Source organism: Nostoc sp. JL31, assembly GCF_017114965.1.
Classification (GTDB): Bacteria; Cyanobacteriota; Cyanobacteriia; order Cyanobacteriales; family Nostocaceae; genus Nostoc; species Nostoc punctiforme_A.
In genome coordinates this window covers 1-57671 of the sequence record NZ_JABXKO010000112.1, presented here as the reverse complement: position 1 = coordinate 57671, position 57671 = coordinate 1, and the positions used below count along the sequence as shown (strand labels likewise).

Below are 57671 nucleotides of genomic sequence, written 5' to 3'. Positions count from 1 at the left end.
GCTGTAGTAGGTCCTCTCACCATATGCTGGTCGCTGCCACAAATATTGGTGGAAACAATCTTGAGAATGACGCCGTGATTGCATTTGTTGCCGCGCGGATCAACGAGTTTGGGAAAGTCGATAGTTTGCACCTCGACCTTCCCAGAACCCAAATAAACCACTCCACGATTGCTTGACATGATTTGTTTCTCCTGATTTCAGACAATGCAAAATTAAAAATGGGAACCCCAGGCTGGCAGCCACTTTTAATTTTTAATTCATTCTTGTTTGTTAGTGGACAAGACCCGCACGCAGTGCTCGAATTGCTGCCTGAGTGCGGTCATGAACGCAGAGTTTCTTCAAAATATTGCGAACATGACTTTTCACCGTACCCGTAGTGATCTAAAGCTTCTGGGCGATCGCCAGGTTGTTGAGACCGTCAACAATCAGTTGCAACACGTCTCGCTCCCGTTCAGTTAACGGCTCAACGTTAATGATTTGCTTGTACTCTGGCTCGATCACTCGAATGGCGATCGTCTTAGCAGAATGGTTGATGATGCCCTCAGAGGTTGTTTGAAAAGTAGTTGGCTGTGATTTTAGGCACTTATTGATCCCCCCTAACCCCCCTTAAAAAGGGGGAACCCGGAATCAAAGTCCCCCTTTTTAAGGTGGATTTAGGGGGATCTAAAATGTTTGCTACCAAGAAGAGGACTTTTCAAACATCCTCTCAGAATGAAAGGGTTGAGATTGCTGAAGTAGCCCAGCAACTTCTTGAGCAACATCAATGAACGCACCGTTCAAAGCAAAGTTGCAGTCTGATTGAGGCAGTCTAGAAAACGACTGATCATGACGTTTATATTTTGTTGTGTTGTTCAGGAGATGTTTTTCATCGGTGGTTTCAAGCAACCTATCTGGTTGGTTTTGCAATGCAATTGAAACGACCTTCCAGATGAAGAGAGAGCCAAAATCAATTGGAGTCGCAGATTTTAACTGCTCGAAATCATCTTGTTGGCTTAATAATGAAGGTAATGTCATAGAAGTATCCTCAGTGATGATTGACACCCTAGAGGCGAAATCTAAGGGCTTTCTGAGGAAATTGTGTTTCAAGTCGCTCCATTACGGGTATTCAGGAATGCGTTGTCTAACACAGATGTAGTGGTAAGTCTCATCAAGATCGACAGGTAAATAAAGCCCGCCTTTTAGGAAGAGTGGCAAGATGGGAAGCTTACTTCCTACCGTAAATGCTTCTTGCCAGAAATCGAGGTGAGGTGTTCCGTTCGTTTCTGCAATTCGATAAGCAACTGCGTATAGTTCAGCATCCATCGGTTCTATTTGCGAATCCAAGCGCTTCATTAGCTCGTTGTGTAGATTAGCAGAAAGGTTTGTGACCACATCCACCATCATTAGTCCAATCCCTTGTTGGAGGTAAGTTTGGCATTTAGAGGTAAATGCATCGCGATGCGTCGGGCGATCTTTATTTGCAGGATTAATTAGCTCAATTGCTCCAACGAGCGTGGGTCCTGCTTGAACATTGAAGATTTGAACTTCAACTACGTCTGTTATAGGTTGGAACGGCAGGGTTGCTGTAGGCGCTTGGGGAATCCATTCAGGCAATTCTCCATTTGGGTGTGATGGATTGACTGGAATCCGCTCACTGAACGCCGCAACATCGATTTCGATGCCGAATTGGGCGTTTGGCTCGGCAAAATAGCCTTCTGGAAGCGACTGGTTCAAGCTGTCTGAAAGATAGGTTGACCACGCATTGTGAAAGCTATGCCAGTGCCGTCTAGTGCTCAAGGGCGGTCGAAAGTGATCGAGGAGTGCCATGGAACTTAATTTTTTAAGTTTTTTGCGAGGAAGGCAATAAAAAGTAACTAATTACAACCGAACGTAAGCGGCTTCGGGTCACTTCTGTAATACTAGATTCTATTGCCTGAAGGAGGGATCGTATGAAGCTCCTGATCGTTGAAGATGATCAAGATACGGCTGCTGCCCTGGCGGCTTCCCTGGTAGCGCAGCAGTTTACGGTCGATACAGCGATTGAGGGACAAGCAGCTTTGGCGCTGGCTGAGGCGACTGAGTATGACCTGATTGTGCTGGATGTGATGCTGCCGAGAGTAGATGGCATTAGTCTCTGTCGCCAATTGCGATCGCACAATCAGCAGGTGCCCATTTTGTTACTGACCGCAAAGGATGATCTAGAAGATCGAGTCGCGGGCTTTGAGGCAGGGGCGGATGACTATGTGACCAAACCCTACGAGCGATCGGAACTGCTTGCCCGGATTCGGGCGTTGTTGCGAAGGAGCAGCACGGCATTAACCGAAGTTTTTTGCTGGGGCAGTTTGCAGCTTGACCCCAACTATTGTGATGTGACGTGTCAAGGCAAACCCCTGCATCTCACACCCAAAGAATACAAACTGCTGGAGCTATTTTTGCGACACCCGCGCCGGATTTTTGACCGCCGGACGCTGCTTGATCGCGTCTGGTCAATTGACGAATACCCAGGTGAAGAAGCGGTGACCACTCAAATTCGTGGATTGCGGCGAAAACTCCAGAAGGCAGGGTTGAATCCCGATCCGATCGAAACACTATACGGATTGGGATATCGGCTGCGATCGGTGCCGGAGGAGGATGAGGGGGATGGGGGAGATAGGGAAAATGGGGGAGATCAGGAAGCAATATCTTCCTCACCTTCCTCACCCCCGTCATCTTCCTCACCTTCCTCACCGCTCTTACCTCCCTTATCTCCCACCGAGGCAGAAGCGGAAGCGGTAGCAGCGATTCAGCAGATGTGGCTGGAATTTCAGGAGCGGTTGCAGGGGCAATTGGCAGTGCTGGAAGAAGCAATTTCCCACCTTTCCACTTACACCCTCGCCTCCGATCAGCGGCAGCACGCCCATACCGTCGCCCATCGACTAATCGGCTCTTTGGGAGGATTTGGTTTGCCACAGGCGGCAGAGATTGCTCGTCAGATCGAACACGCCCTGAGAAAGCCAACGGCTCTGGTTCAATCTGAAGCAGCAGCTCAGCTAGAATCATTGCTTCAGCAACTCCGGCGAGCCATCCAGCAATCGCCCACCTACACCCCTACACCCCACACCCTTCAGGTCTTGCTGATCGACGATGACACCGACTTGATTGAACGAATGCAGTCAGATGCTCCACACTGGGGGATTCACCTGGAAACCGCCACTGACCTCACCACTGCCCGCCAACGGCTTCAGCATTTCACACCCGCTGCGATCGCGCTCGATCTCACCTTTCCCAACACGACTGAAACGGGCTTGACCCTGCTGGCACAACTGAAGCGCCAGTTTCCCACCCTGCCAGTGCTGATGCTGACTGGACAGGGCGATTTGACGATGCGCGTGGAAGCCACTCGTCTGGGAGCCAACGCCTTTCTGCAAAAGCCTGCCACGCCCGCTGAAGTGTTTCAAGTGATCACCCAACTGCTCAACCGGATTGACACCATGACTGCCAAACTGCTGATTGTGGATGACGATCTGGACTTATTGAGCCTGCTGCAAGCTAACCTGCAACCCTGGGGCTTTCAGGTGACGACGCTGGCAGACCCCAGCCAGTTCTGGCAGTTCCTGGAAGCCACGACTCCCGACTTGCTATTGCTGGATGTCTCGATGCCGGGATTCAGTGGGATTGAATTGTGTCAGGTGGTGCGTAATGATCCGCGCTGGAGTCAGCTACCCGTGTTGTTCCTGTCCGCTCATTCTGATGCCGATACCCTGCATCGGGCACTGGCAGTAGGGGCGGATGATTATGTCTTGAAGCCGATCGTCGAAGCTGATTTAATTCAGCGAATATTGAAGCGATTGGGACGACTCTCGGATTCCCATTCAAGGAGCTACCATGTCCACACAAGTTCTGAATGAGAGTAAAACTGTCCGTCAATGCCATCCTGGAGGCAGTGCCCACCCTACAGTTTCCTTCACCCGACGGAAAACGCCATGATTCAATTCCATATACAACAGCGGCTGATCAACGTAGGGTTAGGATTGGCGATCGCCCTCATCCTCCTCACAGGCATTGCTGCCTATTTCCATCTCACCTGGCTGATGGGCAGCGCCTATGGCATCAGCTTTGCCCTGTTGGTAGCAGTCTATCTCTTGGGACGACGAGCAGATCAGGATTGCAGACCGACTGAAGCCACCCTCCGCGAGAGCGAAGAACGCTTCTGCAGTTACTTTGAACTCGGACTGATCGGCATGGCGATCACCTCGCCGACCAAAGGCTGTCTGGAGGTCAACGATGATATCTGCCAGATATTGGGGTACGAACGGCATGAATTGTTGCAAATGAACTGGGCAGAGATCACCCATCCAGATGATCTCGCTGCCGATGTGGCTCAGTTCAATCGGGTCGTAGCGGGGGAAATTGACGCCTATTCGTTAGACAAACGGTGGATTTGTAAAGACGGCAGAGTGATTGATAGCACTATTTCAGTGAAATGCGTGCGTCGTGAGGATGGTTCAGTTGATTATTTCGTGGCGCTGTTGCAGGACATCACCGAAGCGAAGCGCGTCGAAGTCGTTCGCAAACAAACAGCAGCAGCCTTACGCGAATCCGCCGAACAGCTCGAACGACAATCGCGCCTGTTCGAGACGACGCTTTCAGCCCTTACCGACAATATCTTCACCTTTGACAAGGGCAAGCGATTCAGATATGTGAATCTGAGTCTAGAAAGATTATGGGGAATCACGCGGGATGAAGCTGTCGGGAAAACCCTGTCCGAACTGGACTACCCGCCCGATTTAGTTGAGCTTTTGGAGGCGCAAATCCAGCAGGTTTTCGACACGCAGCAAGCTGCTACTGGCGAAGTCCCCTACACTAGCCCGCTTGGCGTCAGCGGCTACTATGAATACATCTTCAGTCCGGTCATCGCTGACGGCAGTGTGGAATTAGTGACCGGGTGGGCCCGTGACATCAGCGATCGCAAGCGCGTCGAAGCCGAACGCAAACAGGCAATGGAGGCACTACAGGAGAGCGGACGGCGCTTCAAGGCGGTCTTCAATCAACAGTTTCAGTTCATGGCAATTCTCAGCCCCGACGGCAGGGTCATCGAACCCAACAACACCTGCTTAAGGGGAACCGGCGTTCTACGTGAGCAAGTGGTCGGGCGTCCATTCTGGGAGGCATCGTGGTTCAATCAACTCCCAGTGATGCAGGAACGCTGGCGGCAGGGCATTGCCGAGGTTGCTAGCGGCGGCGGTCCCATTACCGGGGAAGTAAACTATCACACGGCGGACGGGGATTTACAGTATGCCACCTATGCCATCACCGGGCTGAAGGATGACACGGATCAGGTCGTCGAGATCATTGTGGAAGGAGAAGGGGTCGAATTCACCCAGCGGAAACGGGCGGAAATTGAATTACGCGCCAGCGAAGAACGATATCGCAGTCTATTTGAGTCCATTGACGAAGGCTTTTGCCTGTGCGAAATGCAGTTTGACGCAAACAGCAAGCCAGTGGATTACCGCTTTTTAGAAATCAATCCGATGTTTGAGCAACAATCTGGGCTTCAGAATGCGACGGGCAAAACAGTGCGTGAACTGGTGCCAAATCTTGAAGAACATTGGTTTGAGACTTATGGCAACGTGGTGTTAACAGGTGAAACGGTGCGCTTTGTGAACCATTCGGACGTGATGAATCGTTGGTTCGATGTTTGCGCCTTTCGCGTCGGTGGGCAGAAAAGCCAAACCTTTGCCATCCTGTTTACCAATATCACCGATCGCAAAGGCACTGAACTTGCCCTCCAACGAAGTGATACCAAATTCCGAGCCGTGTTTGACCAAATGTATCAGTTTCTCGGCTTGCTCACCCCCGATGGACAGATGATCGAAGTGAATCAGAATCCGCTCACCTTTGCTCAGGTTAAATGGGAGTCTGTGATTGGCAAACCGCTGTGGGAATTTCCCTCCTGGCAGGCAACTGCCGAACTTCAGGCGTTTATCCAAACGGCAGTGGCTGAGGCTGCCACCGGACAGTTTTTCCGCCAGGACGTGATTGTTCCCGCCTCCACTGGCGAACTCCACACCTTCGATTTTTCCCTCAAACCGATCTACGACGACGACGCGGATCGTGTCACCTGGCTGCTTGCCGAAGGGCGTGACATTACTCCCATCGTGCGCCTGCAAACTGCCCTGCGGCAGGAACAAGAGCGATCGCTCCACCTGATCAACAGCAGCGTCGATGGCATCGTTGCTTTTGATACCCACGGCTGTTGCACACTTTGGAATCCTGCAATGGAGCAGCTTACCGGACTCCCGCAAGAAGCTGTCGTGGGCACCTGCGGCACAGATGTGTTTTCTGCCTTGCTAGACGCTAAAACATTGCAGCGCTTTCATCCCGGACGGGATAAAAGCGCTGCAGATTTTGATTTTCACTTTACCCACCCTGCGACCGGGCAACGCCAATGGATCGAAGCCCGCTATTCGCCCCTCCACGATGGCGCCGATACCCCCAACGGCGGACTAATGATGGTGCGCGATGTCACCAAGCAGCGCGAGTTGGAGCGGATGAAGCGCGAATTCATTTCCATTATCAGCCACGAAATTCGTACCCCCCTCTCCTCCATTCGCGGTGCCCTGGGACTCATCGCAGAAGGTATTCTCGACAACGACCCCGCAGCGGCGAAAGAGATGCTGGGCATTGCTAACAACAACATTGAGCGACTGGTGCGCCTGGTCAATGACATTCTGGCACTGAACCGACTGGAATCAGGGCAGGTAGACCTAAAACGACAGTGGTGCGATCCAACGGTGTTGGTGCAACAAGCGTTCTCGAACGTGCGAGCTTTGGCAGAGGCGAACCAGATTACCCTACAGTCATCCGTTTCAGAGATTCAGGTTTGGGCAGACTTCGACTGGTTGATCCAAGTGTTAGTGAATTTAATCAACAATGCCGTTAAATTCTCTCCTGCTGGCACTATCATCTCTGTGGCTGCGGAACCCCAACCTCAACAGGTTTTCTTTAGGGTGATAGATCGGGGACGGGGCATCCCAACCGAGAAGCTAGACACCATCTTTGGACGGTTTCAGCAGGTCGATGCGTCTGATTCTCGCCAAAAGGGCGGTACGGGCTTGGGGCTGTCGATCTGTCGGCTGATTGTGCAACTGCACGGTGGGCGCATCTGGGCAGAGAGCAAACCAGGACAGGGCAGTACCTTTTACTTCACGCTGCCAACTCCGTAGCGTTCATACCAGAAGCCCGGAGAGTGAGCGGGGTCATTGCCAAACCATTTGACCCACTGACGTTGCATTAGGCGCTGCTACTCTAGGTTGGGATTTAGAGCTTCAGTACGCCAGCAGGTTGGGATTGTATTCAATACAAACTGTGTCCAAAAGACATATTATTACAAAAAGGGAGTATTTCTACTGTAGGGAATATTTCTAAATGTTATGTCTTCTTCCGATGCCAATCGACGCATTCTTTTGATTGATGATGAACCTGACCTGTGCCGCATCGTCAAGGTCACGCTTGAACGACTCAAGGGTTGGGAAATCCTTACCGCTGACTCTATACAGGCAGGACTGACACAGGCAGAAGGTAAGCAGCCCGACGTGATTTTGCTTGATTTAACGTTGGATGGAAATGGACTAACTCTGCTGCAAACTTTGAAAAACAATCTGGCGACGCAGGCAATTCCGGTCATCTTGTTCACTGCAACCAATCCGTCTGAGGATTCGCTAGACTTCAACCCCGCTGACATTGCCGGAATTATCCTGAAGCCTTTCAGTGTCTTGCTGCTTGCCGATCAGATTATTGAGCAATTGGGGTGGTGATGCTAATCGCTCAGAATTTCCTCAGAATTTCCTTAAATTATTGATCTTTCATAGATTGTTAGTCTTCAATGACTTAGGGTCTTTTATTCCGAGAGACATGGCATAGTCCAGTTACAGACGATGACGGCAATCTCTGCATCAAAGCGCATCTTGTTAATTGACGACGAACCCGATGTACAACGGGTGGTGCAAACCTGCCTGGAAAAATTAACCCAATGGACAGTCATTATCGCCGCATCGGGAGAAGAAGGACTACTCAAGGCGATCGCTGAACAACCGGATGCGATCGTGCTGGACATTATGATGCCAGACATGGATGGCTATATGTTTCTGGACGCACTGTGGGCTAAACAGGAAACGCAGTCTATACCAGTGGTGTTTTTGACCGCACAGGCTGAATTGCCCAAACCCCAGCAATATGAAGCACGAGGGGTTAAAAGAACGATTGCCAAACCGTTTGAACCGCTCACGTTGCATCAGGCGATCGCCGCTGCTCTGGGTTGGAATCTGGACACTCAGTAAGCCTTGCCTACAGAAAACTCTTTACTTTATCCTGGCAGATTACTGACTAAAACTAAAGGCTGTAAATTAACTGACTGTATCGTGCACCCAGTCGTGTCTTTAGCGACCTTCTTCCCCTATGGGGGATATTTTTGGGTAGTGAGCGAAGACCACGACCATGACAACCGCACCGAACTACGGTGCGTCATACTGGAGGGGCTGGACTAGGATTAGCCATTGCACAGGCGATCGTACAAGCTCATCAAGGCACGATCCAAGTACAGAGTGAGCTAGTGGTCTGTCAATTTGCTATTTGTGGATAAAGACGGTTGAGACGGATACGGGCATCCGCTGTTGTGAACTGCCCTTTGATGAGGGATACGATGCCGTTGCTAATAAATTTGTGAATATGTTCGAGGCGGGCATTGTCGATCCAGCGAAGGTGACTCGTAGTGCTTTGCAGAATGCTGCATCTATTGGTGGTATGATGCTGACCACTAAGGGTGTTGTGGTAGAAAAACCTGACAAGCAGGCGAAAGCGCCAGCTGGTGTCGGACCTGGCCCTGGCGAAGGCTTCGATTATTGAGGAGACTGGGTATTGGGGAGCCAGTCGCGTGCGGAGAGAAGTGCGGTCTTTGGGAGACACTGCGTTGCGGAGGTTCCCTCCGTTGCAGCAAGTGTCGTCTTTGCCCAAGTGGAGCAACTTCGGAGGGTTTCTCCCGTTGAGCGAACTGGCGTGACTAAGAAAGGTTAAAGGGAAGTTATTTGTTTTTCCCCTTACAATTTTGCCTTGTCCCAATCCCCAATCATCATAATTTCCTCAGAAAGCCCTTAGATTTCTTCTTTATAGTGTCAACAGAGTTCAGCACTGGCATGATAGCAACGTTGTTTCAGCGACTGACAAAACCCAGTCTAATGCAGAATTCTAAACACTCAAGTATAGATCATCAGGAGACTTAAAATTATGGCACTCGTTCGTTGGGAACCTTTCCGAGAAGTTGAAAGTTTGCAGCGGCAGTTAAACCGCTTGCTTGATGAAATAGCACCGACAGGTCGTAGAGGAGAGGAAGGCATTGCCTTTATTCCCTCTGCTGAGATAGAAGAAACCCCTGATGCAGTTCATCTCAAGGTAGAAGTTCCCGGTGTAGACCCCAAAGACCTAGATGTGCAGGTGTGAATGAGCAAAAGATCTGGCGTGATTCGCAAATGAGTGGCGCAATCAGTCAATACGTCTCTAGGCCAGCGTTCTGACCTCTGATTACTTGAGATGAATTGGGTTTACGCAGCAGTGATTAGAAGTAGGCCAAGAGCCTACAACGCTTACACGTTCTAGCTTTGCAGGTTTACGCCACTCATTTGCTAATTGCGCCATATTTTCTGCTCATTCACACCTTACCTACTTTACTTGGGCTGCTACGATCTGGACAGAAGATTTAAGAGTGGGAGGGAGAAGCATGAGTTTGGTGATTTCAGACGACATTCTCTGGATTAGCTGGTCGGACTCCTTACTGGCGACATTTGCTCCCACAGCAGAGGCTTTGACCGAACTACAGACGCTGAAAGGTTGGTTTTTTGTTAGTTGTATCAGTTTGCTGCTGTATGGGTTAATTTGGTGCGGTGTTCGGCAACTTCAACAAAAACATCAGTTACTTCAAAATATCATTAACTCTACAAGTGATGCCATTTTTGTGAAGGATCTCCAGGGTCGTTATGTAGTGGTGAACAAAATGGCAGATCAAATGGCAGATCAATCGTTAGGGGTTCATCCTACGATGGGTATTTTAGGGAAAGTTGTCGAACAATTTCTATCTCCTGAAGAGGCTCAACGGATTCGTTCACTTGAACAAACCATTTTGCAGACAGGACAATCGGAGGAGGTTGAAGAATTACTGACCATCAATGGAGAAGCACGGTGGTTTTCGACGACTAAAAGCTTGTGTTTGGACGAGCGATCGCGACCTGTGGGGATCGTGGGCATTGCCAGGGACATCACACAACGCAAGCAAGCCGAGGCAGAACGGCGGCGATCAGAACAGCTACGCATTGAGTTGAAGCTCTTGGAGAATATCCTTGAAATCATCCTGGCAGGCTATTGGGACTGGGACATTCTCGGTAAGCGGCTGTATTATAGCCTCGCCTGGAAGCGGATGCTTGGCTATGACGATCACGAGTTACCAGATATCCCAGAAACCTGGCAACAACTCATTTTTGCAGAAGATTTGCCCCGCGTAATGGACTGCTTTGATCAACATATCCAAAGCCGAGGACAAATTCCTCTTTCTAACGAGGCGAGATACCAACACAAAAACGGTTCTACTATTTGGGTAATCTGTTCGGGGCGTGTGATTGAGTGGGATGAGAATGGTAATCCACTCCGAATCATGGGTTGTCACATTGACATTACCCAACGTAAGCAAGTCGAGGAAGCTCTACGGGAGAACGAGCGTCGCTTCAAGGCAGTCTTCAACCAGCAATTCCAGTTCATGGCAATCCTGAAACCAGACGGGACGGTGATTGACGTCAACGATACTTGCTTAAGGGTGACGGGCGTTTCTGCTGAACGGGTGCTGGGCGTTCGGTTCTGGGAAACGCCCTGGTTTAATCAAATCCCCTTAATGCAAGAACGGTTGCAGCAAGGCATTGCTGAGGTTGTCAGCGGCAGCGGTTCGGTTAGGGGAGAAGTCGAGTATTCGATGGCAGACGGGACGACGCAATTTGCCACTTATGCCATTACAGGACTCAAGGATGATAGAGATCAGGTAGTAGAGATCATTGTTGAAGGAGAAGGGGTAGACTTCACGCAGCGTAAACAAGCGGAAGAACAACTGCGACAGACCAATAAGCAGTTAGCACATGTCAACGCTGAACTCGCTCGTGCAACCCGACTGAAAGACGAATTTCTGGCAAACATGAGCCATGAGTTGCGAACTCCTCTCACCTCAATCCTGGGTATGGCAGATATGCTCAAGCAAGAGATCTATGGGTCGCTAAATGAAAAACAGCACCGATACGTTGAGGTAATTTTCCAAAGTGGAAACCATTTGCTGACGCTGATCAATGACATTCTCGATCTGGCAAAAATTGAGTCTGGCAAGATGGAATTACAGATTCTACCCACTTCGATCGAGGTACTGTGCAATTCCAGTTTGAACTTTATCAAGCAAGTTGCCTATCAAAAAGCAATCAAACTGGAAACTCGTATTCCCACCAACATTGGTCAGATTGATGTGGATGAACTACGAATGCGGCAAGCATTGATCAATCTACTAAGCAATGCCGTCAAATTTACACCGGAAAAAGGACAGGTTGTTTTAGAGGTGAGCCGCGAATTTTCTACAGATAGGCTTCACCAACATACTCAACAAATCATTCGATTTAGCGTCATTGATACAGGTATTGGGATTGCTCCAGAACATCTGCCAAAACTATTTCAATCCTTCGTACAAATTGACAGCAGTCTTAATCGTAAATACAGCGGTACGGGTTTAGGTTTAGCGCTGGTCAAACAAATTGCTGAGTTGCATCAAGGAACTGTTAGTGTCGTCAGTACGGTTGGTCAAGGAAGCCGATTTACCATTACGCTGCCAAGTCAAAATTGCTCTGACTTCACGCAGATGCAAGCTATGCAACTGGAACGAACGTTGCCATCAGAACAGCTCTTGCAACTTCAGAATTCCACGGTTACTGGTTTATTGCCAGCCCAACCTCTGATTCTGTTAGCAGAAGATAACCCAGCAAATATTGACACATTCTCAGCTTATCTCACCAGTTGTGGTTTTCGTTTAATTGTCGCAACAAATGGGCAGGAAGCAATCAATTTAGCCCAACAACAGCCCGACCTGATTTTAATGGACATTCAAATGCCGGGAATGGATGGTTTGGAAGCGATCCGTCAGATTCGAGCCGATTGCACCCTGACGAATGTGCCAATCATTGCGGTGACAGCTTTAGCTATGGCAGGCGATCGCGACAAATGTTTGGCAGCAGGCGCAACAGAGTACCTTGCCAAACCCGTCTCTCTCAAACAACTTAAGACGATGATTCGACAGTTACTTACTATGGCGAAGCTAGCTCAATAGGGGCGAGACGCGATCGCATCGCTGCTTACCTGGACATCACAACCCACATAATGATCCAGCAATTCTCATTTTGGCAAAAAAGCTGTTCAAGTCCTGGAAATGCCGGTATTTTAGGGACATCTGAGAGAGCCAAGAGAGCCAGAACCGTTGAAAGAACGGGGGTTGTTTGACACAATAGTCGGTTCTTTTCGCCAGCGTTTGTCCTTGCTAGCGGACAAACGCAGGGGCAAGAATACCCGCTATGGGATGGAAGATGCAGCCTTAAGCGCGTTTAGCGTGTTCTTCACCCAAACCCCTTCCTTTCTGGCCTATCAGCGCATGATGGAAGGCAGCAAGGGCAGAAGTAATGCCCAGAGCCTATTTGGTGTCCATCAGATCCCAAGCGACAACCAAATTCGGAACCTTGTTAGATCCCGTGGCACCTGAGCACGTTTTTCCTGTATTTGAGGCAAGCTTGCAGGTGTTAGAACAGCAGGGGCAGTTAGAGGGTTTGCGCTCGGTGGCGGATACTCTGTTGATTGCCATCGATGGCACCGAATACTTCAGTTCGAGCCAGATCCACTGCTCAAACTGTTCAAAGCGCACGCTGAAGTCGGGAGAAACCCACTACTTCCATAGCGTCATCACGCCGGTCGTCGGTTGTCCGGGGCAGGCTCATGTAATTCCGTTGGTGCCTCAATTCATCGTGCCTCAGGATGGCCATGACAAACAGGACTGTGAGAATGCTGCCGCGAAACGCTGGTTGGCGCAGCAGGGGTCCCGCTTGAGTGAGCTGAACGTCACGGTTTTAGGGGATGACCTCTATTGCCGCCAGCCCTTGTGCCAGCAGTTTCTAGACCAACAATTTAACTTCATCCTGGTATGTCGTCCCGAATCTCACACCACCCTCTACGAGCATCTGGAGGGCATTGATCTGCCAACGGTCAAAAGCGGTGGACTGGAAGCGTTGAGGCAACCTATACCTACCGGTATCTCAATGGGGTGCCCCTGAGAGATAGCGAGGATGCCCTATTGGTGAACTGGTGCGAAGTCACCGTCAGTCGTCCTGACGGAAAGGTGACGTATAAGAATTCGTTTGCCACCAATCATCCCCTGAGCAATGACAACGTAGTTGAGATCGTTCTAGCAGGGCGTACCCGCTGGAAGGTGGAGAATGAGAATAACAACACGCTTAATTGGTCGCGACTTCCACGTCGAAACTCGCATCTCCGGATTTGTGACTAAACAAGATGTGATCTTGGATGGACTCGCCACCGGAGCGATTTTTGGATCGCTGTTTGGTTCTTTGTTGGCTTTACTTACGGGTGTGGGTGTGTTGTTCATTCCCTTTTTGGGAACCGTAGTAGCAGCAGGCCCTTTGGGAGTAGCATTATTAGGAGCGGCAGGCGGTGCTTTATATGGTTCCTTGGGAGCAGGCATTGGATCTGCCTTAATCGCAATGGGTATGCCGGAGGACAAAGCTGCTATTTACGAAACACGCCTGAAAGCAGGTGAGTTTTTACTGGTCGCGGAAGTGCCACAAGAACAAGCAGACGAAGTTGTCTCACTGTTAGAAAGTGCGGGTGCGGAAGAAGTCGCTATCACTGACATGAAAATTCCCTGTCAACCAAAAGGTGAACTGGCAGATAATGAGCAGATTTCACCAGAAATTAGAGCAAATCTGTCGGACGACGCGCAAAAAACTTTTGTTGATACCTACAATCAGTCGTTCAGAGAAGCCAATGGAAAAGATAATGCCTTGAAGAAGGCTTGGGATCGGGTCAAACAGGTGTTCGATCGCGACGAAAAAGGCACTTATTCCAGGTCTAAAGTCAGATCGTAAATTTCCAGAGTTGCGATCGCCTACAGTGGGGCGTAGCCCATCGCGACGAAAAAGGCACTTATTCCAGTCACAAAACAACTTAACTAACCGGAACAGATTATGAACTCTCAAACATTGAATCAGCCCGATACTCGTCTTCAGCAGGAAATTGATAAGTAGACGCAAAAGGCAACAGATGAGGCTGAAAGATGCCTAGATCGAGAAGCGGTTTCCGCCATCAAAGAAACTCGAAATGCAATTAATGCTATTGAGGAGGAAAATACTCAAGAAGCGATCGCTGCTTTAGAACGAGCAACTGGAAAAATTGACATACTGGTGGCACAATACCCTAAACTAGCTCTAATTCCGGTGGCGGCTCAGGTAGCGATAATCGATTTTGCCCCTCAGGATTTTAATTTGGTTGAGCGAATTCGCAATCAAGTGAAGGGTGTTGCAATTGCGGAAGATTTTCCGGCGGCTCGCGAACTGTTGAACAACCTGATAAGCGAGATTCGCACAGCAATCGTCAATCTGCCATTAGAGAGATATCCAGATGCTACCAAGCAGGCAGCTCGGTTGTTGAACGAAGGCAAAATTGATGAAGCCAAAGGCGTGCTGCAACTTGCGCTCTCAACTTTAGTGGTGACAGAACAAGCTCGACCCCTGCCGCTAGTCAAAGCCCATACCGATCTAGTGACTGCGGTTACTTTAGCAGAGAAGGATCGCGACGCAGCACAGAGGTTGCTAGAAGATGCTCGTACCCAACTCAAGTTAGCTCAAGAACTAGGATATGCCAGAGGCGATCGCGAGTATGCAGCATTTGACAAAGCAATTAAAAATCTAGAGCGGCAAGTTAAGGCACGTGAGAACACAGCAGGCGCATTTGCCAAGCTTCAAGAACAATTTTCTAGTTTCTTCAACCGAGTATCCGAAGTCGTCAAACCAGGTGATTCCTCAAATAGGGCAGAAGCCAGGAGACGCGATTAATCGCGTCTCTATAAGAGTGAGGAGTTTTATCTCCCCCTGCCCCTCTGCCCACCCGTCCCATCGCGTTAATTTCAAGAGGTGCTGATGGTTGCAGCAACCGATTTCAAAGATTATTACGAAATTCTGGGTGTCAGTAAGAACGCCACTCCGGAGGATATCAAAAAAGCCTACCGGAAATTGGCACGGAAATATCACCCGGACTTAAATCCTAACGATAAGCAAGCGGAAGCGCGGTTCAAAGAAATTAACGAAGCTCATGAAGTGCTGTCCGACCCGGAAAAACGCCAGAAGTATGACCAGTATGGTCAGTACTGGCAACAGGCTGCGGCGGGTGCACCTCCACCCAGAGGGGCGGGTACACAAGGTTATGACTTTAGCCAGTATGGCAACTTTAATGATTTCATTGATGAATTGCTGGGAGGGTTAGGTCGCAGTGGCGGTCGTACAAGGCAGCGCACAGCTAATTATCGCACTACAAGAAGACCAGAAGGATTCCGGGAATACGTAGATTTTGGGTATGGAGAAGACCCCTCCAGCCGCTTCACTGATATTCCCGCACAGGATACGGAAGCAGCGATCGCTCTCACTTTTTCTGAAGCGTTTCACGGTACACAGAAGCGGCTACAAATTGATGGAGAAACTATCACTGTTCGCATTCCGCCGGGAGTAAAATCGGGAAGCCGCATTCGAGTCAAAGGCAAAGGACAGATGAGTCCTTTTAGTCAGCAACGCGGCGATTTGTATCTGACAATTGAATTATTACCCCATCCTTTCTTCAAATTTGAGGGCGACAATCTTGCTTGCGAAGTACCTGTCAGCCCAGAGGAAGCTGTACTTGGCGCACAAATAGATGTTCCTACGCCTGATGGCAAGGTAACGATGAAGATTCCGGCCAAGCACTGCGGCTACGTGGCAAGGGCTGGCGCGATCCAAAAGGTAATCGTACCGCTTTGATCGTGCGGTTAAAAATTGTGACCCGCAAAGATTTGAGTCCCCAAGAAAGAGAGTGCTATGAAAAATTGCGACAAGTTAGCAGTTTTAATCCCCGTCAAGGCTTAGAAGAGGTGCGATTATGATTTCTAACCTGAGTTTGTCTAGTGTGGTGTGGTCAGAAACAGGCGATCGCCTCTATAGTTTCGAGCAAGCCGCCTACCTCACCCAAACCTCGGTTTTATTGCTAGAACGATTTGCCCGCCTGGGATTAATTGAACCTGTAGGAACCATGCTGCGCCGACAGGATATGTTTCGCGTTGTGCAGATTCAAAGGTTGCACCGCGATCTGAACTTGAATTGGGTCGGAGCAGCAATGGTGCTAGATATGGTAACTGAAATTGCCCAACTCAAGGTGCAACTGCGTGCCTACCGTGCTGAATTACAAATTCGTAATTCGTAATTAAGAGCGTTAACAAAAATGCGTAGGCTAGGGACGCAAACAACTGTCTCCACCTCCCCACATCTCTCCCTTTCTTTTTCAACGTGATACCATTTCATGAAAATAATGAAACAGACCCAAACCCTGAAAGCCTTAATAGGTAGGGCTTTCTTCAATACGAATTACGTTAGCGCAGCTTTAGCGACGCAGGAACGTCACTACGAATTACGAATTGGTTTGACTGCCTAAATAATTTATTTCTCAGCTAAGGGGCACGATTATGCAACCAACCAATCCCGAGCAATTTACCGAAAAAGCCTGGGAAGCCCTTGTTCGTACTCCCGAAATTGCCAAGCAGTTTCAGCATCAGCACATTGAGAGCGAACATTTGATGCTAGCGCTACTGGAACAGGAAGGACTCGCCAGTTCTATTTTCAACAAAGCTGGGGTGAATGTTCAAAAACTCCACGAGCGCACTATCGACTTCATCAACCGTCAGCCCAAAGTATCGGGGGCTAGCAGTGGTTCGGTATACATCGGACACAGTTTAGAGACGCTACTCGATCGCGCCGAACAATACCGCAAAGAGTTTGGTGATGAATATATTTCTATTGAACATTTAATACTTGCCTTTGCCAAAGACGATCGCTTTGGTAAAGGGTTGTTTCAAGAATTTGGACTGGATGAAAAAAAACTCCGCAACATCATTCAACAGATTCGAGGGAGTCAAAAAGTGACAGATCAAAACCCGGAAGTTAAATATGAAGCGCTAGAAAAATACGGACGCGATTTAACCCAATTGGCACATGAGGGCATACTCGACCCAGTGATTGGACGAGATGAAGAAATTCGCCGCACGATTCAAATCCTTTCTCGTCGGACTAAAAATAACCCCGTACTGATTGGTGAACCCGGTGTCGGTAAAACGGCAATTGTAGAAGGATTAGCGCAGCGCATTGTCAGTGGTGATGTCCCGGAATCATTGCGCGATCGCAAACTAATAGCTTTAGACATGGGTGCGTTAATTGCCGGAGCCAAATACCGGGGGGAATTTGAAGAACGCCTGAAAGCTGTCTTAAAAGAAATCCAAGAAGCACAGGGACAAATCGTTTTGTTCATTGACGAAATTCACACTGTAGTTGGTGCGGGTGCAACGCAAGGATCGATGGATGCTAGCAACTTGCTCAAGCCGATGCTCGCTCGCGGTGAACTGCGCTGTATTGGTGCCACCACGCTAGATGAATACCGCAAGTACATTGAAAAAGATGCGGCTTTGGAACGTCGTTTTCAACAGGTGTATGTCGATCAGCCCAGTGTGGAAGATACCATCTCAATTCTGCGCGGTTTGAAAGAGCGCTACGAGTTACACCACGGCGTGAAGATTTCTGATAGTGCGTTAGTTGCGGCAGCTACTCTGTCTGCGAGATATATTAGCGATCGCTTCCTACCCGACAAAGCTATTGATTTGGTGGATGAAGCTGCGGCTAAACTAAAAATGGAAATTACTTCTAAACCAGAAGAATTAGACGAAATCGATCGCAAAATTCTGCAACTGGAAATGGAGCGGCTGTCACTGCAAAAAGAAACAGACAGTGCTTCCAGAGAGCGTTTAGAACGGCTGGAGAGAGAACTTGCGGAGTTAAAAGAACGGCAAGTTGCTCTCAATGCTCAATGGCAGGCAGAGAAGCAAATTATTGATCGCATTCGCCAAATTAGACAAGAGATTGAGCGTGTTAATGTAGAAATTTAGCAAGCCGAACGCGATTACGACCTCAACCGGGCAGCAGAACTGAAATACAGCAAACTCACTGAGCTGCAACGACAACTAAAAGAAGCCGAAGCGCGACTAGCCCAAATCCAGACTAGCGGTAAATCTCTGTTGCGCGAAGAAGTCACCGAAGCTGACATTGCCGAAATTATCTCCAAGTGGACGGGTATTCCGGTGAGCAGACTGGTTGAATCGGAAATGCAAAAACTCTTGCATCTGGAAGAAGAGCTACATAAACGTGTGATTGGTCAGGACGAAGCTGTAAGATCTGCTGCCGATGCAATTCAACGTTCCCGTGCTGGGTTGGCAGACCCGAATCGTCCCATTGCCAGCTTTATTTTCTTAGGCCCAACCGGGGTGGGAAAAACAGAACTGGCAAAAGCTTTAGCGGAATATCTGTTTGATACCGAAGATGCACTGGTGCGGATCGATATGTCCGAATACATGGAGAAACACGCTGTTGCCCGTCTCATCGGTGCGCCTCCAGGTTACGTGGGCTATGAAGAAGGCGGACAACTCACCGAAGCGATTCGCCGCCGACCTTATTCTGTAATTCTGTTTGACGAAATTGAGAAAGCTCATCCTGATGTATTCAACGTCCTGCTGCAAATCCTGGATGATGGTCGCCTAACTGATTCTCAGGGACGCACAGTAGATTTTAAAAATACGATCGCGATTATGACCAGCAATATTGGTTCAATATACATTTTGGATGTGGCAGGAGACGATAGCAAGTACGAACAAATGCGCGATCGCGTCATGGAAGCAGTGCGAGAAAGTTTCCGCCCCGAATTCCTCAACCGCATTGATGAAATCATTATTTTCCACAGCTTGCGGAAGGACGAGTTGCGCGAAATTGTCAAACTACAAGTGCAGCGTTTAGAGGAGCGACTGCGCGAGCGTAAACTCTCGCTCAAAATCTCCGACGAGGCTCTCGATTGGATTGTTCAGGTCGGTTATGACCCAGTTTACGGTGCTCGTCCCCTGAAGCGGGCGATTCAGCGAGAACTAGAAACTCCGATTGCCAAAGCGATTCTACGCGGCGAGTTCCACGAAGGCGACACAATCTACGTCCATGTAGAACACGAACGACTGGTGTTGAAGCGCTTATCACCTGAACTGGTCAATGCTTAGCCCTCTTTTGTCACTTTGGTAGAACCCAATCGCTGAAAGCCTTTCAGGGATTACATCTCCAGGTTTTGGCTACAAATTTGAGTTACTGTTAGAAAATAAAAGCTCAAAGCTGGGCTACATAAAAGTTTCAGAATGTTGCTTCGATTATTATTTTCTGAAAGTGACAAAAGAGGGTTAGAGGGGGCAGAGGAGCACAAGGGAGAGATAACTCTTGTACAGACAAGGGTTAATCGCGTCTCTCTTTCAAGATTTAACAACATATCAAAACATTTTTGGAAAAGCTATGACTTCTGAAGATTTTAGAGAAACCAGAACAAATTCAGCATTGCCAATTGTCTTAGGTGTTTTGATGATTCTGCTGGGAATTGCAGCGATCGCAGAACCATTTATTGCCACTATTGCCATCACAATCGTATTCTCCTGGACTTTAATTATTGCTGGTATCGTCCGAATTGTTCATGCATTTCAATCACGTCACAAACGAGGCTTATGGACAACACTAGTAGTTGGTATTCTATACGTAATTGGTGGGATTTTGTTGATTAGCAACATCTTTGGTGCTGCACTCTCTCTCACCTTAGCTTTTGGATTTATCATTTTTATTGAGGGTGTATTGGAGGTGATTGCAGCATTTGAAATGCGTCGAGATCCAAACTGGGGTTGGGTACTATTTAGCGGGATCATGGCTATTATTCTAGGGATTTTTATTCTCTATCAATGGCCTGTCAGCGCAGTTTGGGTATTGGGAGTATTTGTAGGGATTAATTTTTTGTTGACGGGTGTTTGGATGATCATGCTTTCATTAGCTTCTCGTAGTCTTCCTGACCATAGGGCAAGAGTTTAAAGCAGTTATCAGTTATCAAAGTTTGAGTTGGGGTCTAAATCTCCAACTCAAACGTAGCACGCAATAGTGGTGAGGAACTTTGACTCCCAACTGAAAAACAGTTTACTGTTAACTATTTACTAATTTGTTGAAATAACTTTCGGTTTTATTGGTGAGCTAGTGCAGCCTCACTGAAATAAGGATAATATGATTACAACAGATAACAAGCACGCTGTTGGAGTATTTACTAACCGTAAAGCAGCGGAGCAATCAGTTAATGAATTGAAAGCCTCAAGCTTTCCAATGGAAAAAGTTGCGATTTTTGCAAAATTTGCAGATCGCATAAATCCTATTGGCGAAGTATCAGTCAGTTCGCGTATCAACAATCAAAGTGTAGATACAACTGGAGCAGTTGGTGACGCTTTAACTACAAGTTTTTGGGGAAGCGTATTAGTTGGTCTTAGCAGTTTGGTACTTCCTGGCGGTATTGGAGTAATAATTGCAGTCGGTTCGGTTGGAACAGCATTCATTATCAGTGTAGCGGGTCTTGCAGTTAGTACTATAGCCACAAATCATTTAGTAAAGGTGCTAGCTAGTTTAGGTATTCCTGAAGACAGAGCTAGTGGTCTGTCAAGCTAAAAATTGTGAGTTTGAGGGAAAATAGAGGGGCTATTCACTGTAAATGTCAGCAGAGATCCTAATAACTGAATTATGCTCAAAACTTACTCGACAACGACTATCCCGATAGCGACAAAATCATTTTAGTATGTGACCAGTTAAATACTCACAAACTTGCCTCTCCATATCAAGCATTTGAGTCGTCTACTGCCCGTTCTCTGGTCGAACGTTTGGAAATTCACCACACTCCCAAACATGGGAGTTGGCTCAATATCGCTGAAAACGAATTGTCCGCAATGACCCGACAATGCCTAGATCGTCGCATTCCTGATCTTGAAACTTTAGAACAGGAAACAACGGCTTGGTATATTCAACGCAATCATTCACAAAAATCTGTAGATTGGCAGTTCACAACAGCGGATGCCCGTATCCGTCTCAACCGTCTTTATCCACAAATAGCAAATTGACAGACCACTAGATACAATTCCTACAAATATTTGGGAACCATATAAAAGTAGGGATACATTGCAACAATGTTTAAAAGATACAGTTGTTGCCTGCGGTGGAAGCGAAATACCAGAGCGGATTTTATTTACAAAGTTAGGAGCAATCCGTAATGTTCTTGATGGTGGTAAAGACTCTTTACGACCCTATGTTGTGACATTTTTACTATCAGCAAGTCGGCGTAACAGCTTATCCCTCTTTTGTTACTACGGGGAGAGTATAATCAGGCATAAAACCGGAAACAGTAAGTAACAGAGATGGTTACGCCACGCAGAGAAGCAGTAAATACAGTTGCCTTCATAGATAACTACTGTCAACACTATTATTCATTATTTGAGGATGTGAGACATTTTGAGGCATTCAAGTATTTACAGTTGGGAATGCTATCATCCATCCGAACCAAATCTTTGCCAGAGATAGCGAAAACAGTAGGGTTAAAAGACGGTCAATCACTACATCATTTTTTGAGAGACGCATTGTGGGATGTCAAAAAATTAAGAGAAACGAGGCTGTGGTTAACAAAAATGATGATTGGAGAAAGAGAAATAATTTTATGCATTGACGAAACAGGAGACAAGAAAAAGGGAAAAACTACAGATTATGTAACTCGTCAATATATTGGTAATTTAGGAAAAATAGAAAATGGAATAGTGTCGGTAAATGCTTATGGAGTAGTAGATGGGATTACTTATCCATTAATGTTTCAGATATTTAAACCCAAAAACCGCCTTCAATCAGGAGATAAATATAAAACCAAACCCCAAATAGCGATAGAAATTATTCAAGAGTTGAAAGCATTAGGATTTAAAATAAAGTTAGTTTTAGCGGATAGCTTGTACGGGGAGAGCGGAGATGTAATCGGCTGCTTAGAGAAGTTAAAACTAGAGTTTATTGTAGCAATTCGCTCTAATCATGGAGTGTTAATGCCGCCTGGAAGTCGAAAACGTTATAATCGTTGGAAAGCTTATGAGCAAAAGCTTTCACATCGTCAAACTGAAACTCGTTATTTGAGAGAAATTATTTTTGGTCAACGTCGCTGCATCAGATATTACCAAATCAGTAAAGTTAATACCCCGACCCTACTGGAGATGAAAGTTGGTATATCATGACTAATTTATCAATTGATTTTTCAAGTAATGTAGCTCAACTTTATAGTTTAAGAAACTGGATTGAATATAGTTTTAAACAAGTCAAAAATGAACTGGGTTGGGCTGATTTCCGTTTGACTGATTATGAAAGTATTGAACGTTGGTGGGAAATAATTTTTAGTGCCTATCTTTTAGTCAGGGTTCAAGCCACCTACTTTCAATTTAATCAACAATCAAGCACAACATCTACTTCCGAATTTTTGTCACACACTGAATCTAATCTTCTTCACTATAGCCAACATCCTTATTGGGAGTCCGGCACTACATGGAAGAGTGCCTTAAATAACCTGAGATTGATTATTCAACCCTATATTTTTTACTGTTTGATTCAACCTTGGCTCACAGTATTTAATATTCCTGGTCTGAAACGTTGCTTTTTGAAATTAATTGACTTCATGAATAATTTTCGGGCGAGTCCAGTCAGTTTCCCTATAGCAAGTTGAATTCCTTGCTAATTTTTCTTTTCCTAAAGTAACAAAAGAGGGTTATACCAATTTAATATGAAGCTGCATATAATAGAGAAAACAAACTCGATAAATTAAAAGAACCATGAGCCGCCCTTTTGAGATTGAAATCGCAGAGAGCGAAGAAGAACTTAAAAAACGCCTACAAACAGCTAATTTAGGGAACCAGAAAGAAAAACTTATTATGCTGTGGTGGATAAAAAGCGGGCAGGCCAAGGAGCAGCAAGATATTGGAAAACGCTTGGCTAAAGATACATCAACGGTGACAAGATGGTTACAAAAATATAGATCGGGTGGACTAGATGAATTATTGAAAATAAAAAAAGCTCCGGGAGCAAAACGGAAAATTCCTGAAGGAGCGATCGCGGCACTTGAAGAGGAGTTAAAAACAGGAAAAGGCTTTAGTAGCTATGGTGCAATAGTAGAGTGGTTAAAGCAAGAGCAGGGGCAGGGCTATTTCATTCTAAATGTAGACGCAATATTGTAAGATTCAGCGCCAGCTCTACTTCAAGCATCTACTACCGTGTCTGAAATCGAAATTATCAAAGCTTTTGCAGGTCTAGAAGACACCCGTCGCCGTGCCGGACAGCGACATACTCTACCATTATGTCTTGCGCTGTTCACATTGGCGATCGCCGCAGGCAATAAAGGATTTCTAGCAATTGGAGATTGGATTTCAAGCTACCGTGAGGAGTTGATAGACAAGAGTGAAACCCACAAAGAATAGGCTTCCTTCTTACAGTACAGTCCGTCGTAATTTATTACACATAAATTACGAGGAGTATTCTGTATGTCTTGCGAATTTCTTTGACATCAAACCACTGCCTGGAGAAACTGTTGGTATGGATGGTAAAGTCCTCAAAGGCTCATATCAAGTAGAAAATGATAATCCACATTCTGATTCCCACCCAGCAATTATGTTGGTTAGTGCTTACCTTGTAGAGCGAGGATTGATTTTAGAACCGTTTGAAGTTGATGCCAAAACCAACGAAATAAAAGCACTACCTGAGTTAATTGAGAAACTGGCTCTCAGGGGGGTAGTTTTTGCCTTTGATGCTATTAATACACAAAAAAACTTGTGAGTTGATCATCAACAGTGGCAATGATTATATTGCTGCCTTAAAAGGGAACCAACCTAATTTATTCAAAGATGTCAAAACAAATTTTACACCGGAATTTTCTTTTGAGCAGATAAACAAAGGTCATGGTCGAATCGAAAAGCGCCATGTCAGTATTTGTCAAAATTTTGATGGTATTCGTCCTTGGCCTGGACTTACCACTTTGATTCAAGTCAAATCAGAACGCCAGGTTTTCACACACAATGTAATCGAAGTAACTACTGAGACTCGTTATTATATTTCATCTCTAAATGAAACGGCTCAACAAATAGCTGAACGAATCAGAGGATATTGGGGTGTTGAGAATAAAGTCCATTACGTTCGGGACGTTACCCAAGGTGAAGATGCATCCAGAATCCGCACTACACCCTTACCTCAAATTTTTGCACTCACTCGCAATTTTTCACTTAATTTATACCGAAACAATATGTTTAAAAATATGGCACAAGCTCAACGTTTATGTTCTTTTGGACTAGACACACTCAAGCAGCTTTTTAGAATGAAATAGCCCTGGATACTGGCTTTGTTCAAATCAAGCACTCTCTTTAATAAAGATAAAATGGTTCGTGCTTGTTTTAGGAAGATGGAGATAAAGTACAGACTTGCTAACATCTGTCCGTTTGCTCATTTTGAGAAAATTAAAGGAATTAATGCCATAACGGGAAAGTAATAGAGCAAAATTAGCAACCCAATGACACCAATAGAACCATTTCCCATTAGTCTGGAGGATATCCTCTAAATACGGGTATAAAAGGATAGACAGTAGCTCAACCAAATATTTGCCTAAACCAAGAAAACTACTGCTGCACTATCTTGTATAATCCCAGCAATTTTTACTTTGCGGCATTCACACACCAGTATCATAAATACTGCCTTGCCCCGAATAATTCTCATAAATGTGCTGATAAACTTCCTGACACTTCTGTTCATACAGTTCAGCAGAATAACTCTGGGGTAACTTATCCAAATTATCTTTAATTGCCACTTCCACCGATGCTCTGGTTTGCTGTCTCTTCTTCCAATCTAAAACTAACTTCTCTTTTTTGAGAGTTTTCAATAAAACTCTTGCAACTTGTTTGACTTCCTGTTCCTCTTGCTTAGTCAGTTTAATTTCTGGTTTAGTCAGTAAGTCAAAAATTGCTAATTCTTCTTCAATCAGATTTTGCGCGATCGCTCTTTTATCTTCAACACCCAATTCTTGAGCAAAGTTAATCAAATCATTGAAGAATATCTGCACGTTGCGTGAGTCAGCATTGTACTCTGCTATCATCTGCTGGAATTTGTCCAGGTAGTTGATGCGAGTTTTATTTAACCTCACCATCTGCTGGAGTTTTTGCGCGATCGCTGTTTTGAGTTTTTCTGTCTCTGTTCTCTGGTAGTCACTACTAGCAAATTTATTTTTTAACGCTACAAAGTCGATTTGGCTTAAGTCGATGCGTTGACTGTGGGATTCCTGAATCACAAACTCTCCAGCAGTGATGGACAGATCCAACAGTTCCTCCACTTGTTCCATCACTTCGGACACATCAACTTCTGGTACTTCTGCCAGAAGTTGGTCTTTGATTGCCTGCAAATGAGCATTAATAGTGGTAAATTCATTAGCAGCAGGATCTGGGAGGATAGCTTTGTAGAGTTTGTTAACGTTACCTGCTAGGGAAAGATAAGTTTTTTTGGCATCATCATTAATAATGATGCATTCCACTGCATCTGCCCAAAATTTGGTGCGTACAAAACCTTGTGCTGACTCCAGTACAGCAAAATCAATGCCTTTTTGGGTACAGAATGTTGTAGTTTCTGCGATCGCTTCTCTCAATTGTGCCACTAAAGCTGTTTTTGCTTTAACTGGGGTATCTTCTTCTTTAATCCCACCACCAGATGCAGAACCATAAATGGTTAGTGCTTTCTGTAAATCTCGGAAGACACCAATGTAATCAACAATTAAACCATTGACTTTACCTGGGAAGACACGATTTGCTCTGGCAATGGTTTGCATGAGACTATGGTTCTTCATAGGTTTGTCTAAGTAAATGGTGGAACAACTGGGGACATCAAATCCAGTCATCCACATAGCGCAGACAAAGATGATGCGTAGGGGATGAGATGGATCTTTGAATTTTTCATCCAGTGGGGGAGATTCGCTCACTAACCTCTGACGGTGAGGAGTAATGTCTAATTCTTTTTTCTGAAATGCTTCTACTTCGTTTTGAGACTGAGATATGACCACTGCCATATCTGTTTCTTCCATATATTTAATTGTGACTGATAATTTTTTTTGTTCAAATTCGCTTAAATTAGATTGAGCAAGTTGATTTTTAAACTGCTGGAGGTGTTGTTGCCAGTGATGCTGGACTTTGTTGTACATTTTGACAGCAGTAAATCTGTCAATGCTGACAATCATTGCTTTACCCTGGTATCCTCTACCCAGCAAGTGGGTGACAATATCTTGAGCAATTTTCTCTAATCGGTCATCTCTGGTAATTAATTGATATTCTCTGGCACATTGTCTTTCTAGTTTTTTCTCTTCTTCCTCATCCATTGTTGCTGATTCGATGATTTCTGCCATATCTTCATTGAGTGCGTCATTGGTGACTTGCAATTCAGGAATTCTGTTTTCATAGTAGAGAGGAACTGTAGCGCTATCTTCTATTGATTGCCGGAAGTTATAAATGCTGATGTAATCACCAAAGGTTTTTTTGGTTTCTTGCTCTCCTAACATTAAAGGTGTACCAGTGAAACCAATAAATGCTGCATGGGGTAAAGCATTCCTCATGTTGAGAGCGAATGTGTCATACTGACTGCGGTGTGCCTCATCGGCAATGACGATAATATCTGACCTATCAGAAATTTGGGGATAGGTTCCGCCTTTTTCGGTGCGGAATTTTTGAATCATTGTGAAAATGTAGCGATGATCTTCATGCAGGAGTTGTTTGAGGTGTTCTCCACTTTTAGCGCGGACATTTTTTTCGATTTCTGTCACTGCACCAGCATAGGCAAAGTTTTTGTAAATTTGTTGGTCTAAGTCTTCTCTGTCGGTGATAATCACAAATGTCCAGTTCCCATAGATTTTTCGCACCACTTTTTGGGAGAAGAAGACCATTGAGTAACTCTTACCACTACCTTGGGTATGCCAAAATACTCCTAATCTGCCTTGGTTGGATTTAATTTGCTTTACTGCGGTGACTGCTTGGTTAACTCCTAAATATTGATGATTTTTGGCAACGATTTTAACTAAACTACCTTTGGCAGAATAAAAGAAGATAAAATTTTCAACTAAATCCAGTAATCTGGTAGGTTCACAAGTACCTCTAATTATCGTGTCTAGAGAAATTATCCCTTCTTCTCCTTCAGAATTTATCTTCTTCCACTCCGAGTAATGTTCCCATTTGGCAGTTAAGCTACTAATGCGACTTTTTTTGCCATTGGAGAGGATGATAAATGCGTTGTACCAGAAGAGTTGGGGGATAGTTTGCTTGTAATCTGTGAGATTGTTTTTATAGGCAAGTTCTAAGCGTTGGTGATGTGCTTTTAGTTCAATGAAGACTAAAGGTAAACCATTGATAAACCCTATTAAGTCTGTTCTTCTGGTGTAAATCTCTCCTGTAACCCAAAATTGAGACGCGAGAAAAAAATTATTATTTTCTGGGTGGTTCCAGTCAATGACTTTGACTGTTTCTGCTTGGTCTTCACCCTCATCATTTTTAAAACTGACTTTTACCCCATCTTTGAGGAGTTGATAAATTTCTGCATTCGCATTGGCTAAACTCAGCGTGCTTCTGTCACGAGTTAATTCTTCAATGGCAAGTGGGATAGCTTCTGCGGGTAAGTCAGGGTTTAAGTTTTGTAAAGCTAACTGGAGTTTGGGAATTAAAACTACCTCACCCTTTGTCTCTCTTCCCAGTGTGCTGTTTGTACCAAAGGCTTCATGATAACAGTTGGCTGTTTGCCATTGCAGTTGAGAGAATAGGTCAATGGTGGCATTCTCTAGTGCTGCTTCTGAGTCTGGGTGAGGTGGATGCATACGTATGGAGTATAGATTTACTCCATTTTTAACTCAAAAATTCTGTGTTTAGGAATTGCGCTGAATTGGTAAAATTCTTACCTTCGCCTTTGCTTCATCCACTGTTACCAAAGCACCCATTTCTAGTTCCTGCTGAAATTGACGCAAGGCATTAATAACTAAATTACCTAACTTAGCTGGTAGGATATCTTGCGATCTGACTTGAATTACACTTGGTGCATCAGCTTGAGTCATTGCCAGCAGTGTACCAAAATCTAAGTCATGGGTGAAAACAATGTAGTCGTTTGTCAGTGCCCATGCCATGATTACTTTATCTGTAGCACTGGGATTACCAATTGTTGACCAGTGGACAGCTTCAAAACCCGCATTTTCTAAGACTGGAACCCAGTCAGGAGAAAGATTCATATCAAGTAAAATTTTCATGCAGAAGCAAGGGGTACTTCAATTTCTTCTACCCGCCATGCTGCATAAGCTAAAGCTTCATAAATATCTTCACGTTCTAGGTATGAGTAAGCTTTGAGAATATCTTCTGGGGTATGTCCTGCTGCCATTAAACCGACAATTGTACCTACAGTAACACGCATACCTCGAATGCAAGGTTTGCCACCCATGATTTCTGGGTTGAATGTGATTCGTTTTAGTGGTTTCATGTGTAGGTTATGAGTTTTATTTTTAATTATTCCACTTGTTTATTTATGCTGCTATGTCCTCTGTGGTGATGTCTAGGTGTTCTACGTCGATTTCTCCTGAGATGAGTTTGGGAAGGAGTAAATCACGAGTTTGCCGAAGGTTAGAGTTTTTAGCCTGCAATACTTCAATTTGAGTAAACACAGCAGAAATGAAATTTGCAAATTTCTGCTGTAGCCGACCATTAGCTAATGTCATGTCAATATTATTTAATATTGTCAAAGTTAAAAATTTAGTTGCAGCACCAATTGATATACTTTTCAAATGGTCAAGCTGTTCCTTAATAGCAAAGTACAAATAATAATTTGTAACTTTGCTGTCATTTAGTGTGCGAATAACATAAGTTCTTTGATATACATCAAATTTCCCTCGAAAGAATTTAAGATGAAAAATGCCATTTGCATTATTACCTGCTAATAAAATACATTCAGTATCAAAAGAATAAGTGTCTGTTTTAAAAATATCTTGGGAGCATGTAAAGAAAGGATAGATACCATCTGGTTTAGCTGCATTAGAGTTGAGCTTACCAGTTTGGAAAGAGGCTAATTTACCTAGTTTTTTAACCTCCCACCCTTCAGGAATTAACCCCAATTCCGAATCAACCATTTTGGTGTGTTCATGACCAGGAAAGCGGAATTTAACAAACCATTCATGGTAGAGGGTCTGTGCCATTTCTTCTAATATTTTGATACGTCTTGTGTTGTTTTCTATTAGGTCATCATACGCTGAGAGTATGCCAGCGATTTTCTTCTGCATAGTGAGAGGGGGAGTGAGAATATCAAACGAAAGTAACTTATCAACACTCAAATTGTCTTGAGTAGCGCCTTTAGTAATACTTCTTAACTGCTCTTTGATGGTAGTAAGATAATACTTAATAAAACGAACATCTGCTTTTTGTGGATCTGCAATAAAACCAATAATACTATCAGGAAAGCAGGCGTTAAATTTGAGTATTGCTGTTTCTGCCGTGTTTTCTCCTGCATTAACTATACATAGTGTATCTTTATTCCACATTTTGCTTTGGCCTAACCCCAATTCACTGTATGTTTGGGAGTAAGATGTTATGTAAAACTCACTTGCTGTAACCTCAGCAGTTTGGATGAAAGGATAGTCTCCACCATAAAGTTCAGGAGCATTTCTAGGTCTATGGCGTGACCTACCACGACCAACAGAACCAAGTTCATTTAACTTATAAGGAATCCATTTTTTCGTATATTGACTATTCATCTATTTTTTATAAAAATAATTGCTGTTTTATAGGATTATTCCAGCTAATTTCTCAAGTTTTCTAGGGTGTGTTATGCCGAAGGCTAACGCACCATCATAAATTTTCGGTGCGTTAAAACTAAAGTTTATAACGCACCCTACCAGAACTCAAACTCGAAAATTTATTCTTCATCTGTAAACAAAGACTCCAAATCTCTATTACCACTCACCACACGCAAAATTTCCACCCCGTCATCAAGAACTTGATAAAGAATTACATATCCATCTAGCGGTAAACCACGCAATGAAGCTTTAATATGAGCATAACTACGTCCTATGCTGGGGAAGTTGGCTAAATTTTGGCACTTGTTATTAAATTCTCTAAATAACTTTTCTCCTGCTTCCAAATTTCTTGCGAGAAAGTAATCAGCAATTTCGTTTAAATCTCGACTTGCAGATGGTGCGATAATGTAATTACTCATTCCTGACCCTCACGCGCTTTTTGGAATCTGTCGAGTATTTGCATCACTACAGTCTCACCATCTAAACCTTCACCACGCTCAAGTTCTGCAATTGCAACATCAACTTTTTGCCGAGTTTCTTCTACCCATTTCTGATACTCCTTATCCGATTCTTCCAGCAATTTCAATGCTTTACTAATCACTTCCTCAGCATTTGCATATCTACCTGTAGCAAGTTGCGCTTGAATAAATTGCTCGATTTCTGGTTTAAGTGTGATATTCATAACTATTACCTCAGTTAAAAGAATGGATGCATTAACTTTGTTCTAACAATTTCACCACATTCTCTGCAATTCTCTCCTCTAACTCCCTCGCTTCCAGATTCAAAACTTCCAATTCCTCATTCAATTCTTCCAACTTCTCAGCAAAAACAAAATCATCCACTACTCGTTCCGCAACACCCACATAACGTCCTGGGTTTAAACTCCATCCCTGCGCTGTTATTTCTTCTAGAGTTGCTACCTTACAAAGTCCAGGTATATCAATATATTGCCCTTGAGGAAATTTCTCCGCCAGCAATGCTTGGCTACCATCGGTAGTCTCTACTGCTTCACCTCTGTACAACCTGACAATATTCGCCAAAAATTCAATCTGTTCTGCATTAAACTCTCTATGTGCGCGGTCAATTTGACGATAAATGTGCCTAGCATCCAGAAATAATACCTTATCTCTGCGGATAATATCTGCTTTCCCCTTATCCAAAAACCACAGGTTACAGGGTAAAGTAACAGTGTAGAAAAAATTAGAACCAACAGCAATCATCACATCCACTGCATGGGATTGGATAAGTTTCTGCCGAATTTCTAACTCAGTACCTCGCGCATCACTGGCAGAATTAGCCATGACAAATCCTGCTCTACCTGTTTCATTTAATGCACTCCAGAAAAAATGAATCCACAGGTAATTAGCATTATCTGCCTTGGGCATTCCAAATTCGCTAACGCGCAAATCTCCTTTGATTTTTTCTTTGTCCACCTTATCAACATTAAAAGGCGGATTTGCCATCACAAAGTCAAACTTGCTTACTGACTCGTGAACATCTTCATAATAAGTATTGCTCTGGCGAATATCCCCTGCAAGTCCATGTACCGCTAAGTTCATCTTGCATAAGCGGACAGTTTCACCTACTTTCTCCTGCCCATAAATACTAATTTCTGTACTTGGGTTCTTCTTGTGCCTTTCTACAAAAGATGCACTTTGAACAAACATACCACCACTTCCACAAGCAGGGTCATAAATTCGTCCATGATATGGTTCAATTACTTCTACAATCAGTTTTACTACAGAAATAGGGGTAAAGAATTCTCCCCCCTTCTGTCCCTCAGTCATCGCAAATTTACCCAGGAAGTATTCATAAATCTTCCCGAAAGCATCACCTGATAAATCTGTTCCTAATTCGACTTTGTTAAAGTTTTTCAGCAAGTCAAATAGCAGATCGTTTTCGAGGCGATTATAAGTTTTAGGGAGAATATCCTTTAATTCTTCATTCTCTGCTTCAATGGCACGCATGGCATCATTGATTGCCTTGCCAATATCTGCTCCTCCTGGTAAGTTCAGCAGTGTAGAGAATCTGGCAGCATCAGGCAGATACATTACCCCCTTTGCTTGGTAGTCTGCTTTGCTAATCCCACGTCTTCTACTACCTGTATTTTTCAGTTCCTCCTCAGCATGGGTAAATTTCCAGTCAGCGTAGCGGAGGAAGATTAACCCCAGTACCGGGATGGAATACTCACTGGACTTTAGCTTGGAGTTAGCGCGTAACTCATCTGCTGCTTCCCATAAACGTTTTTCTAGATCAGTAGTGTTAGCAGGCATAGTCAGACATCAGATTACCAAATCTACTCATCATAGGATAGTTTGTGTGTTACCTACCACTCGGTGAGCTACCAAGTTGAGCAGAAATTGCGAGATGATCACACCTCGTACACAAAATGGGCGATCACCTTTTTTGATTTCAGACAGAATTATATTGTGTGCGATCGCACCAAGGAGAAATGCCAAAGAGCGATCGCGACAGTGATGCTATTGGATGCGAGTAGGGTGACTTGGAAAAGCTGAATATAGGGGGAAGTTTTAGGCAGTGCTAGACAGGAATTTTCGCAAAATCCCTACCTAGCTTTACGGATAACAACACTAATTCCCCTATTTCAAGTTAGTAATCAAAATATTACAGTACATGGGTACTAAACTAAATACTTGTAGACATATTTACACAATGGAACAAAAAATGAATTGGCAAAATACCGTCATGGAAATTATGGGGATAGCATTAATTGGTTAATCACATATGAGTTCATTAGTATTTGAGCTACAGACAGATGCGCTTAACTCTTCGGTTTCTGTGTTGAGTTTACTTCGTAAAGCTTTAGTAGTAGCAAAAAAATTGGGTATTCAAGAATTTGATAATTGGATAGAACTAGAGCTAAATGGTTACACTGAAATAAAATCTATACCTAACTATCGTTTTGTCCAAGCACAACTTAGGGGATTGAATCCTTTTCATGGATGGCAGCCTATTGTAGCAGACGACACCTACATTTTAGAGCTTTTCAAAGCTATATGTAATCGTCCAGTTACTCAACCAATTAGTGAGCTACTTGCCTTAATTCAAAATACAGGCAGTAATAATGGATTAAAACTTATCTTATCTCCCGAAATAGAGTCATCATTAATAATGAGTACAGGTCTAGAGGTTCCTGTAAAAATAAGCATTGGTAGTGCCAGCATACAAAGAATTGTGGATACTGTAATAGATATTATACTACGTTGGGCATTGCAATTAGAAAAAGATGGAATTATAGGAGAGGGAATAAGCTTTTCTCCACAAGAAAAAGCTATAGCATCCAATCATAGTTACCACATTTTTATTGAGAATTTCGTAGGAGATAAATCTATGTCGAATACACAAAATAATGATTTTCGTGGTGCAAATCTTGGTGGTGGTGTTGCCGGACGCGACTACACAGGAGATATTGTAAACAATAATGTAGATAAAAATTTAGCTGAAGCTGCCGCAGAAATTCAACAATTACTCGAACAATTGGACAAATCCTACCCCACTAACACTACTACTGAAAAAATGACAGCAGCATCCGAAGCTATCAGGCGCATAGAAAACAATTCTGAACTACATCGAAAAATCATTAGTGCGTTAAAAGCAGGTAGTACACAAGCTATATCACAATTGCTCAATCATCCATTAGCTACTTTTATAATCGCTGCATTTGAAGATTGGCAAAGCAACAAGGATGGTTAAATAAAAATTACTGATTTGATAATTGAGGTTTTTTTACTAGCACGTAACCTTCTCTTATAAACCCATACTTACCATACCAATTCGTCAATTCTTCTTTTATATTTTTTGATTTTAGGCAGAATTATTTTGTGTGCGATGTGCGATCGCACTAAGGAGAAATACCAGAGTATGATCTGCGATCGCAGTTTCTGTATTAGCAACTAAATAGCAAGCATTTTCAGGGGATATCGCTAGTTTTTACAACAATTTCAATACATCGTCCAGTTTTTAGGGAATAAAATTTGCGATCGCTTATTCCCGGTATGATAGCTTTATATGTTGTCACCCGTGCATTATTGAAGTTGTCGCTATGATTGCAGCCAAAACACCCACTCGCAGACACTGGGAAGTGTTTGAGGTTTACAAAGCTAAGGTTGCTATCAAAATGGAGCCTGAAGAGTTCCTAAAGTATTGGGCTGTCAACTACGAAGAACTTGCCGAATTGTGTGGTCGTTCTAAAAGCACAGTAGCGCATTGGTTTTCCCAAGGTGAGCATCGTCGGGAACCCTCAGAATCTGACAAACGCCGACTAGCGGAAATTCATGCTCTGTGGATTCAATTTGAAAATGAACCTGCCCACCTCAGAGAGATATGGGCAAGAAAACGACGGCGCAAACAAGACACGAACTGTAATGATTAGTTGTCACGAGTGCATTATTTAGTTGTCATGGTGACAACATGAGCTTTATTGTGTGTCATAGCTATTCCCACCTCTGTTAGGTGAATTATGATTACTCAAAGCTTTTTATCCAGCGTCGAAGAATCAAATGCAGCAGTCAATAGTCCAAGCGAGTTTCAGACTGTGCAAGGTAAAGAACCACTCAAACATCTGTTGATTGGTTCTTCTAAAGCTGTAACTAGCACAATCCACTACTTGCAGGTTATTGGTTATGCAGATGTTGGGGATTGGAGTTTTTTACTACCCAGTCCTAATCCTGGTGAAGTCATGAGCATTTTGAATAGACCCATTGCAGTGCAATAGGTATCGTCACTTAGTGCAACTCAAGAATTGATGACCCGTTGGTAGGGTCATTTTTTTCTCAGAATTTGTACATAAATTTACACTTATACTGCTAGGAAATTTACTAAATATCCGTACTTACTCTATAGTCTTATTTGAAATAAGTAAATGAAAATATTAATATTACCAACTTTTTTTACCATGTTTCATAACTTAGATTTTCTTAAAGCACACCCAAAATTTGATAAGCAAGAAATTATTGAAAAAGGGACGTATTATACAGACTACCGACCGAGGACTGACAGCGATCGTCCTCGTTACAAAATTTTATTATTACAATACTTTAAAAACCTTGTTATTCTTATTGAATATGAAGGTTATAAGATTGATAATTTTATAACTATTGAAAGAAATTATTTTGAGAGTACTAAAGCACATAGCTTAGAAGAGAAATGTTATCGTTTTTTACCAAAGCTAAATGAGGATAATACTAGCCGACCTCAAGATGGAGACCTTTTAGATGAAAAAAAATATTGGTCTATACTTAATGATAGCTTTGTTCAAGGAATAGAACTATGTTATAGCAGGATTCTACACATAGAAGATAGCCATACAAGTAGCTATAAATTAGTATCTGGTGGTATTCTGCATACCAGAGCTATTGCCACTCTATCTACTCTTTTGTCTACGGTTGAAAACTTATGGGAGTCTTTCAAGTCATTGAATATAGTTAATAAAACTAAATTTTTACCTATTTCTGTTACTGATTACTCCATTAATAATCTAGCAAACACATATTTAGGAGACACTAAACCAAATAAATTATCTGAGCTTAAAGAAGTTACCCATTTGAATGATGACCAAAATAGTTACCGTTATTTCTATCCTGAAGATGTAGAAGCAGAAAAGAAACGTCGTCGCCAAGAAGCAGCAGTAAGAAAGAAGCAACGGGAGCAGGAAAGAAAGGAAATGGAACAAGAGGCAATTGAAGAATGGGGAAATTTTGGATATTATGCAGCTATGGTTCATGAAGGAGAGTTAGCTCCTGATGATCCTAAATATCCTTTCTGATTATTAGTCCTCTAATAGGTAGTTATTTTTAGGAAAGAAACTCTGTAACTCTTCAAAATTTAATTGCTCTAATGCTACAAGCTGCTTGCCAATATGTTCCATAAATCGCTCAAAATTGGGACAACCATTACACCCTTTATCATGACCAGGAATAGTACATTGGCAAGTGCGAGCAGGAGGAATTTCTTTGAAGTAGTAGTTGCACCGGATACAATAGCAAACGCGATTTCCCTGACTCTGGTAGGAAGTGGCAGAACCTTTGCGATCGCATTTGGGGCATTTAGGTTTACTCAAGTCTTCAGGTTGCCACTCCTGCAAAACTAGTTGAGAAGCAACTTCAAACCTTAACTGTTTTAGTCGAATAAGTTCAAGCACATTTATCATGGTTCTCCGATGTGACAGAAGAGGTGTTTTGAAAAATGATGGATTCTATCCGACCATCACGGATGAAAATTCTATGTACTATGCGGCGATATATCTGAACCTTCTCATTGTTAGATAGCGATCGCCAAATTCCCAGGTTATTGCCTACTTGAATAATCTCCTCAACAGTCTTGTCTTCAAGGTGCTTGGACTGAAAGAAATTGGTTTCCTCTTCAATCTGGCGTTGTAGTTCCGCCTTAAGTTCCTCTGCACCAGGGTTAAATCCAGGAAACTGCTCTAAAAAAGTGAGTTGTGCTTCTAGCTTTTGCAAACGCTCAGTTTTGAAGGGAACTACATCAGTTGTCTTATTATTTTCCTGACTAAGATGATGAGATTTCTCCAGTAATGCTGTAATCAGAGCTTCCTCAATATCAGGTTGTTTTACATTTTTGGAATTATTACAACCAATCCCAGAATGCCGACAGGCATAGTACCTATACTGCTTAGATGCGGTGTACACTCCTTTATGAATACACCGAGAACCACACTCACCACAGTAAACTAAACCTATTTGATAAGCATAGGGACGATATTCTTCTTGACGGTGCTTAGTTCCAAATGCCCCAGCGCACATTTGAGTATTTGCTGCAATGATTCGCTGAATTTCTTCAGCTTCTCCATCTCTGAGAAGTCGCTGTTCAGGATGAGTATTGTATATTATCTGCCACTCTTCACGAGGTTTAAGCCTTCTTTTGCCATCAGCAGTTTGTTCATCCCTACCATAGCAAGTATGTCCATCCAAAATTGGATTCTGAAGCCATACTGACAAACCTCGTTTAGTCCAATGAAGAACTTTGTCTGTTCCATTAGACTTAGCTTTTGTTTTACAAACACCATACTTCTCAAAAATTTTCTTGATCGCATATCCTACTTGAGTGGAGTATGCACAAAATCCTAAAGTAAAGATTATGATTGATTGAAAAAATATTATGTATCTTGATAAAAACAAACTTTTTAAACAATGAAATAATTGTTGTTAGATAATTCGCTTTAAAAAATAAGTAGTGAATTATCGTTCTAACAGATAGCTGTCTAGAGGAAAGTGAGTAACACATAAATTTGTTTTCCTTATGCAAAATGGACTTGACTAGGGATAACAAATTAATCGAAGAGAAAACGAATGAATTTAAAGTTGTAAAGAAAAATTAAGTCCAGCACCACTGAATATATCCCAAAGAATCAACAATCCCTTGAACCTGCCCAGGGCTATTTGTGATCTGCTGCCCGTTCACTCGCTTTTTGTAAGGTTGTCCACTTCGCCAATCGAATTCATCTACACAAAGTTCTTTACTTTCAATGAAAGCATTGAGATAAGCTTCTAAATAGGGTTCTAGATGCTTGTTGTACTTACCTGTTCTTTGCATTTGCGATCGCATGGCCAATATCCAGTAGCCATTCCAGCCTGCACCTTGCAAATACTCAAGGTATTCTTGCTTTCTCTTACAGTCATAAGCGCTATCGAACAAGGATTCTTGCCAAATTCCTTCTCTGAGTAGGTAAGCACGAGTAACAAGATAGTCTCGTTGTTTTTGTTTTGGAATCCATTGCCAAGATCGGTTACAAGGACCCAGTTGCCATGTAACTAGAAAATCCTGTTTGAGAATTTCAACGAAAAGTTCTAAAGGCTTACTGAACGGATAGGTAATTTCATTCTGTGCTGCCCATTGTTGGATAATTCGCTGACCTCTTGCTAAGACTTGGAAGCAAGCAATGTCCAACTCTCTAATCAGTTTAAGGTTATTGAGGCTAGTGAGTGGTAGTCGATTACTAAAAATACCTCCTTTTTCCAGAGGATCTTCCATCAGTCCAAGCATTTGCTGCGCTAAAACTACTCCTCTTGCTTGCCAGAAGTAATTTAGTGTTTTGAGCCAATAGCCTTGGTTTTGGTTTTTAGGCAAAACGGATGCAGTTAGAGGGATCTCACCAATTGCCTTAGCAATCTTGAAAAATTGTTTCCCTTTGGATGTATTAGGTATATAAACAGGAGTATGCGGAATCCATCGACGCTCAATTCGTAAACACTCATCATCTTTTCTTGCGTACTCAAGCCATTCCTGTATTGCCTGTTTGATGAATGGATGCTGCTGCTTCATCTCTACAGAAAGGGACAGCAGATATTCTGGAATCACGATTAGTGGTAGTTCCTGTAAGGCTTCAGATGGTTGAAAAAATCTCTCTACTAAAGTTTGTAATTCAATATCAGATAAGTCTTCGTATGGATAAGATAATGATAAATAATACTTAAACACAGCTTATAGTTCTATAATTTTACCTGCCTAACGCTCTTTTATGACTCTGATGAAAGAAAAAAAATGTAGGTTGGGTTGAACTTTAGTAAAACCCAACAAAACCAAGGATTTTTCGTGTTGGGTTTCGTTCCTCAACCCAACCTACTCGTAAATTTATCAAAGCCTTAACAATCAAGGGTTATGAATTTTTATTTAACGAGAGTAATAGAAGAGCGCTAATGTACTTCCCTTAAAATCTACTGGGTTTTGTCAACTAAGGTTGTTATGAACGAGAATTTAAAATTTTGATATTGTATAATTATTTTCATTATTATAGTAAAATTAAAATTTTTAATTTTAGTAATTAATCATTAATTGACATCAGTTATTTGGGATAAATTTAAAATGAAAAAAGCGATTAATCAACCTCCCATATCATCAGCAACCCTGAGTGCACTGAATTATTTGCACGATTTACCAGATCACGTCATTCAAGGCAGATACTTAAATATTAAGACAGTACATATACTATCGGTAAACAGGTATCCACAGTTCTTCTATCAGTTGCCGCCAAATAGTACTGAGATTAGCAAGATTAGAATCTGGCTGATGCCTAAATGTGCAATAGCTTATCCTTTAAATATCCTATTCCCATACATTTGTCTGCCAAACACCATTGTGGGGTAAAAGTGGGGTAAAAACTTGTAGAAAAGTTTGAAAGGCTTGTAAAAACGTTATTGCTCAAGGTCTGCAAAACCTCCACCCCCGGTTCAAATCCGGGTGCCGCCTTAAGGCTTTCAGCCTTTTAGGATAATCAAAAATCACATAAAAGGCTTTTTTGATAGCCAAACTGATATTCAAAGTCCAAGCCTACTGCTTTCTAAACTGTAAGATGTCTTAGATTGCACTAGCTAACTTGACTATATATGAATGGCACCAAGAAAAGATACAGCCCTTGCTCTGACTGGAACAAGCCTCTAGGCAGGGAACCCATTCTGAAAGGGCTGCCGCCTCCAATCTTCTTGACAAGAGGCAGAAGCCCACTTTAAATACATTCCTAGCCTCCAGGCTGAGAACAAGATGACACAAGCCTTTGGGCTTTTCTTAGTGCCATTCGACTATATATATGTCACAGTGATATCTAAAACAATTACCAAAGCTAAGACCACCGAAGAAACCCCAGAAAGCGCTAGTCTTGACACCAGATTAACCCAACTTAAAAGCTGGTAACTTTCATCTGCTTACTTCTCCCGCCTTTTTTCCTAATTCCTATTAGACGTGAGTCATGTAATTTTATACAATCCCGAAAATGCGAGCGAAAATACGAGATACAGAGATTTTCTTTGATGTGGAAGGTTCTGCATTAGTAGTGGATGGCACGAGCATCTGCTCTAAACCTGTCGCCTTTCTAATTCACGGGGGGCCTGGTGCGGATCATACTTCCTTCAAACCAACCTTCTCGGCTTTAAGCCGAAAACTTCAACTAGTCTATTTTGACCATCGCGGTCAAGGAAGGTCTGCCCGTGGGTCTAAAGAAACCTATACTCTAGACAATAATGTTGAAGATATGGAAGCGTTGCGCCAACACCTTGGTCTGGACAAAATCGTTGTGATTGGCGGTTCTTACGGTGGTATGGTGGCTCTGACTTATGCAGTCCGCTATCCTCAGAATGTCTCTCATCTGATTGTGATTGCCACCGCAGCCCATAGTGGCTTTTTAGAACGGGCTAAGGAAATCCTCGCATCAAAGGGAACTGAAGAACAAAAAGCAAGCGCTCAACGCCTTTGGGATGGGAATTTTGAAAATGAGGAACAGTTAAGACAGTATTTTCAAGTGTTGGGATCAATGTATTCGCTAAAATATAATCCCACCACCTCAGCCATTGCTTGGCAGCGGAATATTCTCTCAGTTGATGCGATTAATGTTGCTTTTGGCGGTTTCCTCCGCAACTACAATATTCTTGACCAGTTACACAAAATTACTGCACCTACTTTAGTTATTGCAGGTCGGCATGACTGGATTTGCGCCCCAGAATTTTCTGAAGAAATTGCTCAGGCAATTCCTAATGCAGATTTGAGAATTTTTGAGAATAGCAGTCATTTGATCCGCGCAGATGAGCCAGAAGCACTTTTGGATGCGATCGCGGGTTTCTTGGTTTACCAGTCGTGATACGTAAAGCCGTCTGCTTTTAGGTGGCGGGTGCGATTCGTTCACTCATCCCTGAATATTTCTATTCATTTCGAGTGAACGAATCGCAGCCCCGAATTGAATTCGGGGGATGTATGTCAATTCGTTATGTCCCAATACGGTTCAGTTAAGGCTAAAACTCTGTTATCCAAGTCAGTTTTTTAACGAACCGCCAAGGCGCAGAGGACGCAGAGAGAAGAAAGAGAAGGAAATAAATTGCTTAACTGAACTGTATTGCGTTATGTCCGTCATCAAGGGCAGCAACGATAACGTTAATCTGCCACGCTTCTGGCTTCGGCTTCGGTTGTTCTTTTGCACTCACCCAAGGCAGGACAAGGAAGATAGTCAACAGCAGGAAAAAGGAAAAAAGGCGATCGCTTTGTAATTTGGTGTAGATGGTTAGGCATGGTTGAAGCCAATTTGTAATGACGCTCTCTATGAGACGCTAAAAGCGTAGCTTGCTTCTCTGAAAGAGTACGAATACTCGCTAACACTCCGCTAACGTCATCAGCTACGCGCCAGCGAGTTGAGCCGATCAAATCGCCACATTCAAAGTTCAATTAGCTTGAATCCCCAAGGTTTGAGAGCCGCTAAAGCTATTTCTTCTTTTACACCCTCATAAGCCTCCCATTCCAACGGGTGTTCTTTTGGATGTCCGTCGCCGACATTCCCTGCAACTTTAATTATTGGACAATTGGCGATGCGATCGCGCTCCAACCCTCTTGGAATTGCTAGTTCGATTTTATGCCCGATAAACTTCGCTGTACTATCATTAGCTACAGATTCACGGATTAAACAAATATCACCAGCAGTCCCCCAAGTCGTTTGGTATATGTGGAGGAATGATATATAAGTTGCTGGTTTGATGGATCTTTTTAGAACGTGCATTATTTGTAATCCTTACACTATGAGTCAAAAATCATAAATCATACAAGTATTTTCTATCACGTTCGTAGGGAAGAATGTTCTTTACTCACATTTTGCACCTAGCCCAGGCGATTAGAAACCGCCTGGTGGAGGATGTGAAGCTTAAAAAACGATAATTGCCCACATACTAACTCCCAAAGCGATCGCTGCTAAGTGTTGCAAAAGGAGCGATCGAACTGGTTGCTTGGCAATTTTTTGCGTTAATAACATAGTCATCAACACGGAGAAAATTATCGTTGTACCTTGCAAAAAGGCAATTACAGCCGGGTGAGCAACCAATATTGGCAATTGCTCACCACTCAAACCAAGAGTAGCAAAGCTTACAGGTAAAATCCGCCCGCCTTCACTTAAGCCCAAACGTAGATAGTGAGCTAAGTTTCCTCCCAAAACTAATGGTAGGTAACTATATGCAAGTTCTACAAATTTTCGAGGCTTACGGTTAGCGTTGAACAGTTGGAGCAAGCGATAAGCCACGTAGATAAAAGCCGTTGGGATAATTAACACTAGCAGCGATAATCCCAAGTGCTGCCAAAAATCAGTTAAATCGAGTTGCAGCCCTAACCAAGATTGCAATTCTGGTAAGCGATGTAGATATATACCACCCAACAGCAAAAACAATAATGCTACTTCATAGGTGCGGGGTACATGAGTTGTCCAGAGTTCAATTCCAGGGGGACGCAAGTTGAACTCAACGGAACGATGAGGACAGGCTTTTAGACAAGTCATGCATAGTACGCAATCTCGGTTATCTTCTAACTGCGCTGGGTGTGAGTATAAAGGACATCCATTAGTTTCCAACCCTTCGCCCTTTTGTGGCCCACCTTTATAGCACTGATAGGTGGTGCAACTGGCAGAACAGATACCTTGTTGTGCCCGGAGTTCCGTCATTGAAAGTTTGGCAAATAAACCATTCATCCCGCCGATGGGACAGAGATAACGACACCAAAATCGCCGCTCAAAAATGGCAGAGAAAATCATTGCCCCGGCGGTAATTAACAGCAGCAAACAAGCACTAAGGTAAGCTGTATTTTCTAAATGCCAGAGTTCTTCCCAAAGGAAAATTAGGGTGAACAAACCAAACATGAACCATCCGCCCCATTTTTCAGCTTCCTGTCTCGGCCAACGCTTGAGTTTTCGAGGCCACAGCCACAGAGATAACTTTTGGGTAATTTCGCCGTAAATCATAAAGGGACAAACAGAACACCAGATGCGTCCCAAAAAGGGAAAGAGAAATAAGAAGAAAGGCCACCACCAAGCCCAAAATAGATTTAAGACGAAATTGCGATCGCGGGTTTGCGGCCCAATAAATAATATTGCAACAATAATCGCAAAAGCCGTTGCAGTAAAACCATAATTAATGCGATCGGGCCACCAGTCACTACGTAAAAACCGCCGTAAAGCAGGATAGGCATTTAACAGATTCACCCGAAATCGTTTTTTCTTAGTTTCGGCTGGCCAGAAAATTTCTTCTGTTAATTCATTCGCACCCTCAGCTTGCACGATCGCTCTTTCTACCAGATTTTTCAATTCCTTGAGGTTGCCAGGAAAATCATAAGACTGGAGGCGACGCAAAGCTTCTGGGGTAATATGCGGTTTAGAAACGCCTCTAGAGCGAGTGTAAAGACTGGTATAATATTCGACTTGTGTCTGAATATCAGCTTTCCGTACCCGTAGCGGTGGTACTTTAATAATGTGACCAACAGAACGTTCAACTGTCGGCTGAGTTTTTTCTGAAACAATGAGAATTCTGGCTTTACTGGGACGAGCTTCGGCTACTGGATCTCCAGAACGACTGACGGGTGTATATGTAGCAGTTTTGAGCAACTCCGTCACGGCAGGTAATAATTCTTCGGGCAATTCTTGGATGTTGTTGAGAACTAGAGTACCTTCCCCCAACCATTCCAACAGCCCTGGTTTGCCGCCAGCGCGACCAAATAAATCTGCGCCGCTAGTTTGGAGAATACCACAATTTACTTTAATAATTGGTTCTCGTCGTTTGGGAGAACCAAAGTGGATCAGGGCTGCTATATTGTCTTTTTCTAACCCTGGTTCACCGAAAATATCCACAGATTTGCGGTCAGCAGCCGCTTCTCGAATTTGCTCCCGCAGCCGCACAGCATAGCGACTGGTACCAACAATTCCCCGTTGCGCCTTGGTAACTAAATATGGGCGCAAGGCAATAGAACGTTCTTGTTCATAGCCAAGTGCAGATGTTACCTGAGCTAATTCTTGAGCCAATTGGCGCGAAAAAGCCTGAGCAATTTCGGGGTATTGAGTGACTAATTCCCGAAATTTAGCAGCAGGTACAACCCACAAGTGACATTCGGTTACTGTAGTAATTGTGAATGGAGTTAATTCTTCCAACAGCAATTCTTTGAGTTCAATGACTGCACCGGGGAGAAATCCACAAGCTAAAGCTGGGTTGCTTTGATTGGTGGTATTGCTTTCGAGTTGACCTTCTACAAGAATATAAAGGGCTTCTGGAGAATTACCTTCACTAACTAAGTCAGTTTCGGCGGGTACAACTTGTTCTTCAATTACTTGAGCGATCGCATTTAATACTTCAGGTGAGAGAATTCCTAAAGTCGTGCGTTCTTGTAGCCATATAACCGTTTCTGGAGATGTCATATTTAGTTCTCCCTGTAGGCTGCTGTATAACAAGAATTATCCCTGAAAGGGTATGTCAAAATATCTATATTCAGTGGTTGTGCATTAATACACAATGTGCAGTAGACTTTTTGCATAAATCACAAAATTTGAACTCCACCCCGCCAAAGTTACGCTTTGTCTCCCCTCCCCAAGCTGGTTACGGTGATATACACAAGTCCTTCTCAGCCCTCTAACTCCCCCAATTGGGCTACGACGGTGTACACAAAAGTCTTCTAAAGCTCAATACGGTTCAGTTAAGGCTAAAACTCTTTGTCAAATTCAATTTTTTTAACGAACCGCCTTCGCGTTAGCGTCTCCCCTTGGGAGAAGGACGCCTTCGCGCAGCGTCTCGAAGAGAAGGACGCAAAGAGAAGAAAGAAAATGCTTAACTGAACTGTATTGTTCTAAAGCTGCCCCACATCTTGACTAATGCTAATGCATCGACCTGCAATGCCAATGCATCGACTTGTAATGCCAATACATCGACTTGTAATGCCAATACATCGACCTGCAATGCCAATACATCGACCTGCAAAGATTAGCTTACCTTACGTTAGACAGCAACTCTAAAAGACTTGTGTGTACGCCGTAGCCGATGCTTTGGGGAGGGGGGATTAATACCATTCCACAAAATGCTTGATACAAATGGCGAGTAGAGTTTGTCTTTTATAGACGGAGCGAATTGCCAACATTAATTTATCTGGTTCGCGCCTGATACAAGTTTTCGCTACACATCTCTTATTTCATCAAACTCATTCTCGATTACGCCAATGGTGAGGAGTCATAAGACTTTTTATGACTAAACAATACAAAGCACTTGAAATTTACTTTCACAAACACCTAACTATAGAAGTCTTTTTCATGCTGTGTTTATTGAAAAAACAGTTTAATTTAGATTCATGGTTAAACAACAAGTTCTGAACGCGGCAACCACACAACCAAACAGCTAAGGGTCTATTGAAAATAATAAATAATATTTATTTTCATCAAACTCTAAGCCATTACATTCTGGTAAATATCGATTTAAATCGATATTTACATCTGTGCAAACCACAACTTAATCTGAACTTGACCACATCACAATCAATACCTAAAGGACAAAAATGGCACTTTTCAATCTTGGTACACTCGGTAGCACCCCTGTTGTCAAAGATAACTTCAGTTTAACTACCACAGACCCCACAGATGTCTTTAAATTCCAAATCACCAGTGGCAAAAATATCAACCTGTCTATGACAGACATCAGTGCTGGCGATGATGCGGACATCCGGCTGTTTCGAGACGCTAACAATAACGGTGTACTAGATAGCTTCGACCGAAATGTTGGACTTGTTTCCAATCGCGGAAGCAACCAAGATGAGGCGATTAACTTTAAAACTAGCTCAGGTACTTTTTTTGCGGAAGTATCTCGCTTTGCTCCAGGTAGTTCAGGCAGTGTCAGTTACGATTTAGCCTTGTCTGCAACTCAGCCTTCTGGAACTTTTCCCCTTGCAGCCAGTTTCAGTAACCTTCTACCGAAGGAATTTGTACTTGGTAATCTGTCAGCTGATGTTACTCGTACAGGTAACGTCAATAACCAGAACACTACTGATGTTTACAACTTCTCTTTGGGATTTTTTGAGGGTGTCAACATTAAATTGAACGGACTGAACGGCGATGCTGACATCCGGCTAATTCGGGACTCTAACAACAATCGCATCGTTGATGCTGGTGAAGAAGTTGCACGCTCTACTAATGGAGGTACTACGTCAGAGCTTATTTCCAACATTAACTTATCTGGTGACTACTTCTTGCAAGTCACTCAGTTCTCTACCTCTAATTACACTGTGACTTTCGACCACTTCACCACCCCCTTTGCTTTAGTTTAGGCATCGACAGTGGTGAGTAGTACTTGAAAGTTTTGTACGGCAATGCTTTCAAGGGTATGCAAATGATGTAAGCGGCAAAGAATTCTATCTGAACTTTGCCGCTTTTATTCCAGACTTTAGACAAAAAAATTACATCAGACTTAACTAAAGCGGACTGAGCAACGATGCTGATATCTAACTAATTCGAGACTTTAAATTGCAATCGAGGAAATTGCCTGTTCTATTAAGAGCGGTATTACCTCAGATATTATTTCCAATATTAATAATGCTGGTAAATACTTTCTACAAGTCGAGCAATTCAAAGATAGCACTAACTACACTTTGACTTTTAACTAGTTCACCACCCCCGTTTGCTTAAATCTAGGCATCGGGAGTGGTGAGTAGTTTTTGAAAGTATTGTACGGCAATGCTTTCAAGGGTATGCAAATGATGCAAGTGGCAGAAAGTTATACCTGAACTTTACCGCTTCATTGCATAAACTATAGCTGCATCGATCAAATATTTCAACACAATTGATGTTAAAGATTTTTTAAGCTTTCTTCGGGGAAGGGATTTAGGCACAGATATATGTATGTGGGGTTCTATCGCCGATTCATTTCACTTTGCCCGATGGGCTGATGAGTGAAGTGTAACAAGTGAGGAGTGAAAACTTATAAATTAGCGATCGCTTAAAGACTACTAGAAACATCCAGTTAACCATAAGAAACCTCTGAATTACCAGAGGTTTCTACGTATCAATCTATACAAGTTTTTTTGTGTGGCAAAAGTTTGCCAAAGCGATCGTTTGACGCAAGCTTTCACTTGCTTCTTCACATATCCAAGGCTTACGCACTCAGATTCCCCAACCCTCTTAAAAAGTTGGCTCTAGAAATTATCTCCTTAAAAAGCTACAGTGTACACGCAAGTCTCTTGATGCATCGACCTGTAATGTTAATGCATCGACCTGCAATGCTTATGCATCGACCTGTAATGTTAATGCATCGACCTGCAATGCCAATGCATCGACCTGCAATGCTTATACATCGACCTGCAATGCCAATGCATCGACCTGCAATGCCAATGCATCGACCTGCAATGCTTATAAAAATTAACTCACTCTACGTTACGCAGCAACTCTAAAAGACTTGTGTATACACAGTAGCCTTTTTAAGCCCTGCTCGGAGGAATCTAAGTTTTAGGCTTTAGTGCGTAAGTCTTAGGTGATTTCCGACAAAGAAAATACCTGTGTTGGCGAGTTTCGACAACTCTTGGAGACGCTACGCAAACGCTCAACTCTCGATCTATCAGTTGGTTGAGCGAAGTCGAAACCAACGGCATCGGTATATTTATTCTTGTAAATCACCTTAACATCTCTTATTTCATCAAACTCATTCTCGATTACGCCAATGGTGAGGAGTCATAAGACTTTTTATGACTAAACAATACAAAGCACTTGAAATTTACTTTCACAAACACCTAACTATAGAAGTCTTTTTCATGCTGTGTTTATTGAAAAAACAGTTTAATTTAGATTCATGGTTAAACAACAAGTTCTGAACGCGGCAACCACACAACCAAACAGCTAAGGGTCTATTGAAAATAATAAATAATATTTATTTTCATCAAACTCTAAGCCATTACATTCTGGTAAATATCGATTTAAATCGAAGATTTACATCTGTGCAAACCACAACTTAATCTGAACTTGACCACATCACAATCAACATCTAAAGGACAAAAAAATGGCACTTTTCAATCTTGGTACACTCGGTAGCACTCCTGTTGTTAAGAATAACTTTGATTTAACTACATCTGATACCACGGATGTCTTTCAGTTCAAAACCACCAGTGGCAAAAATATCAACCTGTCTCTCACAGATATCAGCGCGGGTGATGATGCCGATATCCGGCTGTTTAAGGATTCTAACCTTAACGGTGTATTGGATGACTTCGACCAAAAAGTTGGAATTGTTTCCAATCAGGGAAGCAACCAAGATGAGGCGATTAACTTTAAAACTAGCCCAGGTACTTTTTTTGCGGAAGTATCTCGCTTTGCTCCAGGTAGTTCAGGCAATGTCAGTTACAATTTAGCCTTATCTGCAACTGAACCTTCGGGAACTTTTCCGATTTCAGCCAGTTCCAGCAACCTTCTACCTAGAGAATTTGTACTCGGTCACTTGTCAGGTAATGTCACTCGTACAGGTAACGTCAATAACCAGAACACTACCGATGTTTACAGCTTCTCTTTGGGATTCCGTGAAGGTGTTGACATCAGATTGGAAGGATTAAGCACCGATGCTGATATCCGGGTGATTCGAGACTCTAACAACAATCGTATCGTCGATGCAGGCGAGGTAATTGCCAGCTCTAATAATGGAGGTATTACTTCAGAACTGATTTCCAACATTAGTGTACGTGGTGACTACTTCTTGCAGGTAACTGAATTCACTGGCGACACTAACTACAACGTGACTTTTAATCAGTTCTCTGTCCCTGCTTAAGTTTAGGCATTAGCAGTGGTGAGTAGTACTTGAAAGTTTTGTACGGCAATGCTTTCAAGAGTATGCAAATGATGCAAGCGGTACAAATCCATACCTGAACTTTACCGCTTGCATTTCTCAATTTATCTCTGCACGGCTCATATCGTGTCCGGTTAAAGACTTATCATTAAGACTGCAAGGGGGCAGGGAGCAGGGAGCAGGGGGAGAAAGAATTTTCAAGTTTTTGCACAAATATTATGAATAAAACATTACAACTAGGCGATGTCTACGACGGGCGTAGCGGCAGCGCCATCTTACCGCCAGAAATTATCCCCTTTTTAGTGAGTTACAATCTAATCCCGCAATTGTTATCTCAGAGCATTATTGAATTAGCGATGTCTACGACGGGCTACGCCAACGCACCAATTACCTGCACACAAGCCGAAACAACTCAGGCTCTACAGCAATTTTATCAGCATTGGGATTTAAACAGCGAAGAAAAAATCCAAGATTGGTGTTTACGTTATGGTTTAACTCAAGAACAATTAGAACTTTTCGCCACCCGCAAGCTGAGAGTCGAAAAGTTCAAGCAAATAACTTGGGGACATCAATTAGAATCTTACTTCCTTAAATACAAAAGACATTTTGATAAAGTCATTTATTCTTTAATTCGGACTGAAAATAGAGGAACTGCTAACGAGCTATTCTTCCGAATTACAGAAGGAGAACAATCATTTTCGGAACTAGCTCGTGAATATTCTCAAGGGCCAGAAGCTGATACAAATGGCATTATCGGCCCAGTAGAGCTTGGTACGATCGCTCCCAATTTTGCTCAGTTACTTTGCACAAGTCAAGTAGGTATAGTTCAACCACCCGTATCCTTTGGAGACTCATGGATAATTGTCCGCGTGGAAAAGCTTATAACTGCCCAGTTGGACGATTTTATGCGCCAACGATTGCTGCAAGAAAATTTTGAAACTTGGTTTCAACAGCAACTAAGTCAACTATCACCAGAAGAAAAAGCCTGGATGGGAATCAACATCAAACCAGCACAGGTTCAAGAAGCGAAGGCTGCTTAAAAATTATAAAAATCGGGTGCAAGATGATGACAAATACAACCGTTGATATTCAAGAATATATTGCCGATCTATTTCCTTTTAATTATCTGCCACCAAATGTTTTAGAAAATTTGCTCAACAAAGTGCAATATTGTCGTTATCGCATCGGGCAGGTAATAGTAACTAAGGAAGCTATGCCCAATTGGATTAGCATTATCTACCAAGGACAAGCACGTTTATTAACCTACAATTCCCAAGGACAAAATCCGGCGACACTGAAGTTACTCTCAGCAGGAGAGGTTTTGGGTTGGGTAAGTTATATGCGGGGTATTGCTTGTGAAACTGCGATCGCTTCTACTGAAGTTATCGCTATTAATCTACCTATTGCTGGTTTTCTAACTTTACTCAAGCAGGAAGAGGCTTTTGTCCACGCCTTGCAAAATGAAATTACTCTGTTAGAAGTGCATGAACTGCTCACTGAAGAACTCAGCCGTCGCGCAGATGGTCGCAGGAATTTAGTTAAGCTTGCCCAAGCTGCAACTGAAGTTGCGATTATCCAAACAATTCCTGCACGCAAATTCCGCCAGCAGTTAGATTCAGAATTTTTGTGGTTAGTCAGCAGTAATCTCGATCCTGAGTTCCCTGTGGGGAGTCGCCTAGAGTTGGATGAACTCAATCCCAAGCTGAAATTTAATACAAATATGCGTCTGGTGGGATTGCCCAAATCAATACTTGGAGAAAATCTCGCTTCTCCTACACCAAAAACACTCTTACCCGCAGAGATTCCCTACGCCTCAGAAATTACTGTCACAGAAGCACCAGCAGATCAGGGTAAACAAAAGAAGTTTCCTTATATTAAAGGTAGAGGGTCGCTGGATGCAACACTAGCTTGCTTCCAGATGTTGAGCCAATACTTTAACATCTCCTGGCGTCGAGATACATTGCAGCGGGTGTTGACAAAGCAGCACGAACAGAAAGGTATTATATCTCTGCAATTTTGCGCTGCTGCTGCTGAGTTGATGGGGTTGACAACACAGATGGTAAAAGTTCCCGCCGCCGCAGTCGGACGCTTGCAATTACCAGTAATGATTTCTTGGCAAGATAGTTTTACAATTATTTACAAAAATAGCGATCGAGAGTTACTCATTGCCGTTCCAGAGATGGGGCTACTACGCTACAAACTCCGAGACTTTGCGGAAAACTGGGGGGCTGAAGGAGAGGTTCTGCTGCTGCAAACCACCAAAAATACTCCCAAAGCGCGGTTTAGTTTGAGTTGGTTTGTACCCTCACTGCGGCGCTATCGCAAGGTGTTAATTGAAGTACTAATTGCTTCCATTGTCATTCAACTGTTTGGGCTGGTAAATCCCCTCGCCACACAGGTGATTATTGATAAAGTACTGGTTGGTAACAGTCCCGATACCCTGGAAGTTTTTGGCATCTTTTTGCTAGTAGTAGCAGTCATCGAAGCAATACTCACCAGTATCCGCACTCATTTATTTACAGATACCACTAACCGAATTGACCTCGCCCTTGGTTCTGAGGTGATTAATCACCTGTTGCGTCTGCCATTATCTTACTTTGAACGCCGTCCTGTGGGAGAATTGGCAACGCGAATTCACGAACTAGAAAATATTCGCTCTTTTTTGACTGGTACAGCTTTAACTGTGGTGATGGATGCTGTATTTTCAGTGGTCTACATTGTAGTAATGGCGATTTACAGCCCAGTGTTGACCTTGGTAGCTTTGGCAACAGTACCGCTGTTTGGCTTGCTCAACTTGATGGTATCACCTGTGATGCGCCGACAATTGCAAGAAAAAGCTGAGTGCAATGCCGAGACGCAATCTTATTTAGTGGAAGTGATGGGGGGAATGCAGACAGTCAAGGCGCAAAATTTAGAAATGCGATCGCGTTGGCAATGGCAAGAACGCTATGCTCGTTACATCAGCGCTGGTTTCAAAACAGTCTCTACCCAAACTACCGCCGGTTCTGTTAGCAGTTTTCTCAACAAGTTTTCCAGTATGTTAGTGCTGTGGGTGGGAGCTTTTCTCGTCCTTAATCAGCACCTAACCTTGGGACAACTCATCGCTTTTCGCATCCTGGCTGGTTATGTCACTAGTCCCTTGTTACGCCTGATGCAACTTTGGCAGAACTTCCAAGAAACCGCTCTATCTCTGCAACGCCTTGCTGATATTTTAGATACTCCCCAAGAAGTAGAAATCGGTAACTGTCAAAATATCCTTATGCCCAGTGTTCAAGGTAGTGTCAGATTTGAAAATCTCAGCTTCAGTTTCTCGGAACATGGGCCAATGCAACTGTGCAATATTAACTTAGATTTTCCGGCTGGCTCCTTTGTGGGAATTGTTGGTCAAAGTGGTTCCGGTAAAAGTACACTGCTAAAATTATTACCCCGACTTTACGAACCCAAGTCCGGCAAAATCTTGATTGATGGCTATGATATCAGCAAAGTAGAACTCTATTCCTTACGCCGTCAGATTGGTATGGTGTTACAAGATACCCTATTGTTTGATGGTACAATCCGCGAAAACATTGCCTTGGGATATCCTGATGCTAGCGATGAAGAAATTATTAATGCCGCCAAGGTAGCTTATGCCCACGACTTTATTATGTCTTTACCCAGTGGCTATAACACCCGTGTAGGCGAGCGAGGTTCAGGACTGTCTGGAGGACAACGCCAAAGAGTAGCGATCGCTCGTACTGTTCTGCAAAATCCGCAATTACTGATTCTGGATGAAGCTACCAGCGCCTTAGATTACAATGCCGAAGCCCAAGTTTGCCGTAACTTAGCAACAGCTTTTCGAGATAAAACAGTGTTTTTCATTACTCACCGCCTCAGCACAATTCGCAATGCCGATGTCATTCTGATGATGGATAGAGGTGCTGTGGTAGAACAAGGGACTCATGAAGAATTGATGGCGCTCAAAGGTTATTACTACTGTCTGTATCAGCAACAGGAAGCGAAAGTTTAGTCATTAGTCATTAGTCGTTAGTCATTTGTCATTTGTCATTTGTCATTAGTCATTAGTCGTTAGTCATTAGTCATTAGTCGTTAGTCATTAGTCATTTGTCATTTGTCATTTGTCATTTGTCATTAGTCATTTGTCATTTGTCATTTGTCAGCCGTAAATACTATTGTTTCAACTTTAAATAATGAAACTTCAAGCTTAAAACTCGATACTTCAGCCTTTGAACTCGGAAGTTGAGCCTTTTTACTTGAACCTTGAGCCTTTTTACTTGAACCTTGAGCCTTTTTGCTTGAACGTTGAGCCTTTAAACTCGGAAATTGCATCTTTTTGCTTGAACGTTGAGCCTTTGAACTCGGAAGTTGAGCCTTTTTGGTTGAACGTTGAGCCTCTGAACTCGGAAGTTGCACCTTTTTGCTCAAACGTTGAGCCTTTAAACTCGGAAGTTGCACCTTTTTACTTGAATGTTGAGCTTCTCAACTAGGAACTTTAACCTTAGCACTCCTAACTCTTGTACAGACGCGATTAATCGCGTCTCTCAACACTCCCCAATGCCCCATTCCCCATTTATTATGAATATTCAATATAAATTCGATCAACCAGTACTTTTACAACAAACTCCTACTTGGTCACGAGCGATCGCTTGGACTATTGTTGGAGTTAGCACCTTCACCGTAATCTGGGCCTCGGTGTTCCAAATTGATGAATCAATTCATGCTACTGGCAAGTTAGAACCACAGGGTGCAGTCAAAGAAATTCAGGCTCCGATTCATGGTGTTGTCAACGAGATTTTAGTCAAAGATGGTCAGCGAGTCAAAAAAGGTGAAACACTCGTTACCCTAGAAAAAACTTCTTCTGAGGCGGAGTTAACTTCATTAAAGCAAAGTCGGGCGGCTCAATTGCTGGCGAAACAGGCGCTAGAGCAAGAAAATGACTTCTATCGCCGTCAGCTTCAAGGCAACATATCACTACAAGAAGTGGCACAGCAAACTGCTCTGTTGAAAATTAAACCAGAACTTGCCTTTTTGACCAAGAGCCGAGCTGCGATTATTGCCGAAAACCAGTTGTACCGGACACAATTAAACGGTGCGACTGCTGGAAATATTCTTACAAGAGAGCAACAGTTACGCTTGCGAAATCGCCAAATAGAATTAGAATCGCGTTTAGCCACAGCTAATTTAGAAACGGGACAGACACAACAGCAATTTTTCCAAACTCAAGCGGAGTTAAGTAGCGCTAAAGAGTTGCTGACAATTAATCAACAAATTCTCCGCAAGTTTGAACCTCTAGCGCAGCAGGGCGCGATTTCCCAGGTGCAATACTTGAAACAGCAGCAGGATGTCAGCAGCAAACAAGCAGAAGTAATCCGATTGAATCGGGAACAGCAGCGATTACAATTAGCGATCGCACAGTCAAATCAAAAATTTCGCAATACTGCGGCTGTGTCTCAAGAAGACTTACTAGCCAAAATTACAGATAACGACAAAAACATTGCCGGAATTGACAGCCAATTAACCAAGGTAATTGTAGATAATCAGAAACGCCTCTATGAAATTAACGGTCAGATTGGAGAGATTGATAGTAAATTAACTCAGGCAGAACAAACGCTGAAATATCAGAAAATTACCGCACCCGTAGATGGAACCGTCTTTGAACTCAAAGCTAAAACAGCCGGATTTGTAGTTAATTCCAGCGAACCACTTCTGAAACTCGTTCCTAGTGATAACTTGGTTGCTAACGTCTACATCACCAACCGTGACATCGGCTTTGTCAAAGAAGGGCAACAAGTGGATGTGAGAATTGATTCCTTTCCCTTCCAAGAGTATGGCGATATCAAAGGGGAACTAGTTGAGATTGGCTCTGATGCCTTACCTCCAGACCAAGTTTATAATTTCTGGCGCTTCTCCGCAAAAGTCCGCTTACATGGGCAAAAGTTACTGATTAATCAGCGTCAAATTCCCTTGCAATCAGGGATGTCTATTGATGCTAATGTGAAATTGCGTCAGCGCACCATTATGAGTATCTTCACTGATTTCTTAGTGCAAAAAACTGAAAGCTTAAAATCTCTGCGCTGAACAAAGTCCTTAACCTTGTACTGTTACTTAAAAAACATTAATTACTCAAGAATCAATATCAATACAAATCACTGTAACGTATGGATTAATTACTGATTCAGGTACATCAATTGTTAATTCTCCTAACGGATTAGAATTGAGGATAGAATCCATAATTGCACAGCGACTAGTGTAGGTTAGTGCTGTGCCGTCAGCGAGAACAAACACCGATTTTACTCGTTTGATTGGTATACCCCTAACTGATATTGTTTCATAAGGTTTCATTAATAGGTGTAGATAAATGCGATCGCCCTTACGAGTTGAGGAGCCATAAAATTGCCACGGTTCTAATCCTGGGGTTGTATCAAGTATACTTTCAGAGTGGCTCTCCATCCAATCTGCTATATCTTTGAGACGCTCTGATTGCTCAGGAGGGATTTGTCCATTACCCATTGGACTAACATTGAGCAAGAGGTTGCCTCCTTTACCTGCTACTTCGCAAAGAGTATGAATTAGCTGACGAGATGACTTGAAGCAATGGTCGTCTGAATTATATCCCCAACTTTCATTGATAGTCAGACAGGTTTCCCAAGGATGATCGGGTGGTTGAGGAGGAATAAACTGTTCAGGAGTTTCAAAGTCTCCACAATTTGGAAGACGATCGTTAATGAGAATATTCGGTTGTAAATCACGAATCATTTTTGCTAATTCTTGAGCCTGCCATTGCTCTGGAGTGCGTTCCCAACTTCCGTCAAACCAAATGATGTCAATTTGACCATAGTTGGTCAATAATTCTCGTATCTGATTGAACATAAATTGGATATATCGCTCCCATTGTTGCGCTGTAGGTTGAGGTAGCTGATCAAAGCGATAAGGTTTATCTGCTTCTGTAAAAGCCGGATAGTCTGGATGATGCCAGTCACTAAGCGAAAAATAAAGACCAACATGCAATCCTACAGAGCGCATCGCTTCGATATATTCACGTACAATATCTTTTTTGTAAGGTGCAGATGCAATTGAAAAGTCTGATTCTTGGGTATGGAATAGGGCAAAACCATTATGATGCTTGGCTGTTAATATGGCATATTTCATTCCGAGACTTTTTGCTAAATATGCCCATTCTTGAGGATTGTATTGCTGTGGATTGAAAGTATTAGCTGTGTAGTGATATTTTTCAACTGGAATATCTTTGCAAAAAGGAAGGCTGAATACACCCCCAACTAACGGCCAAGATAACTCACACCCTTGTTGAGAACTATGTCCCCAATGAATAAACATCCCCAATCGAGCTGTATCAAACCAGTTATTCATCATGGTGAAATTTGGCAATAATTCTACTTAATTCGGAGAAATAGCTCCTTTTGCATCTTAGTACATATACAGATTTTGGTTGTTATTATTTGTTGGCTGAGGTGAAAATGCGTAGGCGTAGCCCGCCGCAGGCATTGCTATAAAGTGGGGCGTAGCTCCTCGTTCCTTTTCCTCATAACTAGAGATAAGCACTTGCTTGTCGTGGGTATAGCGTCGTAGGGCGTTACAATGCAGGGTCTTTTTCTAGCATCTTGTTGACTGGTAGGGGGTTAGGTTTCTGAAGCCGACTGTTTAAATTTAAGTAAATAAGGAAAAAAATATGAATAATTCCGCTAAAGTTTTATTTAAAACAAAGTTTATTCTTTTTACAAATGAATATAGAAGAAGCACTAGTAATTTTAGATACATTTCTTGAACATAGCTTAAGTGATGTTCAGGAAATAATATTTCGTCAAGCTTGGGAAGGAAAAACTTATCCAGATATCGCCGAAAGCTGTGGTTATGATGCCAATTATATAAAAGATGTTGGTTCTAAGTTATGGAAGTTACTCTCACAAGCTTTTGGGGAGGAGGTGACAAAAAGTAATTTTCGTTCAGTATTGAGACGGCGAAGCCTCCAACGGGCTTTGCCTACGCAAAATAGCCTTTTGTCAGAAAAACTACAACCTATGCCAGCAGTCTTGAGGCAGTCTCAGCCAACAAGCAGAACCAAAGATGCGATCTCAGGGTCTTCTTTAGTAATTGAAAAGCAAGACGAGAGAAAAACCCTAGACCTTAACCGTGACTTTTTAGAAATTCCTGGTGGCTCAGTGCCCCTAAATTCCTTTTTTTACATAGAGCGTCCGCCAATTGAAGAACGCACATATACAGAAATCAACAAACCTGGAAGCCTAATCAGAATCAAAGCTCCCAGCAAAATGGGAAAAACATCCCTAATGCACAGAATTCTTACTCATGCTAAACAGACTGGGCTACACACTGTACAGATCGGTTTGCAAAGAGCAGATAGTCAAGTTTTCACTAGCTTAGAAAAATTCTTACGCTGGTTTTGTGCTAACGTCAGTCGGCAGTTGAACCTAGAAATCAGACTAGATGATTATTGGGATGAGGATATTGGTAGCAAAGTTAGCTGCACATTGTATTTACAGGAGTACTTGCTGGAGAAAATCGACGCTCCGGTAGTCTTAGCTTTGGATGAAGTGAATCGAATTTTTGAGTATCCAGAAATCTCTAGGGATTTTCTGCCGCTACTGCGTTCTTGGTATGAAGATGCTTCCGAATTAGAAATCTGGCGAAAACTCCGACTAATAGTAGTTCATGCCACTGAAGCTTATATCCCGTTAGATATTAATCAATCGCCTTTCAATGTGGGATTACCAATTAAATTACCAGAATTTAGTTTAGAGCAGATGCAAGAATTGGCGGTGCGTCATGGACTGGATTGGGCCAAAAGTGAGACAGGATTGCAAAAGCTGGCTCCTTTACTAGCGATGATTGGTGGTCATCCCTATCTAGTTCGTCTCGCTCTTTATAATTTGGGACATCAAACTGTAACCCTAGAGCAGCTATTAAAAGAGGCTCCCACAATTGCGGGTATCTACAGCAACTATTTACGGCATCATCTTGCAAATCTCCAAGAACATCCCGAATTAGCGATCGCACTTAAACGGGTAG

At 43.1% G+C, this 57671-nt stretch carries 49 protein-coding genes and 8 pseudogenes (1 of these 57 running past the window's edge); 36 read left to right on the top strand and 21 right to left on the bottom strand.

The window, feature by feature from the left end:
- The 4 genes and pseudogenes from fdhA to HWQ43_RS28555 all read right to left on the bottom strand — a co-directional run.
- A protein-coding gene (gene fdhA / locus HWQ43_RS28570; protein WP_292739939.1) for a formaldehyde dehydrogenase, glutathione-independent crosses the window boundary here: on the bottom strand, positions 1–179 show its 5' end (the start). 1018 nt of this gene lie to the left of the window's left edge; 179 of the gene's 1197 nt are visible here — the first part of the coding sequence; its start codon is at positions 177–179; its stop codon lies off the left edge, out of view.
- 91 nt (positions 180–270) lie between these two features.
- Positions 271–516, bottom strand: a pseudogene (locus HWQ43_RS28565) (response regulator transcription factor); the annotation flags it as partial.
- A 159-nt stretch (positions 517–675) separates the two neighbouring features.
- Positions 676–1014: a hypothetical protein gene (locus HWQ43_RS28560; protein WP_292739937.1), complete on the bottom strand. Its 339-nt coding sequence runs from the start codon at positions 1012–1014 to the stop codon at positions 676–678.
- A gap of 81 nt (positions 1015–1095) precedes the next feature.
- Positions 1096–1806, bottom strand: a complete 711-nt coding sequence (locus HWQ43_RS28555) for a DUF4058 family protein (protein ID WP_292739935.1) — start codon at positions 1804–1806, stop codon at positions 1096–1098.
- A 122-nt stretch (positions 1807–1928) separates the two neighbouring features.
- On the opposite strand from HWQ43_RS28555, the gene HWQ43_RS28550 reads away from it, so the two are divergent.
- The 23 genes and pseudogenes from HWQ43_RS28550 to HWQ43_RS33925 all read left to right on the top strand — a co-directional run bounded on the left by HWQ43_RS28550 (position 1929) and on the right by HWQ43_RS33925 (position 24600).
- Entirely contained in the window at positions 1929–3866 is a 1938-nt protein-coding gene (locus tag HWQ43_RS28550; protein WP_292739933.1) for a response regulator, read from the top strand.
- Positions 3867–3941: 75 nt separating this feature from the next.
- Positions 3942–7184 (top strand): PAS domain S-box protein, encoded by a 3243-nt coding sequence (locus HWQ43_RS28545; protein WP_292739931.1) that lies wholly within the window; start codon positions 3942–3944, stop codon positions 7182–7184.
- Between the two features lie 207 nt (positions 7185–7391).
- A complete protein-coding gene (locus HWQ43_RS28540; protein ID WP_292739929.1) occupies positions 7392–7775 on the top strand; it encodes a response regulator in 384 nt (127 codons plus the stop codon).
- A 120-nt stretch (positions 7776–7895) separates the two neighbouring features.
- Positions 7896–8297 carry a response regulator gene (locus tag HWQ43_RS28535; RefSeq protein ID WP_292739927.1) on the top strand — a complete coding sequence of 134 codons (402 nt, stop codon included), beginning with the start codon at positions 7896–7898 and terminating at the stop codon, positions 8295–8297.
- Positions 8298–8479: 182 nt separating this feature from the next.
- Positions 8480–8599, top strand: a pseudogene (locus HWQ43_RS28530) (ATP-binding protein); the annotation flags it as partial.
- Between the two features lie 41 nt (positions 8600–8640).
- Positions 8641–8862: pseudogene (locus tag HWQ43_RS28525) on the top strand (TCP-1/cpn60 chaperonin family protein); the annotation flags it as partial.
- 378 nt (positions 8863–9240) lie between these two features.
- Positions 9241–9450: pseudogene (locus HWQ43_RS28520) on the top strand (Hsp20/alpha crystallin family protein); the annotation flags it as partial.
- A gap of 280 nt (positions 9451–9730) precedes the next feature.
- On the top strand, positions 9731–12355 hold the full coding sequence (locus HWQ43_RS28515) for a PAS domain S-box protein (RefSeq protein ID WP_292739923.1): 2625 nt from the start codon (positions 9731–9733) through the stop codon (positions 12353–12355).
- Positions 12356–12529: 174 nt separating this feature from the next.
- Positions 12530–13528: pseudogene (locus HWQ43_RS28510) on the top strand (ISNCY family transposase); the annotation flags it as partial.
- A complete protein-coding gene (locus tag HWQ43_RS28505) occupies positions 13509–14177 on the top strand; it encodes a ChaB family protein (RefSeq protein WP_292739921.1) in 669 nt (222 codons plus the stop codon). The pseudogene HWQ43_RS28510 and the gene HWQ43_RS28505, both read left to right, overlap by 20 nt.
- A gap of 216 nt (positions 14178–14393) precedes the next feature.
- Positions 14394–15143 (top strand): YfdX family protein, encoded by a 750-nt coding sequence (locus tag HWQ43_RS28500; RefSeq protein ID WP_366932924.1) that lies wholly within the window; start codon positions 14394–14396, stop codon positions 15141–15143.
- A gap of 84 nt (positions 15144–15227) precedes the next feature.
- Positions 15228–16219, top strand: a pseudogene (locus HWQ43_RS28495) (J domain-containing protein).
- Positions 16216–16536, top strand: coding sequence for a chaperone modulator CbpM (locus tag HWQ43_RS28490; RefSeq protein WP_292739920.1), 321 nt, complete (start codon positions 16216–16218; stop codon positions 16534–16536). Before HWQ43_RS28495 ends, HWQ43_RS28490 begins: the two are co-directional and overlap by 4 nt.
- A gap of 105 nt (positions 16537–16641) precedes the next feature.
- Positions 16642–16764 (top strand): hypothetical protein, encoded by a 123-nt coding sequence (locus HWQ43_RS28485; RefSeq protein WP_292739919.1) that lies wholly within the window; start codon positions 16642–16644, stop codon positions 16762–16764.
- A gap of 31 nt (positions 16765–16795) precedes the next feature.
- A pseudogene (gene clpB, locus HWQ43_RS28480) lies at positions 16796–19417 on the top strand (ATP-dependent chaperone ClpB).
- Positions 19418–19700: 283 nt separating this feature from the next.
- Positions 19701–20261, top strand: coding sequence for an HdeD family acid-resistance protein (locus HWQ43_RS28475; protein ID WP_292739918.1), 561 nt, complete (start codon positions 19701–19703; stop codon positions 20259–20261).
- A gap of 186 nt (positions 20262–20447) precedes the next feature.
- The gene (locus HWQ43_RS28470) at positions 20448–20879 is read left to right on the top strand and encodes a general stress protein (protein ID WP_292739917.1); all 432 of its coding nucleotides are present in this window, start codon (positions 20448–20450) and stop codon (positions 20877–20879) included.
- Between the two features lie 65 nt (positions 20880–20944).
- Entirely contained in the window at positions 20945–21325 is a 381-nt protein-coding gene (locus HWQ43_RS28465; protein ID WP_292740025.1) for a transposase, read from the top strand.
- Positions 21326–21619: 294 nt separating this feature from the next.
- Positions 21620–22471: an IS701 family transposase gene (locus HWQ43_RS28460; protein ID WP_366932922.1), complete on the top strand. Its 852-nt coding sequence runs from the start codon at positions 21620–21622 to the stop codon at positions 22469–22471.
- Entirely contained in the window at positions 22468–22953 is a 486-nt protein-coding gene (locus tag HWQ43_RS28455; protein WP_292739912.1) for a transposase, read from the top strand. The genes HWQ43_RS28460 and HWQ43_RS28455 overlap by 4 nt, the downstream gene beginning before the upstream one ends.
- Positions 22954–23059: 106 nt before the next feature.
- Positions 23060–23461 (top strand): helix-turn-helix domain-containing protein, encoded by a 402-nt coding sequence (locus tag HWQ43_RS28450; RefSeq protein ID WP_292739911.1) that lies wholly within the window; start codon positions 23060–23062, stop codon positions 23459–23461.
- A 36-nt stretch (positions 23462–23497) separates the two neighbouring features.
- The gene (locus tag HWQ43_RS28445) at positions 23498–23701 is read left to right on the top strand and encodes a transposase family protein (RefSeq protein WP_292739909.1); all 204 of its coding nucleotides are present in this window, start codon (positions 23498–23500) and stop codon (positions 23699–23701) included.
- A pseudogene (locus HWQ43_RS33925) lies at positions 23682–24600 on the top strand (ISAs1 family transposase). Before HWQ43_RS28445 ends, HWQ43_RS33925 begins: the two are co-directional and overlap by 20 nt.
- A gap of 339 nt (positions 24601–24939) precedes the next feature.
- Here the strand turns inward: HWQ43_RS33925 and HWQ43_RS28430 are convergent.
- The 7 genes from HWQ43_RS28430 to HWQ43_RS28400 form a co-directional block, all read right to left on the bottom strand.
- A complete protein-coding gene (locus HWQ43_RS28430) occupies positions 24940–28110 on the bottom strand; it encodes a type I restriction endonuclease subunit R (protein WP_292739903.1) in 3171 nt (1056 codons plus the stop codon).
- A gap of 48 nt (positions 28111–28158) precedes the next feature.
- Positions 28159–28515, bottom strand: a complete 357-nt coding sequence (locus tag HWQ43_RS28425; protein ID WP_292739901.1) for a DUF5615 family PIN-like protein — start codon at positions 28513–28515, stop codon at positions 28159–28161.
- A 14-nt stretch (positions 28516–28529) separates the two neighbouring features.
- Positions 28530–28760, bottom strand: coding sequence for a DUF433 domain-containing protein (locus HWQ43_RS28420; RefSeq protein ID WP_292739899.1), 231 nt, complete (start codon positions 28758–28760; stop codon positions 28530–28532).
- Between the two features lie 43 nt (positions 28761–28803).
- Positions 28804–30024, bottom strand: coding sequence for a restriction endonuclease subunit S (locus tag HWQ43_RS28415; protein WP_292739897.1), 1221 nt, complete (start codon positions 30022–30024; stop codon positions 28804–28806).
- A 161-nt stretch (positions 30025–30185) separates the two neighbouring features.
- On the bottom strand, positions 30186–30485 hold the full coding sequence (locus HWQ43_RS28410; protein ID WP_292739895.1) for a type II toxin-antitoxin system RelE/ParE family toxin: 300 nt from the start codon (positions 30483–30485) through the stop codon (positions 30186–30188).
- Positions 30482–30748 (bottom strand): type II toxin-antitoxin system ParD family antitoxin, encoded by a 267-nt coding sequence (locus tag HWQ43_RS28405; protein WP_292739893.1) that lies wholly within the window; start codon positions 30746–30748, stop codon positions 30482–30484. Before HWQ43_RS28405 ends, HWQ43_RS28410 begins: the two co-directional genes overlap by 4 nt.
- Before the next feature lie 31 nt (positions 30749–30779).
- Positions 30780–32339 carry a class I SAM-dependent DNA methyltransferase gene (locus HWQ43_RS28400; protein ID WP_292739891.1) on the bottom strand — a complete coding sequence of 520 codons (1560 nt, stop codon included), beginning with the start codon at positions 32337–32339 and terminating at the stop codon, positions 30780–30782.
- Positions 32340–32811: 472 nt separating this feature from the next.
- Between HWQ43_RS28400 and HWQ43_RS28395 the strand changes: the two genes are divergently transcribed.
- From HWQ43_RS28395 to HWQ43_RS28380, 4 genes are all read left to right on the top strand, one after another.
- Positions 32812–33780 (top strand): hypothetical protein, encoded by a 969-nt coding sequence (locus tag HWQ43_RS28395; RefSeq protein WP_292739888.1) that lies wholly within the window; start codon positions 32812–32814, stop codon positions 33778–33780.
- 349 nt (positions 33781–34129) lie between these two features.
- Positions 34130–34459: a hypothetical protein gene (locus HWQ43_RS28390; RefSeq protein WP_292739886.1), complete on the top strand. Its 330-nt coding sequence runs from the start codon at positions 34130–34132 to the stop codon at positions 34457–34459.
- An 87-nt stretch (positions 34460–34546) separates the two neighbouring features.
- On the top strand, positions 34547–34801 hold the full coding sequence (locus tag HWQ43_RS28385; RefSeq protein WP_292739884.1) for a hypothetical protein: 255 nt from the start codon (positions 34547–34549) through the stop codon (positions 34799–34801).
- Between the two features lie 147 nt (positions 34802–34948).
- Entirely contained in the window at positions 34949–35851 is a 903-nt protein-coding gene (locus tag HWQ43_RS28380; protein ID WP_292739882.1) for a hypothetical protein, read from the top strand.
- Positions 35852–35854: 3 nt separating this feature from the next.
- Here the strand turns inward: HWQ43_RS28380 and HWQ43_RS28375 are convergent, their stop codons facing one another.
- The 3 genes from HWQ43_RS28375 to HWQ43_RS28365 form a co-directional block, all read right to left on the bottom strand.
- Positions 35855–36235: a hypothetical protein gene (locus tag HWQ43_RS28375; RefSeq protein ID WP_292739880.1), complete on the bottom strand. Its 381-nt coding sequence runs from the start codon at positions 36233–36235 to the stop codon at positions 35855–35857.
- Positions 36219–37223, bottom strand: coding sequence for a recombinase zinc beta ribbon domain-containing protein (locus HWQ43_RS28370; RefSeq protein ID WP_292739878.1), 1005 nt, complete (start codon positions 37221–37223; stop codon positions 36219–36221). The genes HWQ43_RS28375 and HWQ43_RS28370 overlap by 17 nt, the downstream gene beginning before the upstream one ends.
- A 196-nt stretch (positions 37224–37419) precedes the next feature.
- Complete coding sequence (locus tag HWQ43_RS28365) at positions 37420–38523, bottom strand: hypothetical protein (RefSeq protein WP_292739876.1); 1104 nt, start codon at positions 38521–38523, stop codon at positions 37420–37422.
- A 1059-nt stretch (positions 38524–39582) separates the two neighbouring features.
- Between HWQ43_RS28365 and HWQ43_RS28360 the strand changes: the two genes are divergently transcribed.
- Complete coding sequence (locus HWQ43_RS28360) at positions 39583–39732, top strand: hypothetical protein (RefSeq protein ID WP_292739874.1); 150 nt, start codon at positions 39583–39585, stop codon at positions 39730–39732.
- Between the two features lie 79 nt (positions 39733–39811).
- A complete protein-coding gene (locus HWQ43_RS28355; protein ID WP_292739872.1) occupies positions 39812–40672 on the top strand; it encodes an alpha/beta fold hydrolase in 861 nt (286 codons plus the stop codon).
- Between the two features lie 290 nt (positions 40673–40962).
- Here the strand turns inward: HWQ43_RS28355 and HWQ43_RS28350 are convergent, their stop codons facing one another.
- From HWQ43_RS28350 to HWQ43_RS28335, 4 genes are all read right to left on the bottom strand, one after another.
- Positions 40963–41250, bottom strand: a complete 288-nt coding sequence (locus tag HWQ43_RS28350; RefSeq protein ID WP_292739870.1) for a hypothetical protein — start codon at positions 41248–41250, stop codon at positions 40963–40965.
- A complete protein-coding gene (locus tag HWQ43_RS28345; protein WP_289798597.1) occupies positions 41240–41578 on the bottom strand; it encodes a hypothetical protein in 339 nt (112 codons plus the stop codon). Before HWQ43_RS28345 ends, HWQ43_RS28350 begins: the two co-directional genes overlap by 11 nt.
- A 141-nt stretch (positions 41579–41719) precedes the next feature.
- Complete coding sequence (locus HWQ43_RS28340; protein ID WP_292739868.1) at positions 41720–44245, bottom strand: cyclic nucleotide-binding domain-containing protein; 2526 nt, start codon at positions 44243–44245, stop codon at positions 41720–41722.
- Between the two features lie 406 nt (positions 44246–44651).
- Entirely contained in the window at positions 44652–44801 is a 150-nt protein-coding gene (locus HWQ43_RS28335; protein ID WP_292739865.1) for a hypothetical protein, read from the bottom strand.
- Positions 44802–45369: 568 nt separating this feature from the next.
- Between HWQ43_RS28335 and HWQ43_RS28330 the strand changes: the two genes are divergently transcribed.
- Positions 45370–46134, top strand: a complete 765-nt coding sequence (locus HWQ43_RS28330) for a PPC domain-containing protein (RefSeq protein WP_292739863.1) — start codon at positions 45370–45372, stop codon at positions 46132–46134.
- Between the two features lie 912 nt (positions 46135–47046).
- Entirely contained in the window at positions 47047–47253 is a 207-nt protein-coding gene (locus tag HWQ43_RS28325) for a hypothetical protein (protein ID WP_292739861.1), read from the top strand.
- Positions 47254–47329: 76 nt separating this feature from the next.
- Here HWQ43_RS28325 and HWQ43_RS28320 read toward each other — a convergent pair whose 3' ends face one another.
- Entirely contained in the window at positions 47330–47476 is a 147-nt protein-coding gene (locus HWQ43_RS28320) for a hypothetical protein (RefSeq protein WP_292739859.1), read from the bottom strand.
- Between the two features lie 379 nt (positions 47477–47855).
- Between HWQ43_RS28320 and HWQ43_RS28315 the strand changes: the two genes are divergently transcribed.
- From HWQ43_RS28315 to HWQ43_RS28305, 3 genes are all read left to right on the top strand, one after another.
- Positions 47856–48614 carry a PPC domain-containing protein gene (locus HWQ43_RS28315; RefSeq protein WP_292739857.1) on the top strand — a complete coding sequence of 253 codons (759 nt, stop codon included), beginning with the start codon at positions 47856–47858 and terminating at the stop codon, positions 48612–48614.
- Between the two features lie 236 nt (positions 48615–48850).
- Complete coding sequence (locus HWQ43_RS28310; RefSeq protein WP_292739854.1) at positions 48851–49672, top strand: peptidylprolyl isomerase; 822 nt, start codon at positions 48851–48853, stop codon at positions 49670–49672.
- 26 nt (positions 49673–49698) lie between these two features.
- A complete protein-coding gene (locus HWQ43_RS28305; protein WP_292740023.1) occupies positions 49699–52638 on the top strand; it encodes a peptidase domain-containing ABC transporter in 2940 nt (979 codons plus the stop codon).
- Between the two features lie 140 nt (positions 52639–52778).
- On the opposite strand, the gene HWQ43_RS28300 is transcribed toward HWQ43_RS28305, so the two are convergent.
- The gene (locus tag HWQ43_RS28300; RefSeq protein WP_292739852.1) at positions 52779–53084 is read right to left on the bottom strand and encodes a hypothetical protein; all 306 of its coding nucleotides are present in this window, start codon (positions 53082–53084) and stop codon (positions 52779–52781) included.
- 120 nt (positions 53085–53204) lie between these two features.
- On the opposite strand from HWQ43_RS28300, the gene HWQ43_RS28295 reads away from it, so the two are divergent.
- Complete coding sequence (locus HWQ43_RS28295; RefSeq protein WP_292739850.1) at positions 53205–54707, top strand: HlyD family efflux transporter periplasmic adaptor subunit; 1503 nt, start codon at positions 53205–53207, stop codon at positions 54705–54707.
- Between the two features lie 45 nt (positions 54708–54752).
- Here HWQ43_RS28295 and HWQ43_RS28290 read toward each other — a convergent pair whose 3' ends face one another.
- On the bottom strand, positions 54753–56000 hold the full coding sequence (locus tag HWQ43_RS28290) for an alpha-L-fucosidase (protein WP_292739848.1): 1248 nt from the start codon (positions 55998–56000) through the stop codon (positions 54753–54755).
- A gap of 368 nt (positions 56001–56368) precedes the next feature.
- Between HWQ43_RS28290 and HWQ43_RS28285 the strand changes: the two genes are divergently transcribed.
- Positions 56369–57671, top strand: a 1303-nt coding sequence (locus HWQ43_RS28285; RefSeq protein ID WP_292739846.1) for an AAA-like domain-containing protein, incomplete at its 3' end; no start/stop codon positions are given.

What these genes read in the sequence shown, in the direction of transcription:
- HWQ43_RS28560 (WP_292739937.1), bottom strand. Translation starts at nt 1,014, where the DNA reads ATGACATTACCTTCATTATTAAGCCAACAAGATGATTTCGAGCAGTTA.
- HWQ43_RS28555 (WP_292739935.1), bottom strand. Translation starts at nt 1,806, where the DNA reads ATGGCACTCCTCGATCACTTTCGACCGCCCTTGAGCACTAGACGGCAC.
- HWQ43_RS28550 (WP_292739933.1), top strand. Translation starts at nt 1,929, where the DNA reads ATGAAGCTCCTGATCGTTGAAGATGATCAAGATACGGCTGCTGCCCTG.
- HWQ43_RS28545 (WP_292739931.1), top strand. Translation starts at nt 3,942, where the DNA reads ATGATTCAATTCCATATACAACAGCGGCTGATCAACGTAGGGTTAGGA.
- HWQ43_RS28540 (WP_292739929.1), top strand. Translation starts at nt 7,392, where the DNA reads ATGTCTTCTTCCGATGCCAATCGACGCATTCTTTTGATTGATGATGAA.
- HWQ43_RS28535 (WP_292739927.1), top strand. Translation starts at nt 7,896, where the DNA reads ATGACGGCAATCTCTGCATCAAAGCGCATCTTGTTAATTGACGACGAA.
- HWQ43_RS28515 (WP_292739923.1), top strand. Translation starts at nt 9,731, where the DNA reads ATGAGTTTGGTGATTTCAGACGACATTCTCTGGATTAGCTGGTCGGAC.
- HWQ43_RS28505 (WP_292739921.1), top strand. Translation starts at nt 13,509, where the DNA reads ATGAGAATAACAACACGCTTAATTGGTCGCGACTTCCACGTCGAAACT.
- HWQ43_RS28490 (WP_292739920.1), top strand. Translation starts at nt 16,216, where the DNA reads ATGATTTCTAACCTGAGTTTGTCTAGTGTGGTGTGGTCAGAAACAGGC.
- HWQ43_RS28485 (WP_292739919.1), top strand. Translation starts at nt 16,642, where the DNA reads ATGAAACAGACCCAAACCCTGAAAGCCTTAATAGGTAGGGCTTTCTTC.
- HWQ43_RS28475 (WP_292739918.1), top strand. Translation starts at nt 19,701, where the DNA reads ATGACTTCTGAAGATTTTAGAGAAACCAGAACAAATTCAGCATTGCCA.
- HWQ43_RS28470 (WP_292739917.1), top strand. Translation starts at nt 20,448, where the DNA reads ATGATTACAACAGATAACAAGCACGCTGTTGGAGTATTTACTAACCGT.
- HWQ43_RS28460 (WP_366932922.1), top strand. Translation starts at nt 21,620, where the DNA reads ATGGTTACGCCACGCAGAGAAGCAGTAAATACAGTTGCCTTCATAGAT.
- HWQ43_RS28455 (WP_292739912.1), top strand. Translation starts at nt 22,468, where the DNA reads ATGACTAATTTATCAATTGATTTTTCAAGTAATGTAGCTCAACTTTAT.
- HWQ43_RS28450 (WP_292739911.1), top strand. Translation starts at nt 23,060, where the DNA reads ATGAGCCGCCCTTTTGAGATTGAAATCGCAGAGAGCGAAGAAGAACTT.
- HWQ43_RS28430 (WP_292739903.1), bottom strand. Translation starts at nt 28,110, where the DNA reads ATGCATCCACCTCACCCAGACTCAGAAGCAGCACTAGAGAATGCCACC.
- HWQ43_RS28425 (WP_292739901.1), bottom strand. Translation starts at nt 28,515, where the DNA reads ATGAATCTTTCTCCTGACTGGGTTCCAGTCTTAGAAAATGCGGGTTTT.
- HWQ43_RS28420 (WP_292739899.1), bottom strand. Translation starts at nt 28,760, where the DNA reads ATGAAACCACTAAAACGAATCACATTCAACCCAGAAATCATGGGTGGC.
- HWQ43_RS28415 (WP_292739897.1), bottom strand. Translation starts at nt 30,024, where the DNA reads ATGAATAGTCAATATACGAAAAAATGGATTCCTTATAAGTTAAATGAA.
- HWQ43_RS28410 (WP_292739895.1), bottom strand. Translation starts at nt 30,485, where the DNA reads ATGAGTAATTACATTATCGCACCATCTGCAAGTCGAGATTTAAACGAA.
- HWQ43_RS28405 (WP_292739893.1), bottom strand. Translation starts at nt 30,748, where the DNA reads ATGAATATCACACTTAAACCAGAAATCGAGCAATTTATTCAAGCGCAA.
- HWQ43_RS28400 (WP_292739891.1), bottom strand. Translation starts at nt 32,339, where the DNA reads ATGCCTGCTAACACTACTGATCTAGAAAAACGTTTATGGGAAGCAGCA.
- HWQ43_RS28395 (WP_292739888.1), top strand. Translation starts at nt 32,812, where the DNA reads ATGAGTTCATTAGTATTTGAGCTACAGACAGATGCGCTTAACTCTTCG.
- HWQ43_RS28390 (WP_292739886.1), top strand. Translation starts at nt 34,130, where the DNA reads ATGATTGCAGCCAAAACACCCACTCGCAGACACTGGGAAGTGTTTGAG.
- HWQ43_RS28385 (WP_292739884.1), top strand. Translation starts at nt 34,547, where the DNA reads ATGATTACTCAAAGCTTTTTATCCAGCGTCGAAGAATCAAATGCAGCA.
- HWQ43_RS28380 (WP_292739882.1), top strand. Translation starts at nt 34,949, where the DNA reads ATGAAAATATTAATATTACCAACTTTTTTTACCATGTTTCATAACTTA.
- HWQ43_RS28375 (WP_292739880.1), bottom strand. Translation starts at nt 36,235, where the DNA reads ATGATAAATGTGCTTGAACTTATTCGACTAAAACAGTTAAGGTTTGAA.
- HWQ43_RS28360 (WP_292739874.1), top strand. Translation starts at nt 39,583, where the DNA reads ATGACACAAGCCTTTGGGCTTTTCTTAGTGCCATTCGACTATATATAT.
- HWQ43_RS28355 (WP_292739872.1), top strand. Translation starts at nt 39,812, where the DNA reads ATGCGAGCGAAAATACGAGATACAGAGATTTTCTTTGATGTGGAAGGT.
- HWQ43_RS28345 (WP_289798597.1), bottom strand. Translation starts at nt 41,578, where the DNA reads ATGCACGTTCTAAAAAGATCCATCAAACCAGCAACTTATATATCATTC.
- HWQ43_RS28340 (WP_292739868.1), bottom strand. Translation starts at nt 44,245, where the DNA reads ATGACATCTCCAGAAACGGTTATATGGCTACAAGAACGCACGACTTTA.
- HWQ43_RS28330 (WP_292739863.1), top strand. Translation starts at nt 45,370, where the DNA reads ATGGCACTTTTCAATCTTGGTACACTCGGTAGCACCCCTGTTGTCAAA.
- HWQ43_RS28325 (WP_292739861.1), top strand. Translation starts at nt 47,047, where the DNA reads ATGCATCGACCTGTAATGTTAATGCATCGACCTGCAATGCTTATGCAT.
- HWQ43_RS28315 (WP_292739857.1), top strand. Translation starts at nt 47,856, where the DNA reads ATGGCACTTTTCAATCTTGGTACACTCGGTAGCACTCCTGTTGTTAAG.
- HWQ43_RS28310 (WP_292739854.1), top strand. Translation starts at nt 48,851, where the DNA reads ATGAATAAAACATTACAACTAGGCGATGTCTACGACGGGCGTAGCGGC.
- HWQ43_RS28305 (WP_292740023.1), top strand. Translation starts at nt 49,699, where the DNA reads ATGACAAATACAACCGTTGATATTCAAGAATATATTGCCGATCTATTT.
- HWQ43_RS28295 (WP_292739850.1), top strand. Translation starts at nt 53,205, where the DNA reads ATGAATATTCAATATAAATTCGATCAACCAGTACTTTTACAACAAACT.
- HWQ43_RS28290 (WP_292739848.1), bottom strand. Translation starts at nt 56,000, where the DNA reads ATGATGAATAACTGGTTTGATACAGCTCGATTGGGGATGTTTATTCAT.